Here is a 57,048-nt window from a genome sequence, read left to right as displayed (position 1 = left end):
CAGATCAGGGCCTTCACCGTGAGCACGCCGACGATGAGCGTCAGCGTCGCCCGGCCGGTGAGCAGTTCGTCGATGACGTCGTAGCCGACCCCGAGCGCCCGGGGCTGGATCAGTCCGCCGATCCCGATCACGAGGCCACCGATCGCCGGCCACCACATCCAGTGGATCGGCAGCCGTCCGAACGCGTCCTCCGACAGGTAGACCAGCGCCGTCAGCGCCACCGCCAGCAGGCCGCCGATCACCCCCGCCGCGACGGACAGCAGGTCGACGACGGGCGTCGCCACCATGCCGGAGGTGGCGACCGGGAAGATCGGACCGGCGCCCAGCAGCGGGGCCCTGACGATCGTGGCCACCGCGACGGCGGTCACGACGGGCACGAAACTGCGGGGCCGCCACTCGAACAGCAGCAGCTCAACGGCCAGGAGCACCGACGCCAGCGGCGCGTTGAACGTCGCGGCCATTCCCGCGGCCGCGCCCGAGACCATCAGGGCCTTGCGCTCGTCGGCGGACAGGTGCAGGTGCTGGGCGATGATCGAGCCGATGGCCCCGCCGGTCATGATGATCGGGCCCTCGGCGCCGAACGGGCCGCCGCTGCCGATGCTCACAGCGGCGGACACCGGCTTGAGCACGGCGACGCGCGGCGCCACGCGGCTGCGGCGCAGCACGATGGCCTCGATCGCCTCCGGCATGCCGTGGCCGCGGATCTTCTCCGACCCGAACCGGGCCATCAGGCCGATCACCAGGCCCCCGACCACCGGCGCGGCGAGGATCAGCCATGCCGGGTGCGGCACGGCTCCCGGCGCCACGAGGTCCGTCTCGACCCGTCCGTAGAAGACGAGGTTCGTGATCAGTCCGATCAGCCGCAGCAGCAGCCACGCGGCGACCGCGCCGAGCGCGCCGACGGGCACCGCCCAGGCGACCGTCACCAGCACCCGCCGGCTCAGGGTGAAGTCGCCGAGATGCGCCGGTCTCCCCCGCGTGCCCGCAGTGCCGTCCTGCTCCGCTCCGACGCCGTGCTCCATGGATCCATGGAGCCATCACCTCGGCGTCCGCGCAATCATTGCGTTAGCACAATCACTGCGAAACCCCGCTCGGCTCGGGATTCGCGCACCGTTCGGCCGGGTACGACTCTTGTCATGCAGGCGCCCAGGAGCGGGCACCTCGGGCGCACCAGGAGTTCTTCATGGGCCTCATCATCGGACTTCTCATCCTCTGGGTGATCGTCGTCATTGTCGGTTTCATCGTGAAGTCGCTGTTCTGGCTCGCTATCGTCGGGATCGTCCTTTTCGTGGCCACCATCGGATTCGGCGCTCTCCGTCGCCGCAGCGGGTCGGTGCACTGAGGGCACCGCACCCACCCGGCCACGTCAGTGCAGGAACAGCTTCAGGCTCACGGTGGCCAGGCCGAGCACCCCGCTGAGGGTCGCCCACCCCCACGCACCGACGCCGGTGGCGCCCGCGCGCCGGGCCGCGAGGTACCCGAGGGCGACCAGCAGCAGGGTCGACGTGCCGAGTGACGCGACCACCGCCACCGTCAGCCGCGAGCTGAGCAGGTAGACCACGACGAGGACCACCAGTGGCAGGTAGGCCGCCTCGACCATCGGCCAGCCCGCGCGCGCCACGCGGGCGAGGCCGGCCCGGGTCTCCCTCCAGCCCGCCCGCCGGCCCCGCACGCCGGCGGCGAGCAGGTGGGCATACCGCTCCGCCAACCAGTACACGAGCAGGGTGACCAGCACCGTCACCAGGATCTCGCCGAGCGACCCGTGCAGGCTTGCCGCCACCAGCACGGCGGCGCCGACCACGGTGCCGTGAATCGCGTTCGCGAGTTCGTGCTCGTCGTGCCACCGGTCCCGGTGCAGCTCGGCGGCCCGCACGATCCACGCGGCGGACGGCGCGTGCGCCCGCAGGTCGTCGTGACCGTCCGCCACCGCGCCCACCTCCCTCGCTCCGGCATCCCACCGTGCCGGTCCGGCACGGGCCGGCGCATCCCCCGCACGGCATGAGCCGCGGCGGTGACCTGGCCGGGCGACTTCGCTTCACAGAGCGCGATGCCGCCCGGCCGGTACGATTCCGTCGGTGGACCAGGTGGGGCGGCGGCTCTCGTCGCGCGACCGCTTCCTCGCCCAGCTGGAGCGCGCTCTGCAGCCGCTGCAGGACCCGGACGAGATCATGGCGACGGTCGCGCAGCTCATCGGCGAGCACATGCAGGTCGACCGCAGCGCCTACGCCGAGGCCGAGGCCGACGAGGACCACTTCACGATGACCGGCAGCTACGCCCGTGGGCTGCCCGAGCTGACCGGCCGGATGGCCATGTCGGACTTCAGCGCCGACACGCTCCGCTGCATGCGCGATGGCGTGCCGTACGTCCTGGCCGACGCGGAGACCGATCCGCGCGTGCTGCCCGAGCAGCGCGGCATCTACCACCGCACAGGCATCGTGGCGGTGATCTGCGTCCCGCTGCACAAGGCAGGCCGGTTCGTCGCCGCGATGGCGGTGCACCAGCGGACCCTGCGCGTGTGGACGGCAGCCGAGATCGACCTGCTCACCACGGTCGCCGGGAGGTGCTGGGAGTCGTTGCAACGGGCACACGCCATCGCGGCCGCGCGGGAGAGCGACGAACAGTTCCGGCTCCTCGTCCAACGGGCCACCGACGCGATCTGGCTCGCCGACGGCTCCCGTAGGTACATCGACGTCAACCCGGCGGCCTGCGCGCTGCTGGGGTACTCCCGGGAGGAGCACCTGATGCTGGGGGCCGAGGACATCGTCCGGCCCGAGGACATCCCCCGGCTGAACGGGCTGCTCACGGCGCTGGCCGACGGTGCCTCCGTCACCGAGGTGTGGGAGCTGCGCCGTCGCGACGGCAGCACCGTGCCGGTGGAGCTGAGCATGCGCTCCGCCGGGCGTGGCCGCGTGCAGGCCATCGGCCGTGACATCACGCAGCGGCGGCGCGCCGAGGCCGAACGCGAGCGGCTGTTGCGGCGCGAGCAGGAGGCCAACCGCCAGCTGCAGCTGCTCCAGCAGGCCACCGCAGCCCTGTCAGCGGCCGCGACTCCCACGCAGGTCGGCGCGGCGACCGTCGACCAGCTCCGCCGGTTGCTGGGCGCCCGCTCGGTCGCGGTGTGGAGGCGGGGCGAGGCGGGCGACCTGCAGGCGCTCGCCGTGAAGGGCTGGCCCACCGAGATCGTCCGCACCTGGTGCGAGCTGCCGCCCGACGCCGCGGGGCCCGTCACCGAGGCAGCGACCGAGGGCCGCGCGGTCTGGCTGGACACGGACGACTCGTGGGCGGGCCACGACGCGCATCTCCGGGAGGAGCTGGCCCGGCACGGCATCGACGGGCTGGCGTGCCTGCCGCTGCTCGCCGCCGAGCGGCGACTCGGCGTGGTGACCATGGCGCTGCCCCCCGAACGTCCGCTCGGTGCCATGGAGCGGGCCAGCGCCGAGTCCCTCGTCGAGCAGTGCGCCCAGGCCCTGCACCGCGCCGGCCTGCTGCACGCCGAGCGGGGGGCCCGCCGAGCCGCGGAGGAGCTCAGCGGCATCGTCGCCGCTCTGTCGGAGGCCACCACCCCCGCCGAGGTCGCCGACGTGGTGCTCGACCACGCCGCCGGGCTCGGGGCGGAATCGGCGGTCCTGATGCTGCGGGAGGGGCCGCACCTCCAGCCGATCGCCGGGCGGGGGCCCGCCGCTGCCGCGTTGCCGCGGGTCGCGCTCGACGCCCCCGATCCGCTGGCCGAGGTCGTTCGCAGCGCCCGGGCGGTGTGGAGCGGCTCCCCGGTCGCGGTGCCACTGCTGTTGTCGAACAGGGCGGTCGGCGTCCTCGGCCTGTGGCTCGCCGCGGAGGAGGGCGCCACCCCGGAGCTGGCCGCGGACCAGCGCGGCCCTCTGCTCACCGCGGCCGGCCAGTGCGCGCAGGCGCTCGACCGGGCCCGGCTGCACCAGGCCGAGCACGAGGTGGCCGACGTCCTGCAGCGCAGCCTGCTCCCCCGCGAGCTGCCCGCGCTGGCCCGGCTCGCCGCGGCGGCGCACTACACACCCGCGGCCGAGCACGCCCTGTCCGGCGGGGACTGGTACGACCTGCTCCCCCTCGGTGGCACGCGTGTCGCGCTCGTCGTCGGCGACGTCGTGGGGCACGGCCCCGGGGCGGCCGCGGTCATGGGGCAGCTGCGCAGCGCACTGGCCACCCACCTGCTCGACGGGTGCTCCCCCGCCGCCGCGCTCGAACGGCTCGACCGGTTCGCCGCCCGGCTCCGCGGGAGCACCGGCAGCACGTGCGCCTGCCTCACGTTCGACTGGTCCACCGGTGACCTGCGCTGGGCCATGGCCGGCCACCCACCGGTGCTGCTCGTCGAGGGGGACGACGCGAGGTTCCTCGACGGCGGCGCCGGTGCGGTGCTGGGCCTGCGCGGCCGCCCGCCCTACCAGGAGGCCCGCACCACCGTGGCGCCCGGATCGTCGGTGATCCTCTACACCGACGGGCTCGTCGAGCGACGCCACGAGGTGGTGGACGTGGGGCTCGACCGCCTCCTGCAGGTCGCCGGGCGGCTCGCTCACCAGGGCCCGGACGACCTGGCCAGAGGGCTCGTCGAGGCCGTGCTCGACGAGGTGGGGCCCGCCGACGACGTGGCGCTGCTCGTCGTGCGCACCGTCCCCGCCCCGCTGCACGGACGGCTGCCTGCGGCCGCCACCAGCATGAGCAGGCTCCGGAGAGCGGTGAGCGACTGGGCGGCCGCCGCCGGGCTGCCCGAGGAGAGCACCGAGGACCTCGAACTGGCCGTCGGTGAGGCCGCCGCCAACGCCGCCGAGCACGCCTACCCCGACGGCGGCGGCGAGTTCGACTACTCACTCGCCCGCACCGACGACGGTGCCGTCGACGTGCGCGTCCGTGATCGCGGCCGGTGGCGGGCCGTCCCGGCGGACAACGGGCACCGCGGGCACGGGCTGCGGGTCATCGGCGAGCTCGTCGAGGGGTTCGTGATCGACCGCGGTCCCGACGGCACCGAGGTGCGGTTCCGGCTCCCCGCTGCCGCGCCTGCGCCCGACGGCAGGCCCGGCGGCACCGCGGCGCACAGCCGCTCCGGGACCCGCGCCCCCGTGGGGGCGAGCGTCGAGCATCGGCAGGGTCCCGCCGGGCAGCGGGTGCTCGCCGTCCACGGCGACCTGGACCTGGCCGGACGCGACATCGTCAGGGCCGCCCTGCTCACCTCCGCCGGGATCGACGGTCCGCTCGTCGTCGATCTCACCGATGTCGGCTACCTCAGCAGCGCGGGGGTCGCGCTGCTCGCCGAGGCGAGCGCCATCGCCGGTGAGGCGCTCTCGATCGTCGTGGCTCCCGGATCGGCGCCCGCCCGGGTGCTGGAGCTCACCGGTCTCGCCACCGCGCTGCCCGTGGTCACGGCGGTGCCGACCGGGCCATGAGCCGGCGTCAGCCGTGGCCCAGGATCAGGCGTCCGCAGCGGTCGCCGACGTGTCCGCCCGCGTCGATGAGCACACGGTCGATCGTCTTCCCGCGGTCGAACGCGAGGCGCGTGACGAGTGCGTCCGTCATCACCGTCAGACGCGGATCGGTCAGGTACGGGGCCAGGAACGTGGTGAACGCGTCCTGCCGGATCCCGTTCACCACGTTGAGCTGCGTGTAGGCGACCCCGAACTGGCTCTCGCCGTTGTAGTTCGCGTTGAACGGATAACCCGCCTGCGGCCCAGCCGTCGTAGTCGGCGGGGTTGCCGCGGACCCAGACCATCCCGTTGACCGAGCTGCTGCCGCCCTCCAGCCTGCCGCACGCGAACGACTGCCGCCTGCCCAGCAGCGCCGGCTGCGGCTCCGACTCGAACGGCCAGTCGGCCGTGGAGCCCGGCGCTGCCAGACTCTCCGACCTTGTGAAGTCCCGCACGTCGGGCCGGTTGTTGGAGCCGCCCGCCTCGATCAGCCGGACGCCGGCCCGCGAGTCGGCGAGAAGCCGCGCGGCCAGGGTGCAGCCCGGTATGTCCTTCGCACGGGAGCGCCGCCTCGAGCTCTCCGCCGTGTGCGATGAACGGCGGAAAGCCCGGGCAGCAGAATAACGCACGTCTCCCGGTCGAGGACCGTCGAATTCCTCGCTGTTCTAGGGCGCCCGTTCGCGCTATTCGGGATGCCTACCGGATTTCAGCCGGAGTTTCGCCTTCGAGTGGCTCTCCCCGTCAGCGGTCGAGCCAGGTGGTGCCGAAGAACATGTCACGGGTCAGGTACCGCACGACGCCCTTCACCTCGGGCTTCGCGATCGTCGAGAGGTAGCCGCGGCTGGTGTAGGCCATCGAGATGTCCTGGTTGGTCACCAGCTGCACCTGCTGGTAGAGGCGCGTGCGCTCGGCGTCGTCGGTGGTGGCGGCGGCCCTGTCGAGCAGCGCGTCCACCTCGGGGTTGGTGTAGCCGCCGTAGTTCTGGTTGCCGCCGGTCCGCAGGACGTTCTGCGCCGCCGGGTACGGCGAGTCCACCGGCCCGCCGACGGTGCCGGCCAGCTGGAAGTCCCGGCTCTGCACGACGCTCGAGGAGTACTGGGCCAGGTCGAAGAACTGCGGTTGCACGGTGATGCCGATGGCGGCCATCTGCGCCTGGAGGAACTCGGCGAACGCCATCCGGTTCGGGGCGTTGGTCGTCTTGTAGACCACCGTCGTGCTCCCGCCCTCGGCCACGTACTCGGCCACGAGCTGCTTCGCACGCTCGGGGTCGTAGGACGGGTACGCGGCGGCCGCGTCCGGCGTCTGGTACTCGCTGCTGTCGCCGAAGTACCCGTGCGCCGGTTCCATCCGCCCGCGGTACTGGGTGGCCGCGAGCGCCTGGGTGTCGATGCCGCGCACCAGGGCCTCGCGCATCCGGTGGTCGTTGAACGGCGGCTTCTCGTGGTTGAAGTAGAGCCACTCGGCGCCGTGTCCGGATCCGTAGTAGACGGTCAGGTTCGGGTTCTCCGACCCGCGCAGCAGCTCGGTGTGGTAGCCGCCGAAGATCAGGTCGACGTCCCCGTTCTCCAGTGACGCGTACCGGCTCTCGGTGTCGGGCAGCGGCCGGAACTGCAGGCCGTCCAGGTAGGGCATGCCCTCCTGCCAGTAGTTCGGGTTGCGCGTCAGCTCCATCCGGGAGTCGCGCGCCCAGTTGCCGAGCACGAACGGGCCGGCGCCGACGGGGTTGTTCGCGATCTGGTCGCCGTACTTCTGCAGCGCGGCCGGCGAGATGATCTGGCCGAGGCTGCCGGTGGTGAAGCTGCCTGCGAAGGCCGTCGGGAACAGCCCGAACGGTGACTTCAGCCGGAACTCCACGGTGAGCGGGTCGACGGCGGTCATCGACTCGATCGGTTCCGTGTACCGGTGTCCCGGGGAGGACGCCTTGTCGATGTGCCGCTGCACGTTGACGATCACGGCCTGCGCGTCCAGCGGCGTGCCGTCGGAGAAGGTCACGCCCTCCCGCAGGCCCATCCGCCAGGTCTGCCCGCCGTCCGAGCTCTCCATCGACTTCGCCATGTACGGCTCGGCCGAGCCGTCCGGCTTGAGCTTCATCAGCGAGTCGTAGACGGCGAGCGCCGCCTGGTTGGTGTTCTGCGCCGTCGGGTCGAACCCGACGACCTCGCGGTCGGTGCCCATGATCAGCACCCCGCCACGCTTCGGGGTCCCCTCCGTGGCGGGATCACCCCCGTACGGGTTGACGGTGCGGATCCCGCCCCCGGCGGCCGCTGTGTCGACTCCAGGCGCGGCGCCGCAGGCGGCGAGTACCAGCGCACACAGCGTCGCCGCGAGCGCCGCCAGCAGACGGGTTCGGGGTCGGCGGGTCTCCGTGGTGGTCACACGATCTCCTCGTCGAGCTCGTCGGCCGGATTCGATGTCGTCGCCCGAGACCGTCGCCACCGGCTCGGGCGGGGTGATCACCGTTCCTGTGGGTGGGTCGCCAGCGGTTGCACGGTGATCTCGAGCCACGGCCACATCGGGAGCGTCGTGAGTGCGTCGTGCAGGACGGTGGCGTCGGCGGCGGTGAAGAGCCCGACCCAGTCGGTCCGTCCGGGCACCCGCCACAGCCGCTGCAGCATCCCCTCGGTGCGCCACCGGCCCGCGACAGCACGCTCGAGCGTGCGCATCTCGGCGCGGCGCTCGGCCGGGAAGTCCCGCGGCAGCTGGTTGCGGGCGTGAACGAGGAACTCCATCACGCTCCTCCCGCCGGATCGGCCGGAACCGCCGACCACGCTGCCGGGTACCGGCCGATCTGAACGTGCCTCACAGGAACTCCTCGGGGAACGTCGGCCGCAGGGGCCGCGGAACCCACGCTAGGGCGGACGCAGCCGCGCCGAACCGTGCCGATGACCTCATCCCGTCCGGCCAGCGGTCCCGGACGGCGTACGTCGGATGTCCCGGTCCGGGCGCGACGAGGACGATCATCGCTGCTCGGCGATCAGCTCGTCCAGCCACCGCACGAGCACCGCGAGCGCCTCCGCGGAGTTGCGCTCGAACATCACGGCGTGCCCGTTTCCGTGTACGCCGTGGTCGGCGAGGCGCACCGACTCCGCTCGGCAGCCCGTGGTGCGGAGGAACTCCGCGACGCCACCGGCGAAGGCGTCGAACGGCGAGGCCCCGGCCGAGAACACACCGATCGGGACGCGGGCCAGGCCGGGGAGCCGGTGGGACCCCGCGGCGAGTTCGGACGGGTCGGCGGCGGGCGGGTCGAAGGCCGGCGGCGCGGCGGTGAGGCCCCAGGGCAGCAGCGACCCCCCGTCCGGGAGTCTCAGGAACGGCGGCCCGATCGGCTCCAGCGCGAGCAGCGCGACCACCAGGTCTGGACGCGTGTCGGCGGCCAGCCACCCACCGGGCGCGCCCGCGGAGTGCGTGACGAGCACCGCGGGCCCGACGCGTTCGAGCAGCTGTACGAGACGGTCGGCGTCGAGCCGATGGGAGGCCGCCATGTCGGCCGGCATCGGCCCGGTCGGGGCGAGGACCTGGTCGAACAGCGGGTCGTCGGCGCTCCGGCTGCCCGGCCACTGCGTGTGCAGGCTCGCGTGGGAGTCCGGGGCGAAGATCTCCTTCGCCCGCTCGTAGGAGAACGGCGGGCCCATAGCCCCGAGCACGTCGGGGTGGTAGGGCGAGCGGCCGTGGCCGGGACGGTCGACGACGTAGACGACGTGGCCGCTGTGAACCAGCATCGTCGACCAGCCGCTGCGCCCGTCGGGGGTGCCCATCCAGTCGGTGCCCTGGCCGCCACCGCCGTGCACCAGCACCAGCGGGTACGGCCTGGTCACCTGCTCCGGCGCCTCCCAGGCGACGAACATCGGCCCGCGCGGCACGAGGCCCGCCGGGTGCTGAGCCCGTTCCGTCCCCACCCAGAAGAACCCGCGCCGGGACGTGACGAGCTCGCCGTCCGGTGCCGTCGCCACCCGGCCGGAGCCCGCTGACGTGGTGCTCATCGCTCGGCCTCGCTGGGCTCGGCCGGCGCTTCGCGCAGGCGCTGTGACGTTGATTCGCTCGCAAGCTCGCTCACTGCCCGGCCTCGCTGGGCTCGGCCGGCGCTTCGCGCAGGCGCTGTGACGTTGATTCGCTCGCAAGCTCGCTCACTGCCCGGCCTCGCAGGGCTCGGCCGACGCTTCGCGCAGGCGCAGTGACGTTGATTCGCTCGCAAGCTCGCTCACTGCCCGGCCTCGCAGGGCTCGGCCGACGCTTCGCGCAGGCGCAGTGACGTTGATTCGCTCGCAAGCTCGCTCACTGCCCGCTCCCCCTCAGGTGGCATCGAGCCCGAGGTGCAGCTGGGCGAGTCGGCGGAACATCAGGTCGCGGAAGCCGGTGTTGCGGTGGCTCGCGATCATCGCCATGTCGCGGTAGAGCCGCTCGAAACGCTGTCCGGCGTTCATCGCGCTGGATCCGACGTTGCGGAACAGCTGCTGGTCGACCGCCTCCCACACCTGCACGATCGCCTCGCGCGCGATGACCCCGAGCCGCTGCTCCTCCTCCTCGCCGTAGGGCTTGCCACCCGCCGCGGTGCGCTCGCACAGCTCCATGTGCTCCTCCGCGCAGCGCAGCACCGCCGCCTCGGCCGTCGCGAGCTTCCCCAGCGCGCCGCCGTACCAGCGCTGGTGGTCCGGGTCTGTCAGCCGGGGCACCATCGGCGGCATGCTGGTCTTGCGGGTGCGCATCTGGCACTCGAACTCGTCGAGCGCGTTGTAGCCCGCGCCGATCATCTGTGCGGCCACCGACATCGTGAACGGCGCGAGCGCTCGCCCGGTGTACATCGGGTTGCCGTGCAGGGCGAGGCCCGGGGTCCCGCCGGAGACGTCGACGCTGATCATGTTCGTGTTCTCGAGCACGAACTCCGCCGGGATCCGCGCGTCGTCCAGCCGGATGCTGTGCGACCCGCTGCCGCGCAGCCCCATGCTGGAGCCCCAGTCGTCGAGCATGGTCCACTCGCTGCGCGGCGCGACGTAGAGCAGCATCCGCTCGGCGGCCTCCGCAGGGGGCAGTCCCGCGATGAGTGCCTGGCCCATGAAGTGCGTGGAATACGGGATCCCCGAGCAGTAGCGGACGGTTCCGTCCAGCCGCCACCCCGACCCCAGCCGCACGGCCGTGGCGTCGGGCGCCGCCACCGACGCACACCGGAAGTCGCCGTCACCGAAGACGGCCTCCTGCGCCGCCTCCGGGAAGTACGAGGCGATCTGCACGGCATGGCTGGAGGCCAGCGCCCAGCACCAGGCCGTGGAGACGCATCCACGGGCCATCTCGATCTGCAGCCGGGTGAAGGTGATGTAGTCGCATTCCAGGCCGCCGTAGCGCCGTGGCTGCATCACGCGGTAGAGCCCTGCCTCCCGGAAGGCCTCGTGCATCTCCTGCGAGTAGTACGTGCGCTCCTCGACCTCGGCCTGAGCCGCGACCAGGGCTGGACGCAGCTCGACGACGCGCTGGATCAGCGACGCCGGCGTCGGGTCGACACCGGCCTGCGGGGTGAGAGCGGTGGTACCGGACATCAGTGCTCCTCTGCGATCAGGAGACCAGCGTGGCGGCGTCGAGCGGGAAGTGGCAGGCGACCTGGTGGTCGGGCGCGTGCTCCCGCAGCACCGGCTCCTCCTCGGCGCACCGCTGCACGGCGAGCGGGCAGCGGGTGCGGAACCGGCACCCGCTGGGCGGGGCGAGCGGCGACGGCGGCTCGCCCGCGAGCGGACGGGGGCGGCGCGCACGTCCCGTCCGGGGGTCGAGCCCGGGGATCGAGTCGAGCAGTGCCGCCGTGTAGGGGTGCAGCGGCCGCCGGTACAGCGCCTCCGCGGGCCCCAGCTCGGCGAGCTGCCCGAGGTGCATCACCGCCACCCGGTCGCTCACCTGCTTGACCAGCGCCAGGTCGTGGGAGATGAAGAGGTAGGACAGGCCCAGCTCGGTGCGCAGCCGCTCGAACAGGTTGAGCACCTGCGCCTGGATCAGCACGTCGAGCGAGGACACCGCCTCGTCGCAGATCACCAGTGCCGGGTGCAGTGCGATGGCGCGGGCGATCGCCACCCGCTGGCACTGGCCGCCCGACAGCTCGTGCGGCCTGCGCCTGCCGTACACCGACGGGTCGAGCCCCACCAGGTCGAGCAGGTCGCGCACGCGCGCCTCCCGCTGCGCGGACCCGCGCACGCCGTAGCCCACGAGGGGTTCCTCGACCAGTTCCGTCACGCGCCACCGCGGGTTCAGCGAGCCGTAGGGGTCCTGGAACACCATCTGCATGTGCCTGCGGGTCGCCACCAGCTCGCGACGGCCCAGCCGCATCAGGTCGGTCCCGCGGAAGAGCACCTCGCCTGCCTGTGGCCGGGGCGCCTGGATCACCGAGCGGGCGAGGGTCGACTTGCCGGAGCCGGTCTCCCCCACGACGCCGAGCGTCTCCCCGGCCCGCACGTCGAACGAGACGTCCGAGACGGCGTGCACGACTCCGCCCTTGATGCCACCCGCACCACGGACCGGGAACTCCTGCACGATCCCGCGGGCCTGCAGCAGGGTCTCGCCCTGCACCGGGCGCTCGTCGAGTGCCGTCATGACCGGTCTCCGCTCGCTGCATCGGGCGCGGCCGCATCGGGAACGGGGTGCCAGCACGCCCACCGGTGGCCCGGCTCGTGCTCGGTGAGCGGGGGGTCCACGGCGCACTGCTCGTCGGCGGACGCGCAACGCGGCGCGAACGGGCAGCCCGTGGGCAGCGCGGACAGGTCGGGCGGCTGGCCGGGCACCACGGGCAGCAACGTGTGGGGCTCGCGCTCCAGCAGCGGGATGGCCCCCAGCAGCGCGCGCGTGTAGGGCATCCGGACGTGCGCGAACAACGTCTCCGCCGCCGCGTGCTCCACCCCCCGCCCGGCGTACATGACCAGCACGTCCTGGGCGTAGCTCGCGGCCAGCGCGAGGTCGTGACTGATCATGATCACGGCCATGCCGAGGCGGTGCTGCAGCTCGACGAGCAGCTCCATGATCTGCGCCTGCGTGGTCACGTCCAGCGCCGTGGTGGCCTCGTCGGCGATCAGCAGGCGCGGTTCCCCGGCGAGCGCGATCGCGATCATGACCCGCTGCCGCATGCCCCCGGAGAGCTGGTGCGGGTACTCCCCGAACCGCTGCTCCGGCACGGGCAGCCGCACCAGTGACAGCAGCTCGACGGCCCGCCGCCGCGCGGCGCGCCGGTCCAGGTCGGCGTGCGCCCGCACCGCCTCGACCACCTGCGTGCCGATGCGCATCGTCGGGTTGAGCGAGCGGGTCGGGTCCTGGAACACCATCGCGATGTCGGCGCCCCGGTGGCGGCGCATCTGCGCCTCCGCCATCCCCACCAGCTCGGTGCCGGCGAACCGCGCCGACCCCGTGACCGCCGCGGTGGAGGGCAACAGGCCCATCAACGCCCGCGAGCTGACGCTCTTCCCGGACCCGGACTCGCCGATGATCGCGAGCATCCGTCCCGCCTGGAGCCGGTAGGACAGCCCGTTGACGGCGTGCACGTGGCGGCCGCCGCGGGAGAACCGCACCCGCAGGTCCCGCACCTCGAGCAGCGTCTCACCGTCCGGGGTGGTTGCAGCAAAGCCACTTTGCTGCAACCCCGTTGCGTCAACGTGGCTTTGCTGCAATCCCGTAGCCCCGGCCAGGACGTCGTCGTGCGCTCTCATCGGCCGCTCCATCGCGCGCGGAGGCTCTCGCCGAGCAGGTTGAAGGCGAGCACCGTGATGAACAGGACCGCCGACGGCCAGACGACCAGCATCGGCGTCGCGGAGATGCTCTGCTGGCCCTGGGCGATCATGTTCCCCCAGCTCGGAGCGGGTGGCGGGATGCCCAGCCCGAGGAAGCTCAGCGCCCCCTCGATCACGATCACGATGCCCATCCCGAGCATCCCGAACGTGATCAGCTGGGGCGCGATGTTCGGCGCCACGTGGCGCAGCAGGATCCGCCACCCCGGCGTGCCGCAGAGCCCCGCTGCCGCCATGAACGGCAGTTCCCGCAGCCGCAGCGTGGCGGCGCGGGAGATCCGCGCGAACGCCGGGATGCTGAAGAACGCCAGTGCCAGGATCGTGTTGGTCTGGCTCGGGCCGAGGCTCTGCGCCACCGCGAGGGTGAGCACGAGCGACGGGAACGCGATCAGCACGTCCAGCACCCGCATGATCACGGTGTCCACCACGCCGCCGACGAATCCCGACAGCGCCCCGAGCGTGCCGCCGACCAGCAGCCCGAGCAGGTTCACCGTCACGGCCACGATCAGCGACGACCGGCCGCCGTACAGGATCCGCGCGAGGATGTCGTTGCCGTTCGGGTCGGTGCCGAGCAGGTGCCCCGGCGAGAACGCCGGGAGGTAGGACTCCAGCACGCTGCCCCCGATCGGCGGCGGCACGGGCAGGACGAGCGGGCCCACGAAGCAGGCCAGCGCGACGAGCGCGACCGCCGCGGCAGGCACCCCCACGGCGAGCGAGCCCACCCAGCCTCGCGACCTCGCCGGTGCGGTCGCGGGCTCGACCAGCGCCGGCCCGGCGTCAACGACTGCCATAGCGGATCCTCGGGTCGAGTACGGCGTAGAGCAGGTCGGCGAGCAGGTTGGCCAGCACCGCGACCACCGCGAACACCACCACGCAGGCCTGCACCACCACGAAGTCGCGGGTGTTGATCGCCTGCAGCATCAGCTGCCCGATCCCCGGGAGGGCGAAGATCTGCTCGACGATCACCGTGCCCCCGATGAGGCTTCCGAGGTTCAGGCCGACCACGGTGATCAGCCCGAACGCGGAGTTGCGGAACGCGTGGCGCACCAGCACCTGCCACGGCCCGATGCCCTTGGCCCGCGCGGTGGTGACGTAGTCCTCCCCCTGCAGCTGGTCGACGAGGTCGCCGCGCAGGAACCGCGTGTAGAAGCAGTAGAGCGGGAACGCGATCGCCGCCGCCGGCAGCGCCATCGACTGCAGGTTCTCCCCCAGCCCCTGCGACAGCGGCACGAACCCGATCGCCGGCAGCACCGCCATCTGCACCGCGAACACGAGCACGAGCAGCAGGGCGAGCACGTAGTTGGCCACCGACAGCCCGGTGATGCTCACGATCATGCTGATCCGGTCGAAGAGCCGGTTGGGCCGGTGCGCGGCCAGCAGCGCGGTGGGCACCGCGAGCCCGAGCGAGATGACGAACGCCAGCACCACCAGCTCGCCGCTGACAGCCAGCCGCTCGCCCAGCAGGTCGGTCACCGGCTGGCGGCTCACCAGGGACTGCCCGAGGTCCCCGGTGACCGCTCCACCGAGCCAGTCCAGGTACCGCAGCACCGCAGGCCGGTCCAGGCCCAGCTCCAGCTCCAGGGCCCGCACCTGTTCCGGGGTGGCCTCCGGACCCAGCAGCTGCTGGGCCGCGCTGCCGGGGATGAGGTTGAGCACCCAGAAGGTCAGGATGCTGACGCCGAGCACGATCGGCACCGCCAGCAGGAGCCGCTTGCCCACCAGCCGCATCCCGGGCGAGGTGAGGAACGCCGACCCCGCCCGGTGCCGCCCGGCGCCCACCGACGCCGTCACTGCTGCTGCACCCGCCAGACCTCGTCCCAGATGACGCCGGCGTTCACGACGATCGGCGGGATCTTCGTGGTGAGGCCGGGCCCGTACACGCCCGGTGTCGAGATGTTCGCGGCGGCGAACGCCAGCCCGAACGGGGCGTAGGCGTTGTCGCTGATGTACTTCCCGGCCTCGGCGTAGAGCTGCTGCCGTCCTGCGGGGTCGACCGTGGCGGCGGCCCCGTCGAGCAGCTGGTCGAGCTGCGGGTCGGCCACGCCGCTGAACGGCGAGCTCGAGGAGAACCGGAAGCCGACCCCCACACCCGACGCGGGGTCCCACGCCCCGGCCGTCTGCAGCATCGACTGCCACTGGCCCGAGTTGAACTGCTGGACCAGCGTCGACAGCTCGTAGTTCTTGGTGGTGACGGTGATGCCCGCGGCCTGCCACTGGGTCTGCAGCGCCGTCATCACCTGCTGGGCCACGTAGCCGTTCAGCGTCCCGAGCTCCACGGTCAGGCCACCGAGCTGGCTCACGAGCTGCTTGGCCTGCTCGGGGTCGAAGGCCGGGTAGCCGGGCACGGCCTGCTCGTGGAAGAGGCCGCCGGGACCGGTGAACGACTGGCTCACGGGGTAGAGCCCGCGGAACAGCCCCTTCGATATCGAGTCGAAGTCCGTGGCCCGGTAGATCGCCTCGCGGGCCCGCTTGTCGTTGAACGGGGCGGTCTTCGTGTTGAGCTGGATCACATACGGCGAGGTCGGGGGCTGCACCGTCACGGTCAGCCTGCCGCTCGACTGCGCCTGCTCCAGCAGCGGTGTGGTGCTCAGCCCCTCGTAGGCCTGCGCCTGCCCGGCCAGCAGCGCCTGGTACGCGGGCTGGTCACCGCCGATGGACTGGAAGGTCAGCTTGTCCAGGTAGGGCCGGTCGGGCTTGAAGTAGGTGGGGTTGCGCTGCAGCACCAGCAGCGAGCTCAGCTGGTTCGACACCACCGTGAACGGGCCCGCGCCCACCGGGTTGATCCGGAACTGCTCCTCGCCCATCCGCTGCAGTGCGGTGGGAGAGGCGATCCAGTTGGTGTTCGCCACCGGGAACGAGTTGATCACAGCCGCGTAGGGACGGGTGAACTTCAGTACGACGGTGCGCGCGTCCTGCGCGGTGATCCCGCCATCGGCGAGCGGCCAGGTCGGCTTGCACGAGCACGGCGACGCCATGGCCCGCTGCAGGTTGAAGACCACGGCCTGGGCGTCGAACGGCGTGCCGTCGCTGAAGCGGATGCCCTCGCGGAGCGTGATCGTGACCGTGCGCCCCTCGTCGAGCAGCTCGTAGCCCTCGGCCTGGTTCGGCACGACCCGCGGATCGGAGCCGTCGTCGTTCGCCGTGAGGAGGAACAGGCCGCCGTAGATGGCGCTCATCTGCGAGATGTTGGCGCCGCCGGTCGTGTTGGTCGCCGGGTCGAGACCCGAGGGCCAGCCGCCGGCGAAGGACGAGCTCTCGAGCACGGTCAGTTCCCCACCGCGCTGGGGTGGGCCTGCCGGCTGTGCGGTGCCCCCTGCCGTGCCGCCCCCGCCCCCGCAGGCGGCGAGCACCAGCAGTGCGGCCAGGACGAGGGACAGGCGCTGCAACGGTCTCACATGGACCTCCCGCTTCGTTGCGTCCTTCGGTGCCGCCTCCCCGGTCGTCGAGGCAGGGCGGCCGCCACCGCCGGCCGGGTGCGCCGGGGTGGGAGTGCGTCGAGGTGCCGGATCGTACGAGTGATGGGGCTCACTGCATCCGACACAGCGTCCGGGGAGGACCGGATCTCGTGCAGGCGGCTTTCACTCGGCGAAAGACAAAGTTCCAGCAGGCACCGGCCATGCCGCTCCCTGACGCCACACCGCAACGCAGGACGTGATCCGCCTACGACATCTGTCGCGGGTCGTCCTGCCGTTCCCGGCCGACCTGGGCGAACCGGGCCGGGAGTCTTGTGACGGTCCACTCGGCTCGTGAGACTGGATCAGAGTGGCGGGCGAGCGCTTCGACGAAGGGGTCGGCGTGGTGCAGCAGGTAGTCGCGGACGGATCGGACCGGGGGCTCGAACCCCCGGGCTGTCCGATGTGCGGCGAGCCACTGCACCACGGGCGCTCGGAGGACGACCGGCGGGGGCAACGCCGGCTGGCCGCCATCGCCCGTGCCGCGTCCAGCGTGGCGGACGCAGGCTCGCTGAGCGTGACCCTCGACGTCGTCGCCCGCGAGGTCGTCCAGGCCGAGCACATCGCCGCCGTGCAGATCCTGCGGGTCGAGGGCGGCAGCATGCGCGTGGTGGGCAAGGCCGGGTTCACCGACGCCGAGGACTTCACCGACCGGCTGGAGGAGTGCCGCCGCCTGGGCGCCCGCCTGATGTTCGTCGAGGCCTTCCGCAGCAGGCGGCGCATCGTGGTGGCCCACCGCAAGGCCGCGGTGCTCAGCGACCCGAGCTGGGCGCCGCTGCACGCGATCATGGGCGCGCCGCGGTGGGACTGTTTCGTCGCCGTCCCGCTCGTCGTCCGTGGCCGGGCCGTGGGTGTGCTGAACGCCTTCTACGAGCCGGGGGAGAACCCGGGCGGCGCCGCATTGGAGTTCCTCGACGCGATGGCGGACCAGGCCGCGATGGCCGTCGACTCCGCCGACCTGCTCGCCCGGTCACGGCACGACGCCCAGCTCGCCGAACGCGCCCGGCTCGCCCGCGAGCTGCACGACTCGGTGGTGCAGCAGGTCTTCTCGATGCGGATGCAGGCCAAGGCCCTGCGCTCCCAGGTGGCCTCGGGCCGCGCGAGCAGCCCCGAGCGCGTGCAGGCGGTCGCCGACGAACTGCTCGGCCTCGCGCAGAACGCGCTGGCCGACCTGCGCAGCCTCGTCCACCAGTTGCACCCCGTCGAGCTGGTCGAGCGCGGCCTCGGCGACGCCGTGCTGGCGCACGCCGACTCGGTGCAGTCGATGTCGGGACTGTGCATCGACGTCGAGGTGGCGGAGCGGCTCGACCTGCTGCCTGCGGAGCTGCAGGAGGACCTGTACCGGATCATCCAGGAGGCGCTGCACAACGTGGTGAAGCACGCGCACGCGACACAGGTGGCCATCCGCATCAGCAGCGCGGGCGACTCGGTCCGCGACCAGCTCCTCGTGGAGGTCACCGACAACGGCACCGGCCTCGACGGCCGTCCCCCGCGCACCGGGGCGCTCGGCCTCGTCTCCATGCAGGCCAGGGCCCGCGGCTGGGGAGGGCGCATGGAGATCCGGGACACCGCGCCCGGTTGCCGCGTCGAGGTCACGATCCCCGTCGCGCTCCCGGGAGGTGCCCGGTGATGACGTCCGTGGCGGGCGTGATCGGAGTGCTCGTCGTCGACGACCACGCCGTCGTGCGTCGCGGGCTCGCCGCCTACCTGGAGAGCGCCGACGGCATCGAGGCCGTCGCGGAGGCGGTCAACGGCCGGGACGCGCTGGTCCAGCTCCGGCGCCTCGCAACGGAGAACCGGCTGCCGCAGGTCGTGCTCATGGACGTGCTGATGCCCGAGATGGACGGGATCAGCGCGATCGGGGCGATCCTCGACTCCTACCCGGACGTGCGCGTCGTGATGCTGACGAGCTTCGGCGAGGTCGAGCGGGTCTACGCCGCGCTGCAGGCCGGCGCGGCGGGATACCTGCTCAAGGACGCCGACCCCGATGAGGTGGCCGCCGCGATCCGCGCCGCCGCCCGCGGCGAGGTGCACCTCGACCCCGCCGTCGCGGGCCGGCTGACCCGGCAGCTGGTCTCACCGTCGTCCGGGCTGGCCTCCCTCACCGCACGCGAGCGCACGGTGCTCACCCTGGTGGCCCGCGGGATGTCCAACCGCCAGATCGCCGCCGAGCTGTTCATCAGCGACCGCACCGCCCGCACCCACGTGAGCCACGTGCTCACCAAGCTGCAGCTCTCCTCACGCACGCAGGCGGCGCTGGTCGCGATCCGGGAAGGCCTCATCCCGCCGCCGAGCGGGTAGCGCGGCCCCCGCGGCTCCGTCTGTCCACAGTGACGACCTGGGGAAGGTGCGACATGACCGTGACGGAGGGACCTCGGCCCATCCGTTCCCCCGGGCCCGGCGACGGCGGCAGCCGGGTGACCGCCGCGGGACGCGTGCTCGCCGTGCTCGACGCGTTCGGGCCCGCCCACCGGACGCTGACGCTCAGCGAGATCTCCCGCCGCGCCGGGCTCACCCTGCCGACCACGCACCGGCTGGTCCGCGAACTGGTGGTCTGGGGAGCGCTGGAGCGCGACGACTCCGGCCGCTACTCCGTGGGGCTGCGGCTGCTCGAGCTGTCCGCGCTCGCACCCCGGGGCCTCGGGCTGCGCGACGCCGCCTTCCCGTACCTCGAGGACCTGCACCAGACCACCCACGGCAACGTCCACCTCGGCGTGCGCGACGGGCTCGAGGTCGTCTACATCGAGGCGATCCGGGCGCGGGTGCGCAAGCCGGTGGACAGCCATGTCGGGGACCGCTGGCCGATGCACGCCACCGGCACCGGCCTCGTCCTGCTCGCCCACGCCCACCGCGAGCTGCAGGAACAGGTGCTGCGCTCGCCTCTCACCCGGTTCAGCCCCCTGACCGTGGTCGATCCCGCGGAGCTGCGCAGGCGCCTCGCGCAGGTCCGCCGGACCGGGGTGGCCGTGGCCCGTGGCCAGATCACCCTGCCCGACATCGTGGTGGCGGTCCCGGTGCTGGGCCGTCGCGGCGAGGTGGCCGCCGCGATCTCCGTGGTCGTCGAGGCCGACGACGCGCGCCCCCGCGAGCTGGCGGCGGTGCTGGCGGAGGCGTCCCGCTCGATCTCGGCGTCGCTGGCCGGCTGAACCGCACCCCGGGATTGCAGCAAAGCCACTTTCATGCAACCTCGTTGCGTCAAAGTGGCTTTGCTGCAACCGGGGGGCGGGCGCTACGGGGGCGGGGTGGGGAGGGCGAGGCCGAGCCAGCGCAGGGCGTTCTCCCCGGTGATCGCGGCCAGGACGTCGGCCGGCAGGTCCATGCCGCGCAGCGTTCTCCCGGCGGGATCCTCGCGAGGCATCGCCGGGAAGTCGGACCCGACCAGCAGCCGGTCGGGCCCGAGGAGGTCGATCAGGTAGCGGATCGCGCGGCGGTCGAAGACCAGCGAGTCGTAGTAGAAGCGGCGCGCGTACTCGATCGGGGACGGGCCGTCGTCGTGCGCGATGGCGCGTTCGGGGACGGCCGGTTCCTCGTTCCACGCCCCGCCCCAGAAGTACTGGGCGCGCGGCAGCATCAGCGGGAACCCCCCGGCCGCGTGGCTGAAGGAGATGCGCAGGTCAGGGCACTTGCCCGCGGTGCCGCCCGCGATCATCGACGCGGCGGCCAGCGCACCCTCGACGCCGACGACGTAGGTCCCCATCGCCGACGCCGGGAGCCGGTCGGTCAGTGCGGGCATGGCGTGCACGAACACCGCGAGGTCCAGGCGCTCCGCCTCGGCGAAGAACGGCAGGAACCGCTCGTCGCCGATCGAGGCGCCGAGCACGTTCGAGGCGATCTCCACGCCATGCAGGCCCTGGTCCCGGATCGCCGCCAGTTCGGCCGTGGCGGCGTCCGGGTTCTGCATCGGCACCATGCCGAGCCCGACCAGCCGGTCCGGGGCCGCGGCACTCAGCGTGGCGGCGAACTCGTTCACGTGCCGGGCGAGCGACAGCCCGTCGGCGGCGGGCAGGTCGTAGCGCAGCAGCGGCGGCATCGGCGTGACCACCTCCATGTCGACGCCGGACGCGTCCTGCGCGGCGACGCGCCGCTCCGCGTCGAAGAACACGTCACGCGCCCGGTAGCGCATCGCCCCGAACAGCAGCGTGCGCGCGGTGTCGCCGTCGATCGGCTCCATCCGCGGGAAGCACTCCGGGGCGTCGGCCGGGTAGTCGCGGGGCAGCAGGTGGGCGTGGGCGTCGACCAGCATGCTGGTTCCTAACCGTTGGGGTGGACCGAGACGTGCACCGCTGCCTCGCCCGGCACCTCACCGGCGAGGGTCTCCATGGCCAGCGCGGTGTCGTCGAGCCCGAACGTGTGGGTGTGCATCTTCTCCAGCGGGAAGCGGCGGGACTCGATGATCGCGATCGCCTCCGCGTAGCCGCGGGCGTCGACGCCGTAGGCCCCGACCACCTTGATCGCCTTGTTGATGATCAGGTCGGTGCGCAGCGGCACCTCGCGCCCGCCCTTGAGCCCGGCGAGCACGACCTGGCCGCCGTGCTTGACCGCCTGCAGCGCGTGGGTCACCGGCTCGGTGGCCATCGGGGTCAGCTCCAGCACGACGTCGGCCAGCGCCCCGTCGGTGATCTCGCGGACCCGCTCGACCACGTCCTCGGCCGCGTCCCCGTCCACGACGATCGTGTGGTCGGCCCCGAACTCGCGGGCGAGGGCGAGCTTGTGGGCGTCGGACTCCAGGCCGGTGACGACGACGGTGCCCGCGCCTGCGGCACGCGCGGCGATCACCGAGGCGATCCCCCGCTGTCCCGCGCCGAGCACGAGCACCGTGTCGCCGATCCCCACCCCGCCGAGGTGCAGCGCCCAGCGGACACCTGCGCCGAGCGGGTTGAACATCACCGCGAGCTCAGCGGGCAGCGTCTTGTCCACCTTGTGCAGCACGGCACCCGGCGTCAGGTACAGGTGCTCGGCGAGCCCGCCCCACAGGCTCGGCGCCACGTCCACGCCGGTGACCCCGTGTCCGTAACGGCGGTTGCGGCAGGCCTGGTAGCGCCCGGTGAGGCAGTCGTGGCAGGAGCGGCACGGCACGATCACCTCGAGCGCGACCCGGTCACCCGGCTGCACGCCCCAGCGCTCCGCGGCGCGCTCCCCGATCTCCTCGATGATCCCGAGCGGCTCGTGCCCCGGCACCGTCGGGCCGCCACCGCCCATCCTCAGGTGGCCGCGGTAGGACTCGACGTCGCTGCCGCAGATGCCGTTGGCCTCCACGCGCAGCAGCCCGTCGTCCGGGCCGATCACCGGCCGGGGGAACTCACGGATCTCGATGGTGCGGGGGCCGACCTGCACGGCGGCGCGGACGGTGTCAGCCATCAACTGCTCCTTCCCACGGGCGCCGCTGCGGGCGCCACGGCCGGTACGGCGGTGATCGGAGGGCCGGGCGGGAACCGGTGTGGCGGCCCGCCCTCGACGGTGAGCGTGTGGCCGGAGATCCACCGGGCTCGGTCGCTGAGCAGGAAGAGGGCGGCATGGGCGATGTCCCATGCCGTGCCCTCGGTCTTCAAGGCCGTGCCCTGCCGGCGCGGCTCGCGCATCTCCTCGGGCATGTTGGCGGCGGCGAAGGCGCCCCAGATGGCGCCGACCTGCACGCAGTTGACCCGGATGCCCTGCGGGCCCAGCGTGCTGGCCGCGCCGTCGGTGAGGTTCTCCAGCCCCGCCTTGGCGACGCTGTAGACCATCCCGGGACCGCGCATCCGCACGCCGACCGAGGAGATGTTCACGATCGCGCTGCCGGGCGGCAGCACGGGCACGGCGTGCCGGGTGACCTGCCACGCCGACTTCAGGTTGACCGCGACGAGCTCGTCGAACCGTTCCGGGGTCACCTCGAAGAGCCCGGCCCTGTCCCCTGCGGCCACGTTGTTGACCAGCGCGTCCAGCACCCCGAAGCGCTCCACGACCTCGGCGACGGCCCGCGCGCACGCGGCGTCGTCGGTGACGTCCGCGACCAGCGCGTGTGCCGTGCCGCCGCCGGCGCGGATCCGCTCGACGGTGCGGACCGCCGCGCCCGCGTCCCGGTCGAGGACCACGACCCGGGCGCCCTGCGCGGCGAGCACCCGGCTCGTCGCGTAGCCGACGCCGGGCAGCGTGCCGTTCTGCCCGGCGCCGGTGACGAGCGCCGTCCGGCCCGCCATCAGGAGCGGTCCCGCGTCGGCGAAGGGGTCGGCGAGTGGATCCGTCACGGGTGCACCTCCTCCAGCTGTGCCGCCGAACGCGCCTGTACCGGGACCGCGGCTCCCGACCAGCCCGAGAACAGCCGCACGACCATCGAGATCCCGGCGTTGCGCGCGCCGGCCACGGCGATGAGCAGGTTCTCCCGGTCGGCCGACGGCAGTAGCCGGTCGAACCCCTCGGGGCGCTCCCCGCTCGCGTGCCGCACACCGTTGTCACCGAGGCCGTCCTTGCCCGCCCGGGCGAGGTCGCTCACGGTGCGCCCGCAGTGCTCGGCGAGCCATCCCCGCACCTGCGCGCGGCCGAAGCCGGCGCCCGCGAGCAGCTGGGCGTGCTCCGGGCAGAACACGATGCCCGCCGAGGCGTGCCGGAAGATCCAGGCGCCGGTGCGGGAGATCGTGTCGGCGAAGTCGGTGAGGAGCTGCTCCGCGCTGCCGGTGTGCCGGTTGTCCACGAACTCGCAGGTGCGCAGGAGGGTCGCCGACACCGCCGACGTGCCGGCGGGGATCCCGCCCTCGGCCGACAACGGCTCCCAGGGGCTCTCCTCCTCGTTCTCGGCGATGCAGATCGACCATCGCCCTGGCAGTCCCTGGGTGGCCTGCTCCAGGACGTGCGGGTGGATCCCGTAGGCGTTGCGGACGATCAGCCCGATCGCCCGCGCGACCGTCGCGTTCGCCCGGAACCCGGGACCGAACGCCCCGCCCGCCCGGTTGAAGCCGAGCTCCTCGCGCACCGGGCCGTTCACCACGATCAGCGGGGCGGGCCCGCTCGTGGACTGCCAGCCCCCGCCGCCGGTGGAGCGCTCGCGCACCAGTGCCTCCCAGGTGGCGAGCACCACCGGGAAGTACTCCGGGCGGCAGCCCGCCATGGCCGCGTTGATCGCCGCCAGCTCCACGGTGACCGAGCGGTCGAGCTGCGGGAGCACGCCGATCACGTCGTCGGCAGGCCGGTCGACGGTGGCGAGGAAGCGGTCCACCAGCGGACGCGACGCCGGGACCAGCGGCAGCCCGTCGGACCAGCCCTGGTCGTAGCAGTGCTCGATGGCGGCCTGCGCGGCGTCGGGATCCGGTTCCGTCACGGGCGCGGCTCCGTCAGCAGTGCGACCACCCCGGCCACCACGTGCTTCGCCCGCTCCTGCACCTGCTGCGGTGTCAGTACCGCCACCGGGTGCTCCGTGGTGACGTAGCGGTAGCCGGGCGCACCGCGCAGCCCCGCCATCGCGTCCGCGGTGGCGATGAACGCGTCGCTGCAGATCACGGCGGCCGGCACGCCGGCGGCCTCGAAGAGCACCCCGTCGGCGACGGCGGAGGCGCTGCACGAGCCGCAGTCCCCGACGCCGGTGACCACGACGTCGCAGGCGTCCGCGTACTCGGCGACCAGCTCGTCGGGCGCGGGCAGCGCGAAGGCCTGCTTGGTGCGCATCAGCGCGACGCCTGCGGCACCGTGCTCGGCCACGAGCAGCGTCGCGACCTCCTGGAGCAGCAGCGCGGCGTTCTGCTTGGTGTTCTCCAGCAGGCCGACCCGCGCTCCGGTGAGATCGGGACGCCGGGCCGCCCGGGGGGCCGACGCCGGGGTGGCCTCGGGCGCGGGTGTCCGGCCGGTGGGGTCGAGGATCGCGTTCGGCACTCGTGAGCTCCTTCTGTCAGGTCGCCAGGCGGGTCAGGCGGGACTTCATCTGGGAGCGCTCGATCGACCCGGGCGGCACGAGCGTCACCGCGGCCCGCACCGAGAGCCGGGACCGGACCAGCGCCTCGATGTCCCGGCCGAGCTGCTCCTGGTCGGCCGTGTCCTCGCCCCACTCGGCCTCCACCTGCAGCGGCGGCTCGACCCGGGGACCCGGCCGCGGGAGCACGATCTGCACGGCCCCGGTGGTGCGCGGATGCAGTGTCTGGACGAGATCGCGCACCGCGGAGGGGAAGACGTTCACCCCGAGCACGATCAGCATGTCGTCGGTGCGCCCGACACAGCGGATCAGCGGCGCCCCGCTGCCGGAGAGCCCGGTGACGACCACGCGGTCGCGGGTGCGGAAGCGCACCAGCGGGCAGCACTCCCGGTCCACCGACGTGTAGACGAGCTCGCCGGTGGCACCCGGCTCCGCGTCGACGGGTTCCCCGCTGTCCGGGTCGATCAGCTCGACGAGGACGTGCCGGCCGCCGGTGAACCGCATCCCGCCGCTGCCCGGCGCCTCGCCGAAGAGCACCGGGGCCATGTCGGCGTTGCCGAGGCCCTCCGTGACCGGGGCCCCCCACTCCTGCTCGACGTGCGCCCGGAAGGCCGGTTCTCCCCCGCCGGGTTCACCACCGACGAACACCTTGCGCAGGCCGAACTCCTTCGGGTCGCGCCCCTGTGCCCGCAGGTGCTCGGCGAGGTAGCGCGCGTAGGACGGCGTGGAGTGCAACGCGGTGACCCCGAGCGTCTCCAGCGCGAGCACCGCCTTCTCCGAGGCCCCCGTGCCGATCGGCACCAGGGTGGCGCCGATCCGCTCCAGCGCGTCCCGGATCGGCAGCCCACCGACGAAGAGCGTGAGCCCCGCGGCGTGCAGCACCACGTCCTCGCGGGTCGCGCCCATCGTGCGGAACGCCCGTGCCACCATGTCCGTCCACGCGGCCGCGTCCCGCCGCGTCACCCCGACCCAGCTGGGGCGCCCGGTGGTGCCGGTGGAGGCGTGCACGCGGATGACCTCGGTCATGTCCACCCCGGCGTGGTGACCGAGCGGCGGGGCGGCGGCCTGCGAGTCACGCAGCCTCTGCTTGGTGGTGAACGGGAACTTGCCCAGGTCGTGCAGGGACGTGAAGGCCGCGGCCGACACGCCGTGCGTTCCGAACAGGTCGGCGTAGAACGGCGACCGGGCGGGCAGCCCCTCGAGCTGCGCGCGCAGCAGTTCGGTGACGGTCTCGCGGTCCTCTGGCGCGGTGAAGCTCGGTGTGACCACGGTGCTCCTCTCGGGTCTCGGGGCTCGTGGACCTCGGCGCCCGACCGTCAGCGCTCGTGGATCAGGACGCCGCGGATGTTCTTGCCGTCGGCCATGTCGCGGTAGCCCGCGTTGAGCTCGTCGAGGGAGTACCGGCGGGTGATCAGCTCGTCGAGCTTGAGATCACCGGACCGGTAGAGCCCCAGCAGCTTCGGCACGTCGTAGAGGGGGTTGCAGTCGCCGAACAGGGCGCCGCGCACCTGGCGCTGGTAGAGGATCATGAAACCGGCGTGCACCTTGACGGCGCGTTCTCCGAGCTTCCCGACCGCGGTGATCGTCACCTTCCCCGCCTTGCCGACCACCTGCACCGCGGCGTCCACCACGTCGTTGGTGAGCACGCCGGGCGTGCAGATCGCGTGGTCGGCGAGCTGCCCCCAGGTGGTCTCGACCACGAAGTCGTGCGCCTCGCGGGCGTCGGCGAACGTGTGGGTGGCGCCGAAGACCTTCGCCATGTCCCGCTTGAACTCGACCGGGTCCACGACCACCACGTTCTTGGCGCCCGCGTAGCGCGCGCCCTGCACGGCGTTGCTGCCCACGCCACCGGCGCCGTAGATCACCACGGTGTCCCCGGCCCGCACGCCAGCGGCGTACACGGCGGAGCCCCAGCCGGTGGGCACCCCGCAGCCGACCAGCGCGCCGATCTCGAACGGGATGTCGTCGGGCAGCGGGATGCAGGCCCACTCCGACACCACCGCGTACTCGGAGAACGACCCGACCGTGCAGAACCCGCCGAGGTCCTCCTCGCCGTGGTGGAACCGGAAGGTGCCGTCCAGGAACATCCCGGTGCCGGCGTTGAGGCCCTTCACGCACATGTTCTGGTGCCCCGTGGAGCACGGCCTGCACCCGCCGCACGCCGGGATGTAGGAGCAGATGATCCGGTCGCCCGGCTTGACCCGGCGCACGTCCGGACCCACCGACTCGACCACGCCGGCGCCCTCGTGCCCGCCGACGATCGGGAACCGGACGGGGGCGTCGCCGTGCGTGATGTGGTCGTCGGAGTGGCAGAGCCCGGCGGCATGGAAGCGGACCCGCACCTCGTGCGACCTCGGGGCGTCGAGGGTCAGCTCGGTGAGTTCCCAGCCGGTGTGCGGCTGCCGCGCGATCGCGGCGCGGGTGGTGATGGTGCTGCTGCTCATCGGACGCCTGTCCTCTCCGGTGTGCTCGTGACGTGCGGGAGGACCTCGGCGCCGATCAGGGCGATGTGGTCCAGGTCGTGGATGTCGTAGATGTGCAGGTAGACGGTGTCCGCTCCGGCCTCGGCCAGTGCGCCGACCAGATCGGTCACCTGCGCGGGCGACCCGATCGCGGCTGTCGAGCGCATCAGCTCCGAGCCCATCACCTCCGCGCGGCGCTGCGCCTCGGCGGGCGTCGCACCGCAGGCGACGGGCAGCACGGCCGAGCGGCGTGCCTCGTCCGGGTCGCGGCCGATCGCCTCGCACGCCCGCGCGAACCCCGCGAAGCGCTCCCGGAGCGCCACGCCGGTGCGGTCCCCGAACGTCAGCGCGCCGTTGAACTCGTCGGCGTAGCGGGCCGCGATCGCCGGAGTGCGCCGCGGCCCGGCGCCACCGATGATGATCGGCGGGTGCGGGTCCTGGAACGGCTGCGGCGGGGTGCGGTTGGCCTCGATGCGGTAGTGCGCGCCATCGAAGGAGAACCCGGCGGCGTCGCCCGTCGGCGTGCGCCACAGTCCCGTGATCACCGCCAGCTGCTCCTCCAGCCGGTCGAAGCGCTCGCCGGTCGGCGGGAACGGGATGCCGAACGCCGCGTGCTCCCTCGCGAACCACCCGGTGCCCAGCCCGAGCTCCACCCGGCCGCCGCTCATCTCGTCGACCGAGGCGACGATCGTGGCGAGCAGGCCGGGCACGCGGAACGTCGCCGCGCCCACCAGCGCCCCGATCCGCACGCGCGACGTCTCGCGGGCCAGGCCGCCGAGCGTCGTCCAGCAGTCGGTGGGGCGGAACGTGGGATCCGCCGGGTCGACGCCGAGGAGGTGGTCGGAACGGAAGAACGCGTCGAAACCCGCCTGCTCGGTGGCCAGTGCCAGCGCCAGGATCTCCTCGTAGCGGGCACCGTGGCGCGGCTCCATCAGCACGCGCAGCCGCACGCCATCACCCCTACCCACGGAGCGACACCGTCTTGACCTGCGTGTACTCGAGCACGGCGTCGGCGCCCATGGTCCGGCCGAACCCGCTGCCCTTGTAGCCCCCGAACGGACCGCCGATCACCCCGGCGCCGAGAGCGGCGTTCACCGCGACCTGGCCGGCTGCCAAACGGCGCGACATCCGTACCGCACGCCCGACGTCGCGTGTCCAGACCGAGGCGACCAGGCCGTAGTCGGTGCCGTTGGCGACCTCCAGCGCCTCCGCCTCGGAGTCGACCGGGATCACCGACAGCACCGGGCCGAAGATCTCCTCCTGCGCGATGCGCATGTCCGGCCCGACCCGGTCGAACAGCGTGGGCTCGACGAAGAACCCGCGCGCGAACACCTCGCCGTCAGGGGTGCCGCCACCGGTGACGAGATCGGCGCCCTCCTGCAGGCCCAGCCGCACGTAGTCCAGCACCCTGTCCTGCTGCTTCGCGTTGATCAGTGGACCCATCTGCACCTGCTCGTGCCACGGCCCGACCCGGACCCGCCCCATGTGGTCGGCCAGGCGCCCCACCACCTCGGCGTGCACCGCCCGGTCGACGACGACGCGCGAGCCCGCGGCGCAGATCTGCCCGGTGTTGAGGGTGATGCCTGCGACCATCGCCGGGACCGCGACGTCGAGGTCGGCGTCGGCGAACACCACCTGCGGCGACTTCCCGCCCAGCTCGAGGTGCAGCGGGATCAGCCTGCGCGCGCACGCCTCCATCACCGAGGCGCCTGCGGCGGGCGAGCCGGTGAAGCTCATGCGGCGGACGCCCGGGTGGGCCGGGATCGCCGCGCCCGCCTCGGTGCCGTAGCCCGTGACCACGTTGACCACGCCCGGCGGGATCCCCGCCGCCAGCGCCAGCCGCGCCAGCGCCAGCGGGGTGAGCGGGGCGTCCTCGGCGGGCTTGATCACGATCGTGTTGCCCGCCGCGATCGCCGCCCCGACGTCGTTGACGAACATCGGGCCGGGCGCGTTCCACGGGATCACGCTCCCGACCACACCGAACGGCTCGCGCAGCGTCAGCCCCAGCACGTCGGGCGTGTACGTCGGGAGCGACACGCCCTGCACCTTGTCGGCCTGCCCGGCGACGAACCGCAGGATGCGCGACATCGGCGGCGGCCCCCAGTGCGGGCGGCCCACCTCCTGCGACTCCAGCCGGTCGAGCTCGGCGGCGTGCTCGCCCACCAGGTCCGCCCAGCGGGCGATCAGCGCGCCACGGGCGGACGCGTTGGTGTCGCGCCACGCCGGGAACGCGGCCCGGGCGGCCGTCACCGCGGCATCGACGTCCGCCGGACCGCCCCGGGGAACGCGGGCGAGCACGTCACCGCTCGCCGGGTCGAGCACGTCGATGGTCTCGCCGGTCACCGCCGGGACCCACTCTCCCCCGATGAGGTGGGCGTTCTCGGTGAGCAGGCCGGTGTCCGGAGGGGAGATCGTCATCGCCGTGGCCCTCAGTGCTCGATGAGGATCACGCCGCGGACGTTCTTGCCGTCCAGCATGTCCTGGTAGCCCTGGTTGACCTCCTCCAGCCGGTACCGGCGGGTGATCAGCTCGTCGAGCTTGAGGTCGCCGGAGCGGTACAGCCCGAGCAGCCGCGGAACGTCGAACAGCGGGTTGCAGCCGCCGAAGATCGCGCCCTGCACGCGCCGCTGGTAGCCGATGAGCGGCCCGGGGTGGTGGTCGATCGATCCGTTGCCGACCGCGGTGATCGTCACCTGGCCGCACTTGCCGACCACCTGGATGGCGTGGTCGATCACCTCGTCGTGCAGCACGCCGACCGTGATGATCGCGTGGTCGGCGAGCTCACCCCACGTGGTCTCCACGACGAACTCGTGCGCGGCGGCAGCGTCGGCGAAGGTGTGCGTGGCGCCGAAGACCTTCGCCATGTCGCGCTTGAACGGCACCGGGTCGACAACCACCACGTTCTTCGCTCCGGCGTACCGGGCGCCCTGCACCGCGTTGCTGCCCACGCCGCCCGCGCCGTAGATGACCACGGTCTCGCCGGCCCGGACGCCCGCCGCGTGCACCGCGGACCCCCAGCCGGTCGGGACGCCGCAGCCCACCAGCGCCGCGATGTCGAAGGGGATGTCGTCGGGGATCGGGATGCAGGAGAACTCCGAGACGACCAGGTGCTGGGAGAACGTGCCGAGCACGCACATCCCGCCGAGGTCCTCGCCGTCGAGGTGGAACCGGAAGGTCCCGTCGGGGAACTCGCCGGTGGAGGCGTTCTTCCCCGCGTCACAGAGGTTCTGGCGGCCCGTGGAGCAGTAGCGGCAGGTGCCGCAGGCCGGGATGAAGGCGCACACGACGTGGTCGCCGACCGCGACGCGCGTGACCCCGTCCCCCACCGCCTCGACGACGCCGGCGCCCTCGTGGCCGCCGACCACGGGGAAACGCATCCGAGCATCGCCCTTCTGCACGTGGTCGTCGGAGTGGCACAGCCCGGCGACCTCGATGCGGATCCGCACCTCACCCGCCCGCGGGTCGTCAAGCTCCAGGTCGACGATCTCCCACGGCCTACCCGCCTCACGGCAGATCGCGGCGCGCGTCGTCATGCTCATATCGGCTCCAGAGGTCTGCGCGGGACCGCACGGGGCGGCGGGCCGGACCGGCAGGGACGTCGTGATCGCAGGGAGAGGGTGGTCCGCTGCGGGCACCACGATGCGCCGCCGGGAGTGACGGGGGCCATATCCCTTTCGCGTCCCGGAAGGGATCGTCACGCGGGAGTAGCAGCAGGGTTCCGGCCCGTTGCGCACCCCTGCGACATCCGTCCCGTTCGTGCGGAGGCAACCGTCTGACGACGTCTGCTGCCGATGAGCTATTTACTCCTGTGCGACATCCTCGACCTCAGCGCGGAAGGTGCATCGTGGCCAACCCGACCCCCAGCAGGAGATCACTGCTGCTCGCCAGCTGCGTGGGAACCTCGATCGAGTGGTACGACTACTACATCTTCGGGACCGCAGCGGCCCTCGTGTTCGGGCCGCTGTTCTACCCGTCGTTCTCGCCGCTGGCGGGCACGCTCGCGGCGTTCGGCACGTTCGCCGTCGGGTTCATCGCGCGGCCGCTCGGCGGCGCGGTGATCGGCCACTTCGGTGACCGCATCGGCCGCAAGGCGATGCTGGTCCTCACCCTGATGCTCACCGGGTTCTCCACGTTCCTCATCGGCGTGCTGCCGACCTACGCGGCGATCGGGGTGGCCGCCCCGCTCCTGCTGATCCTCCTGCGGCTGGTGCAGGGCTTCGGCGTGGGCGGTGAGTGGGGCGGCGCGGTACTGGTCGCCACCGAGCACGCCACACCGCGCCAGCGCGCGCTCTTCGGCAGCTTCGCCCAGTTCGGCGTCCCGATCGGCCTGCTCACGTCCAACCTGGCGTTCCTCGCCATCGCCGGGCTCTCCGACGAGGACTTCGCCGCATGGGGGTGGCGCATCCCGTTCCTGCTGAGCATCGCGCTCCTGGTCGTCGGGATGGTCGTGCGCCGCAAGCTCTCCGAGAGCCCGGAGTTCCGGCGGGTGCAGGAGAACAAGCAGGTCACCAAGATGCCGGTGGCCACGCTGTTCCGCGAGCAACCGGGCACGGTGGTGCTGGCCAGCCTGGCCGCCATCGCGCCGCCCGCGGTCGGCTACACGGTGATGGTGTACATGCTGAACTACGGCACGAGCGTGGTCGGCTTCGACCGCAGCACCCTGCTCACGCTGATCCTGCTGTCCACCGTGCTCTGGATCGCGGGCATCTACGTCTCGGCGCGCTGCGCCGACCGGTGGGGCAGCAAGCGCGTGTACGCGATCGGCGCCGCCTCGGCCGTCGTGTGGGCGTTCCCGCTGTTCTGGCTGGTCAACACGGGCAGCGCGCTCGCGGCACTCGTCGCGTTCATGGTGGCAGGCGTGGTGCAGGCGATCATGGCGGGAGCCCAGGGCGGCCTGTTCACCGAGCTCTTCGACGCCCGAGTGCGCTACAGCGGGGCGTCGATCGCCTACCAGCTCGGCGGCATGGTCGGTGGCGCCGTCACCCCGCTCGTGGCCGTCAGCCTCTTCGCGGCCACCGGATCCTCGACGCCGATCGCCCTCTACCTCGCGCTGCTGTGCGGGGCGAGCCTGGTGGCGGCGCTGGTCATCCGGACGCCGGCCCGGGACACCGCCAGCGTGTGAGCGCTGGTGAGCGCTGGTGAGCGCGACATGGACACATGACGTTGTTCGGAGGTCACTTCCGACCGCGTCATGTGTCCATGTCGCTGCGCCGGATGCTGTTCGGGTGCTCAGTGGAGCAGGGTGAGCAGGCCCTCGACGCCGCGGTGGAACGCCGCGCCGATGCTGTCGACGCCGTCGAGGTGGGCGCCGGACATGGCGCCGTCGCGCATCATGACGAAGTGCCGAGCGGCGTGCTCCGGCTTGCCGCGCCGCGGTGAGGTGCCGAAGACCTGCGCGAAGAGCTCGGTGAGCGTGGCGACGTACCAGGCTCGGTGGTCGAGGACCACCTGGCGTACCGGGTCGTCGGGGTCGGGGTACTCGGCGGCGGCCTTGAGGAAGGCGCACCCGCGGAACTCCGGCCTGGCCAGGTCGTCGGCGACGGCGGTGCCGAGCGCGCGCACCGCGTCGGCGGGCGACGGCGCGGCGTCGACGGCGGCCTGCGCGTCGGCGCGGATGTGGGCGTCGACGCCGCGCAGGTAGGCGAGCACGAGCTCTTCCTTCGAGGGGAAGTGCCGGTAGAACGTGGCCCGCGTGACCGGGGCCTCGGCGAGGATCCGTTCGACCCCGACCGCACGGATCCCCTCGCGATAGAACAGTGCACTCGCGGTGGACAACAGCCGTTCCCGGGCCTCGGACCGCCCGTGTCCCCGCGAGCTGCCGCTCGGGCTGTCGGGCGCGGGGCGTGTCGGCGTCGCCATGGGCCGACAGTAGCAGAAAGAACATTCTGTCTTGCACAACCCGGTGCCGTCTGTCACGCTCAGCGCCGCAAGAGAGAACGGTCTTTCTACCTGGAGGCACCATGACCACGACCACTGCCCCTGTCGCTGCCACCGTCGTGCCGGCGCTTCGCCGGCTCTACCTCGCCCGTTTCGGGTTCGCCCTGATCTGGGCCGTCGCGCTCTTCGTCACCGCGTCGAGCATCGGGCCGGTGAGCGCCACCCTGCTCGTGATCTACCCGCTGTTCGACGTGGCCGCCGCCGTCGTCGACGCCCGGTCCTCCCGGGGAAGCCGGTCCGCCGTGGGCCTCTATGTCAACATGGCGATCAGTGGGATCGCCGCCGTCGGGCTGGTCGTCGGGGTCACCTCCGGCATCCCGGCGGTCCTGCAGGTGTGGGGGGTCTGGGCCGTGGTGGCCGGGCTCGTCCAGCTCGGCGTGGCTCTGCGGCGACGCAGCCTCGGAGGCCAGTGGGCGATGATCGCCAGCGGCAGCATCTCCACGCTCGCCGGGATCTCGTTCTTCGTGCAGGCCTCGGTCCCGCACGCCTCGCTGAGCAACCTGGCCGGCTACGCCCTGCTCGGCGGCATCTTCTTCCTCGTCTCCGCGCTGCGCCTCGGCCGGAACACCGGTGGGAGCAACTGACAACGTGCAGCCGGCCGCCACGGGCCCGTGGCGGCCGCGATCCCGGCCGCCACGGGTCCCGTCACCCGCTGGGGAACGCCACGGAGTGGGTGTCCATGAACTCGCGCAGGCCCTCGACGCCCATCTCGCGACCCATGCCGCTGCCCTTGAGCCCGCCGAACGGGGCCCGCTCGTCCAGCCACGGCGCCCCGTGCGCGTCGACGAACGTGTAGCCGCTGCGCAGGCGGGCGGCCACGCGGGCGGCCCGGTCCCGGTCGGGCGTCCACACCGAGGAGCAGAGCCCGGCCCACGTGTCGTTGGCGGCGGCGACCGCCTCGTCGTCGGTGTCGAACGGGATGATCGGCAGGGTCGGACCGAACTGCTCCTCGGTCACCACCCCGGCATCCCGCGGCGGCTCGAGCACCAGGCTCGGGCGCAGGAAGTGTCCGTCCGCCCAGCGGTCGTCGGGCCCGCTGCCGAACTCGCGCACCTCGGCTCCCGCCGCGCGGGCCTGCGCCACCAGGTCGGCCACGAAGTCGCGCTGGCGCGCCGTGTGCAGCGGTCCCATCGTGGTGGCCGGGTCGAGGCCGTGGCCGAGCACCTGACCGGCGAGCCGGGCCGACATGCCCTCCACGACCTCGGAGTAGCGCGACCGGTGCACGTACAGCCGCTTGATCGCCATGCAGATCTGCCCGGTCGAGGCGAAGGTGCCTGCCACCAGCCGGTCGAGCGCGGCGTCGTCCAGTACGGCGTCGTCGAGCACCAGCGCCGGGTCGTTGCCGCCCAGCTCAAGGGCCACGCGGGTGAGCGTCTCCGCCGCCATCGCCATGATCCGCCTGCCACCGGCGGGGCTGCCCGTGAAGCAGACCTTGGCGACGCGCTCGTCGCTCACCAGCGCCGTCCCGATCTCCGCGTCATCGCCCGTGACGACGTTGAGCACGCCGGGTGGCAGCGCCGCGGCCACCCGCTGCACCACCCGCGTCGTGGCGAGCGGGGCCGACGGCGGCGGCTTGACGACGACCGTGTTGCCCGCCAGCAGGGCCTGCGGCAGCGACGCGGCGAGGATGGCCAGCGGCCAGTTGAACGGCACGATGATCGTGACGACGCCGAGCGGGACGTAGCCGACCTGCGTGTCGTAGGGCGGGCCGATGAGCGTGGACGTGACGCCCACCTGGTCGACGCCGGCGACGGCCAGCTCCACGCGGTGGTCGAACACGATCAGGTCGATCGTGGACTCCTGCAGGATCTTCCCGTTCTCCCTGGTCAGGATCTCCGCGTCGGCGCCGCGGTGCTCCGCGAGCCCGGCGATCGCGGTGCGGAGCAGGTCGGCCCGCTCCCCCGCACTGCGGGCCGCCCACGCGGGGAAGGCCCGGTCCGCGGCGGCCACGGCGTCGAGCGCCTGGCTGCGGGTGGCGGCCGCGGCGTACCCCACCGTCGCCGACGGGTCGGCCGGGTCGGCCACGCGCAGCGTGCGCTCGGTGGCCACCGGCGCGCCGTCGACGTACAGGTCGGTCTGCACGTGGGCGGTCGGTTCGATCACCTGGGTCACGAGCTCCTCCGTTTCGACGCCGCGGGGCGCGACTCATGGCTGAGATGGGCAGGTCCGGCCGCGCGGAGCCCGGCACCGGGGTCGCGTGCGGCGCGGGCCGCGATCCCGCGGAACCAGCGGTGCGCGTCGTCCTCGTCGTGTCTCTCGTGCCACCACAGGGACTCGACGATCGGTGGCGGGTCGCCCGGGCACTCCAGTACGCGCAGATCGGGGCGGTCGGCGAACAGCGCGGCGAGGCGCCGTTGCATGACGGCGACCCGGTCGGTGCCCGCCACGAAGTACGGGGTGGCCTGGTAGCTGTCCACCCGGACCGCGACGCGCGGTCGCTCGTCCAGCCGGGCGATCAGCGGGGCGAGCGGGAAGGTCGCCGGGTACCCGCCGTCGGGATGGTGCGGGACGACCCACGGGAGCCGCTGGAGGTCGGCCAGCGCGAGGTGCGAACCGGCGCCCTCGAGCGCCGGGTTGTCGGCGGCGACCACGCACACCCAGCGGTCCCGGAAGAGCTCCATGCTGCGGATACCGGCGCCCCGCAGTGCGGCGCTGGGAGCGGACACGATCCCGTCGAGCACGCGCAGCGCGTCGAGGACGTCACCGGGAAGGGCCTGCTTCACGACCTGGACGTGCAGCCGTGCCCGCGGGGCCGCCGCGTACAGCTCGCGGGAGAACCGCTCGCCGAACGCCGCGAGCACGTAGTCCGGCACGAGCAGCGTGAACTCCCGGTCGGACTCCTCGGGGCAGAAGTCCGGGCTCGTGGCGAACAGCCGCTCCACGCTCGCGCACACCGGTTCCACCTGGTCGGCGATCTGCATCGCGAGCGGCGAGAGCACGTAGCCGCCGCGGGAGCGGACGAGCAGTTCGTCGCCGAAGTGCCGGCGCAGGCGCGAGAGCGCCGCACTCGCCGCCGACTGCGTGACCCCCACCCGCTGCGCCGCGCGCGTCACGTTCCGCTCGCGCATCAGCTCACGCAGGAACACCAGGAGGTTCAGGTCGAGGTTGGCCAGGGACACCGGTCCGCGCTTCACCGTCCGGCCTCCCTGCCCATGCCCTCATTAAGGGTGCGCCGGGGCGCCGGGTCAACGCGACGGATGACCTATGGGCACGGCGACCGGAGGAGGTCGCGCAGCGCGGCGGCCGTCTCGGCCGGGCGCTCTTCGGCGAGGTAGTGCCCGCAGTCCAGCGATCTTCCCGCCGCCGCAGGCGCCCACTGCCGCCACACGTCGAGCACGTCGGGCACCCGGCCGAGCGGGCCGCGGCGCCCCCAGAGCACGAGCGTCGGGCACGGTATCCGCCTGCGGCCCCGGTCGGCCTCGTCGTCGGCGACGTCGACGGTGGCGCCCGCCCGGTAGTCCTGGCACAGGGCGTGCACCACGTCGGGCCGGTGGAAGGCGACGCGGTAGGCCGCCAGCGCCTCCGGCGTGAAGACGCCGTCGGTGCCGCGGAGGAAGAACGCGTCCGGGTCCGCAGCGATGAGGCGTTCGGGCAGGTCGCCGGGCTGGGCGAGGAAGAACCAGTGCCACGCCGACCGCGCGAACGCCGCGTCCACACGGGCGAACACGTCCGCCGTCGGCAGGATGTCCAGCACGGCGAGCGCCGTCACGATCTCCGGGTGGTCCAGCGCGAGACGGTAGGCGCAGCGCGCGCCGCGGTCGTGCCCGGCCACGGCGAACTCCCCGAACCCCAGCGCGGCCATCACGGCCACCTGGTCGGCGGCCATGGCGCGCTTGCCGAAGGCCGCCGGGTCGCCTGCCGCGCCGGGCGGCGGGATGCTGTCGCCGTACCCGCGCAGGTCGGCCACCACCACCGTGTGCTCGCGGGCCAGCTCCGGAGCGACCAGGTGCCACATGGCCGAGGTCTGCGGGTATCCGTGCAGCAGCAGCACCGGCGGACCGCTCCCGGCCGTGCGTACGCGGATGCGGGCACCTGCCGGGGTGTCCACATCAGCCGTCGCGAACCCGTCGAGGATCACTGCCCCAGCCGGTACCAGTCGATCGCGTTGCCGCTCTGCACGCGCTCACGCTCCGGCCCGGTGAGCGCGGCCAGCAGCCGTTCGCCGCCGTCGCCGTGGTCGTGCGGGTGGTCGCTGGCGTGCAGGAGCATCGCGGCGGCGTCGAGCAGGTCCAGCACCTGCCGGACCTGCGCCGGGTCGCGCGGCAGGTGCGCCGGCGACGTGGTCAGCCGGATGTGGCGGCGCACCACCTCCGACGGGCGCCCGTCGAGCCACGGCACCTCCCGCCAGACGCCCTTCCAGTCCTTGTCGAAGCGCCACAGCAGCGTGGGCAGCCAGGAGAACCCGCACTCCGCCAGCACCACCCGCAGCTCCGGGAACCGGGTGAAGACGCCCTCGGTGACCAGGCTCGTCACCTGCGCCTGCACGATCAGCTGGGAGTTGCCCAGGTAGTCCTCGAGGTAGGTGTGGGTGATCCCGGTCGGGGTGGCCGCGTTGCCGATCCGGCCCCACGCGTGCAGGCCCACCACGAGGTCGTGGGCGGCCGCCGCCTGCAGCATCGGGTGGTGGCGCTTGTTGCCCCACGGGACGTCCGTGCGGACGGGCAGCAGCACCTGCACGATCCCGGGGTGCCCGCCGATCCGCTCGATCTCGGCCACCGCGGCCTCGGTGTCGAGCGTGGGCACCACCATGCTCGCCCGCAGCCGGTCGTCCCGGTCGAGCCACTCGGTGACCAGCCAGTCGTTGACCGCTCGGGTGAGCGCGGCCTCGTAGTACGGGTTGCGGTTGCAGTGGAACGACGTGGTGCAGTTCAGCACGGCGGTGCGCAGCCCGGCGGGGTCGAGTAGCCCGGTCCGCAGCTCGTCGACCGTCGTGGCCGGGAAGGCCCCGGCGGCTCGCGCCTCGGGCGTGGCGCTCGTCGGCGCCTGCGGCGGGTACGCCCCGCCCTGGGTGGGCGAGAGGAACACCCCGCCGTCCTGGATGTAGGTGCGCCAGTACGGCTCGAGGTAGGGCAGGAGATCGCCGAGCGTTGCGGGCGTGCAGTGCACGTCGGTGTCGACGACACCGGTCGTGGGGGGTGCCGCGGTCATCGTGCCCCCTCCGGCTCCGCCTCGGGCAGCCCGTAGAGCCTGCAGGCGTTCGCTCCCATGATCGTGGGCCGCAGCGCCGCCGGGAACAGCCGCGGGGCCTGCCGCGGCGAGTCGAAGTCCCAGTGCGGGTAGTCGGACGCGAACATGATCCGGTCGTTCATCCCGATGTGCGCCAGCGCGATCTCCAGGTGCGCGGGGTCGTCCGGCTCCTCGATGGGCTGCGTGGTGAACCAGATGTGCTCGCGGATGTACTCCGACGGCGGCCTGCGCAGGTGCGGCACGTCGGCGCGCAGCTGCTCCCAGGCGTCGTCGAGTGCCCACATCAGCGGCCCCGCCCAGGCGATCCCCCCTTCGACGCACGCCACCTGCAGCGACGGGAACCGTTCGAAGACCCCTTCGCTCAGCATGCTGATGATCAGCGCGGCCATCGTGTTGCCGTTCCACACGTGTTCCTCGAGGTAGAACGACGGCCACCCGGCCCCGCGGTGCTGCTCCAGGCCGCCGGTGTGCGCCGCGATCGGCAGCCCGGCCGCCGCGGCCGCTTCGTAGATCGGCCAGTACCGCCTGCGCCCGAACCCCAGCTCGCCGCCCGTCGACAGCAGCACCTGGACGAACCGCGGGTCGCGCGCGCGCAGCCCGATCTCCTCGGCCGCCAGGTCGGGCGCCTCGTGCGCGATGGCGATCGAGCTGCGCAGGCGCGGCTCGGCGGAGAGCCACTCGTCGGCCAGCCAGTCGTTGAGCGCGTGGCACAGCGCCGCCGCGTACTCCGGCTCCTCAACGCCCCAGCTGTGTCCCTGCAGCGGGATCAGGATCCCGTGGTCGATCCCGTACTCGTCGAGCAGTTGGTCGCGCACCATCTGCAGGTCGCCGCCCGGGAACCCACCTGGCGGCCACGAGTCGAGCCGGAAGCCCGAGTTGCGCACGCGCGGGTAGATCTCCGGCGGCCCCGGCACGCGGTTGGCGAACATGTCCCACCGATCCCGGTGCCGCTGCGCGAGCCGCTCGCGGATCTGCGGGGCCGGTGCGTGGGGATGGATGTCCGCGTCGACGATCGTGTGCCGGGCCCGGGCCGCCGTGCGGCCGGCCTGGGCGGGCAGTGCCGTGCTGGTCATCGCTCACCTCCGGGTACGCCCGCCGCCGGCGCGCGCGGGCTCGTGTCGACCACGACGTAGGCGTCCTCGACGTGCACCGGGAACGTCTCGGCGACGAAGGGACCGGGCAGGCGGCCGTTCACCGGCTCGGCCGTGGCGGCACCCGCCTCGACCGACACGTCGTAGGTGCGGGCCGGCGGTTCGCCCGGGCCGAGGAAGGACTGGCCGGTGGCCAGGTCGTACTCCCAGCCGTGCCACGGGCAGGCGACGAGCGCCTCCTGCTCCGCCATCGCGTAGTCACCGGGACCCGCCGACCGGACCCACGGCTTCGTGCGGCCGAGGCACAGCGGTCCGCCCTGGTGGGGGCAGTGGTTGTTCACGGCGTAGAAGCTGTCGCCCACCCGGAACACGCCGATCGACCGGCGGCCGGCCTGCACGATCCGGCGCTCCCCCGGCGGGAACTCGTCAAGGCGCGACACCACGATCTTCACGGATCCGACGTTAGGGACCGGAGCCGGGCAGGAGGAAACAGAAAATCGGCATGGGCGCCATCAACCGTGTCGATGCCGGCCGTCCGGCAGGTCGTCACTGCCACCGGCGGGCTGAGCCGGGACGGGCGCTCCGCCCTGCGCCGCGTCGAGCACGAGGCGGCGGAACCACCGGTGCCCGGCTTCCTCGTCGTGCCGTTCGTGCCACCACAGCCGGGCCTCGAGCGGGTCGAGCGGCGCCGGGCAGGCCAGTATCCGCAACGGCAGGTGCCGGGCGCACTCCCTGGCGAGCCGCTCCTGCATGAGGGCCACATGGTCGGTGGAGGCCAGGAGGTAGGGAACCGCGTGGAAGCTGTCCACCCGGATCGCCACCTGCGGCCGCACCCCGAGCCGCGCGAGCTGCCGGCTCACCGGCACGACGGACGGGAACTCGGCGTCGTCGTGGTACGGCACGACCCAGGTGGCCGTTGTCAGCTCGCCGAGGTCGGCGTACTCCTCACCGAACCGCCGGTTCCCGGCCGCCACGACGCACACCCAGCGGTCGGCCAGCAGCGGGGCGGAGCGGATCTCCGGGACGCGGAACCGACCGGTGGCCTGGGAGATCACGCAGTCGACCACGCGGATCGTCTGCGTGATGTTCGCGGCGAGCGACTCCCGCACGAGCACGACGTTCAGCCGGGTGTGCGGCGCATCCGCGTTCATCGCCGCGGCGAGTGGCTGCCCCAGCACCGCGACCGCGTAGTCCGACATCACGATCGTGAACTCGCGGCGCGAGGTGGCGGGGTCGAAGCGCGAGCCGGTGGCGAGCAGCCGCTCGACACCCTCACAGACGGCCTCGACCTGCTCGCCCAGCTGGAAGGCGAGCGCGGACAGCTCGTACTTCCCGCTCCGCCGGATCAGCAGGTCGTCGTCGAAGTACCGGCGCAGCCGCGCGAGCGCGGCGCTCACCGCAGGCTGGGACACCCCGACCCGCTCGGCGGCCCTCGTGACGTTGCGCTCCCGCAGGAGCTCGCGCAGGACGATGAGAAGGTTGAGGTCCAGACCGGCCAGACGCGACGTCGCGGACTTCACGGGTCCATCGAAGGACACCGGGGCGCCGATCACCAGCCCCCCGCATGCGGCGCCCGGCGGGCCCTCCCCGCGGATCCGCCATCAGCACCGCTGATGCCGCGACAGAAACAATCATTGTTTCCCCCCCGTCGGGCTGCGTGGCTAATCTCGCTGGGACGCCATCCACGGAAGCGGGCCGGCCCGACGTCGCAGGCACGCGGTGTGAATCCCGGTAGTCCGCGTCGCTCCGGGCGGTAGGCGGAAACGGCATCCGCGTACCCGGCCCTGCGCTCCCGCAGTGGTCCGGAAGGCGCGGAAAGGGAGGTCGGACGATGCTGTCCCAGCAGGACAACGAGATCCTCACCCGGGTCGGCCCGGGCAGCCCGGTCGGCGAGGTGCTGCGCCGGTACTGGACGCCCGCGCTGCTGTCGAGCGAGCTGCCCGCCCCGGACTGCGACCCGGTGCGGGTGCGGCTGCTCGGCGAGGACCTCGTCGCCTTCCGCGACACGAACGGCCGGGTCGGGCTGATCCAGGAGAACTGCCCGCACCGTGGCGCCTCCCTCTACTTCGGACGCAACGAGGAGTGCGGGCTGCGCTGCCCGTACCACGGCTGGAAGTTCGACGCCGACGGCGCGTGCGTCGACATGCCCAGTGAGCCGCCGAAGAGCGTGTTCAAGGACAAGGTGAAGGCCAGGGCCTACCCGGTGCACGAGTCCGGCGGGATCGCCTGGACCTACATGGGTCCGCCGGAGACCATCACGCCCTTCCGCGACTTCGGCACCGAGAGCCTGCCGGCGCAGAACCAGCTCGCCACGAAGCTGCAGTCGTACTGCAACTGGATCCAGACGATGGAGGGCAACGTCGACACCGCCCACATCTCGTGGCTGCACTCGTGGGACGGCGCCGCCGACATCGAGGACGACGGCACCGACAAGCCGGGATACCCGTCGAACAAGATGACCTGGAAGTTCTGGCAGCACGACCGCGCCCCGCAGCTCGAGATCGAGGACACCTGGTACGGCTTCCGCTACGCCGGCCTGCGCGAGACGCCCAACGGTCACACCAACGTCCGGATCACCGAGTACGTCTTCCCGTACAGCACGATCATCGCGGCGGTCCCCTACAGCACCCGCCACCTCATGGTGGTGCCGATCGACGACCACAACTGCTGGCGCTACAACTTCGAGGCCACGGTCCCGTCCAACCCGCAGGGCCACGGCGGCGCGCCGCTGTTCAGCTACGGCCCCTTCGAGACGCCGTTCACGCGCCGGGTCGGCGGCATCACGCCGCGGAACTACCTCGCCGAGGCCGACTACAACATCGACCGCGAGGTGCAGCGCACCACCACGTTCAGCGGGGTGAAGGACTTCGTGAGCCAGGACCTCATGGTCACCGAGTCGATGGGCCCGATCTACGACCGCTCCCAGGAGCGCCTCGGCACGATCGACAAGGCGATCATCCGGATGCGCAACCAGCTCATCCGCTCGGCGAAGGCCCTCGCCGACAACGGTGAGGCGCCGCTGCCCGCGCTGGCCGGGCCGGACACCGACTTCCGCACGATCCGCGCCGCCGACAAGATCCTCGAGGACGGTGAGGACTGGCGCTACCTGGGCACCGACGCCGACCCCGCGGTGCAGGAGGGCGAGGCGGCGCTGCGAGACGCCGGGACCCGGACGCCCCAGCCCGCCGCGGGCGACTGAGGCCGGGATGGGGATCAACCGGCTCAACCATGCTGTGGTGTTCGTGCGCGACGTCGACCGCAGCGTCGCGTTCTACCGGGACGTGCTGGGCTTCAGCGTCCAGATGGAACGGCCGGGCCAGGCCGCCTTCATGCAGGCACCCGACTCGACCAACGACCACGACATCGGCCTGTTCGCCATCGGCGAGGCGGCCGACAACCCGGCGGGACGCGGGGCCGTGGGGCTCTACCACCTCGGCTGGGAGATCGGCACGCTCGCCGAGCTCGAGGACGTCGCCCACCGCCTGCTGGCCGTCGACGCGTACGTCGGCGCCACCGATCACGGCACCACCAAGAGCATCTACGCCCGCGACCCCGACGGGCTGGAGTTCGAGGTCGCCTGGCTGGTGCCCGCCGAGCTGCTCGACGACGCGGCGTTCGAGGGGCGCACCCGCCGCGGCGTGCCGCTCGATCTGGAGAAGGAGAAGGCGAGGTACGGCGCCGGCACGCGGGGGGGTGTCGGCGTCTCCTCGCCGGCTGCCGCCCTGCCCTGAGCACCGCTCTGTCCTGAGCACGCGGCGAGATCGACACCAGCGGGGTTGCGCTCGACCCGAAGCCCACTGGTGTCGATCTCGCTCGTCCCGACACGGGACCTGGCTCGACCCCGGCTCGACGAGGAGGCGGAATGGTGCGGTTGTGGCTCCGTCGTGGGCGTCTCGTCGCCGCCCTGGTGGCGGTACTGGGCGTGGCGGCGATCTCCGCCGGTTGCGGGGCGGCGACCTCCGGGGCCACCCGGGCCGACATCCGCGCGGTCAACGCGTGGGGCGGTGATCTCGCGAGTGAAGGCGTCCCGAAGCCCGGTGGCACGCTCCGGCTGGGCATGGACCGGGAGATCGTCAGCTTCGACCCGGCGGTCCAGAACTCGAACATGGCCGAGTTCGCGGTCTACGACTCCCTGATGAAGCTGACGCCGGACGGCACGGCACAGCCCTACCTCGCGCAGTCGATGGACAGCCCTGACGGCGGACTCACCTGGCGGATGGGGCTGCGGCCCGGGGTGCGGTTCAGCGACGGCACCCCGCTCGACGCCGACGCCGTGCTGGTCAACGTGCAGCGCCACATCGACAAGGCCGCCTCCCCCGCGCACCCGTACGCGGAGCAGATCGCCTCGATGCGCGCGGTCGACCCGCTGACGGTCGAGTTCACGCTGAAGAGCCCGCTGGGCTCGTTCCCGGTGGTGTTCGCCCAGTCGATCACCTACGGCAGCCTCGGGGTGATCATCTCCCCGGCCGCGCTGGCGCAGTACGGCGACGACATCGGCCGCCACCCGGTCGGAGCCGGCCCGTTCCGGTTCGTCGAGTGGATCCCGGACTCGCGCCTCGTCCTGGAGCGCAACCCGGACTACTGGCAGCCCGGCAAGCCCTACCTCGACCGGCTGGAGTTCCGCCCGCTGCCGGACACCGAGTCGCGCTACGCGTCGATCCAGAACGGTGACGTGGACCTGATCTTCGCGGCCTACAACCAGGAGCTCGTGCGCGCTGCCGGGGACCCCGGCCTCACCGTCTACTACGGGCCGGGGAACGCGGGCGAGTACCTCTACTTCAACTTCGCCCGCAAGCCGTTCGACGACCGGCGCATGCGCGAGGCGGTGGTCCGCGCGCTCGACATGAAGGCGCTGAGCGCCAGCCTCTACAACAACCAGATCGTCTCCGCCACGAGTCTCTTCGACACCGACAGCCCCAACCACACCGAGGCCGCGTCGCAGGAGTGGCCCGCCTACGACCCGGAACGCGCCAACCAGCTCATCGCGGACTACCGCGCGAGCGGCGGCAACCCCGACTTCACGCTCAAGACGACCACCGCGCGCACCCAGTTCGGGGAGTTCCTGCAGGCGCAGATGGCCGCCGTCGGCATCACGGTGAAGCTGCAGTTCTACGACCTGGCCCAGTACTCGTCGCAGGTCGTGCAGAGCGGGGACTTCGACCTCACCACCACGGTGAGCGCGTTCGACGCGCCCTTCCCCGGTGCCTCCCGGCTCGTGCGGACCGGCGGCAACACCAACTACGGGAAGTACTCCAACCCCGAGGTCGACGCCTTGCTCGCCACCGCCGCGAGCACCAGCGACGAGGCGGAACGGACCAGGGCGTACCAGCAGGTGGAGCTGCAGGTGAACCGCGACCTGGTGGCCTGCTGGCTCAGCCGCAGCTATCTGGCGACCATCGCGAAGCCGCAGGTGAAGGGCCTCGACCGCTACACCTCCAGGGACATGTTCTACGCCTCGATGTGGCTCGACCGGTGACGGGCGCCGGATCTCCGCGCGACCCCTGACGCAGAGCGGCGGGCGCACGTGACGTATCTCCATCGCCCGTGCGCTCCACCCGATCACTGGCTAGCGTCGGATCCGGAGACCGACTGAGGAGTTGATGTCGTGGCGGACGGTTCCGATCCCCTCCGGGCCGAGGTCGTCGGGTCCCTGCTCCGCCCGCGTCATCTGGTCGACGCCCGGCGTGCCGTCCAGCAGCAGACGATCAGCGCCGCGGAGTTCAAGGAGATCGAGGACCGCGCGGTCGACCAGGCCATCGCGCTGCAGGAGGGCGCGGGGCTCCGCGCGCTGACCGACGGCGAGATGCGGCGCAGGATCTTCACCGGCCCGCTCACCGAGTCCGTCGAGGGCCTCGAGAACGTCCCGGGCGTCAAGCGCATCTGGTACACCGACGACGGCCCGATCGAGGAGGACCTCCCGCTCGTCGTCACCGGCACGCTGCGCCTGGGCCGCTCGTCGGTGACCGAGGAGTTCAGCTATGCACGCGCCCGCGCGCGACGCCGCCTCAAGGTGACGCTGCCCAGCCCGTTGATGATGCTCATGCGCTGGTCCCCGCAACACTCCACCGCCGCCTACTCGGACGTGTTCGCGATGGCGGCGGACGCCGCCGACATCATCCGCACCGAGGTGCGCGAGCTCGCCCGGCTGGGCTGCACCTACGTGCAGATCGACGCCCCCGAGATCGCCACGCTGGTGCAGCACGAGACCCGGGAGTGGTACGAGGACCAGGGCATCTCGGTGGCCCGCATCCTGACCGAGGGGCTCGACCTGATCAACTCGGTGACCGACGTCCCGGGCGTCGCCTTCGGCATCCGCCTCTGCCGGGGCAACCGCAACGGGCGCTGGATGGCGGCGGGCGGGTACGACGCCGTCGCCGAAGCGCTGTTCCGGCGCTGCTCCGGGTTCGACCGGTTCCTGCTGGAGTACGACGACGAGCGGTCGGGCTCCTTCGAGCCGCTGGCGGCCGCGCCGGCGGGCAAGACCGTCGTGCTCGGCCTCGTCTCCACCAAGCGCGCACGGGTGGAGCCGGTCGGGGAGATCGTCGAGCGGATCCGGGAGGCAGCCGCCTACCTCCCCCTCGACCGGCTCGCCGTGTCCACGCAGTGCGGGTTCGCCTCCGTGGTCGACACGCACCCCGTGCTCACCGAGGACGTCCAGGCCGCGAAGCTGGAACTGGTGGTGCGGGCGGCCGAGCAGGTGTGGAAGGACTGACCGCCCAGGCGGTGTGGTTCAGGGCGAGGCCGGTCCCGCTCGGCGGCGGGCCCGTCAGACCTGCGCCGGCGCTTCGACCGGACGCACACTCCAGAGCCGGGCCGTGACCACGACGGCCGCGACGGTCAGCAGCGTTGCGGCCAGCATCGCCGCGGTGGTGAAACCGGAGACGAACGCCTCGCCGGCGATCACCAGTACGGGCGCGGGGTCCGGTAGCTGCCTCGCCACGGCCACCGCGCCGCCGAGGGTTCCGGTCGCCGCCTCCACCACGTCCGGCGGGAGCGCAGCGGGGAGAGCGCCCGTGATCTCGTCGCGGTAGACGGCGGTGGCGACGGTGCCGAGCAGGGCGATGCCCACCGCTCCGCCGAACTCCGCTCCCGTCTCACCGACGGCGGCGGCCGCCCCGGCCCGCTCCGGCGGCGCGGTCGTCACGATCAGGTCGATGGCCAGTGGCGCGACCATCCCGGTGCCGAAGGTGAGCACCGTGTACGCGGACATCACCGCGAGCACCGACGACTCGGTGCCGACCATGCCGACCAGCGCGAACCCGGCGGCCGCCACTGCGGTTCCCGCGCCGACGACGACCGCGGGGCGCACGGTGCGCACGAGGACGGTGGCCAGCCCGATGCCGATCACGGTGCCCGCGATGGTCGGCAGCATCCACAGTGCGGCGACGAACGGGCGGAGCCCCAGCACCAGCTGCAGGAACTGGACGGCGAGGTACCCCATCCCGGCACTGGCGAGGACGATCATCGTCTGGGCACCGAGAGCGGCGCCGAAGCCGCGGCTGCGCAGGAGCCGGATGTCGATCATCGGATCGGCCAGCCGGAGCTGCCTGCTGACGAACAGCACGGCGAACCCGCAGCCGCAGAGCACGGCCAGCACCGGGACCACCCCGAGCGCGTGTGCCGCCGCCTCCTTCACCCCGTAGACCACGGGGAGCACGGCCGCCAGCGAGAGCAGCGCGGAGAGCACGTCGAACCCACCGGGACACGGGTCACACGACTCCGGCAACAGCACCGGCCCCACCGCGAGGAGCAGCAGCATGACGGGCACGTTGATCAGGAACACCGAGCCCCACCAGAACTGTTCGAGCAGCAGCCCACCCACGATGGGGCCGATGGCGACCCCACCGGTGAACGCTCCCGTCCAGATGCCGATCGCGGCACGACGGCTCCGGTCCTCCGGGAACATCGAGCGGATCAGCGCCAGAGTGGACGGGGCGAGCACCGCGCCACCGACGCCGAGCAGCGCACGCGCCGCGATCAGCATCTCGGGCGTGGACGCGTACGCGGCAAGGACGGACGCCCCACCGAACGCCCCCGCGCCGAGCAGCAACAGCCGGCGCCGCCCGATCCGGTCGCCCAGCGAGCCCATCGTGATCAGGAGCCCGGCGATGAGGAACCCGTAGACATCCATGATCCACAGCAGCTGGGTGCCGCTGGGGGCGAGGTCGGCGCTGAGCCAGGGCGCCGCCATGAACAGCACGGACAGGTCCATGGAGGCGAGCAGGGCGGGCAGCACCAGGACGGCGAGCCCGAGCCAGGCCCGGCGGGCGTCGTTCATGCGGGCGATCATACGTACGTATAAGACGTGTGTATAGAACGCACGTCCGTCCAGGGCCTACGATCGCGCCATGGGACACCGCGAGGACCTGCTCGCCGGCGCGAAGCGCTGCCTCGCCGAGAAAGGCTTCGCCGCCACCACGGCGCGCGACATCGTGGCCGCCTCCGGCACCAACCTGGCGTCGATCGGCTACCACTTCGGGTCGAAGGACGCCCTGCTCAACGCGGCGATCATCGACTCGTTCGACGACTGGGACGACGAGATCGCGCACGCCCTCCGGTCCGGCACGCGGAGCGACCCCGTCGACCGTCTGGAGGCGTTCCTCGACGGAGTCGTGGCCGCGCTGACCAGGGACCGGCCCACGGCGGTCGCGAGCGTGCAGGCCTATGCGCGCGCCGAGCACACACCGGCGCTGCGGGACCAGATCGCCGGTGCCTACGAGCGCGGCCGCCGCTCGGTCGCCGCACTGATCCTCGACGTCACCGAGGACGAGGTCGACGAACGGACGGCGCTACAGCTCGGCTCGCTGGCCCTCGCCCTGGTCAACGGGGTGGTGCTGCAGACATTGCTCGACCCGGAGCGCGCGCCGGCCGGCCGCGACCTCGCCGCCGCCCTCCGCGCCCTCCGACCCCAGTCGGCGCAGGCGGGGAAGGACTGAGTCAGGCGGTGTGGTTCAGGGCGAGGCCGGGCCGCGGCCACGGTGTCGAGTAGAGGATCCCGTGGCCCGATGACGTGATGTAGGCCGTGCGCAGATCCGGGCCGCCGAAGCAGATGTTGGTGACGAAGACGTCGTCCTCGGGCACCGGCACCGTCTCGAGCAGCACACCCTCCGGCGAGACGACGCTGACGCAGTTCGCGTAGAGGGTCGCGACGCAGACGTTGCCCTCGGCGTCGACGGCCAGCGAGTCCAGCCCGAGCATGCCGGGGAACGCGTGCAGCAGCGTGCCGCCGTGCCGCGCCCCGGAGTCCCGATCCGGCCGCACCCGGCCCGGCTCGTCCACCTCCCAGCACCAGAGCCGGCCCGTGAACGTCTCGGCGACGTAGACCCGCGAGCCGTCCGGGGACAGCCCGACCCCGTTGGGGGCGTTGAGCGGGTGGACGACCTCGACGATGCGGGCGCCGTCGGCCGTGGCGTAGTAGAGGCCGCCGAGGTCGGTATCCCGCTCCCGGGTCTTGCCCATGTCGGTGAACCAGAAGCCGCCGTGGCCGTCGAAGACGAGGTCGTTGGGTCCGCGCAGCCCCCGGCCGTCGACGTGGGTGTAGAGGTCGCTGACCTCCCCGTCGAGGGTGACGCGCTGGATGCGGCCGCCGATGTAGTCGGCCGGCTGTGGGCCCGGCGCCGTCAACCCGTTGCGGACCGACCAGGAGAACCCGCCGTTGTTGCACACGTAAACCGCGCCGTCGGGGCCGATCGCGGCGCCGTTCGGGCCACCACCGGTGGCGGCGACCACCGACGTCGACCCGTCGGCGCCGACCCGGGTGAGCGTGCCGCGCTTGATCTCGACGAGCAGCACCGACCCGTCGTCGAGCGCGACCGGGCCCTCCGGGAACTCGAGTCCCCCGGCCATCTTTGTGAGTGTCATTCCCGTCTCCTGCCTGTCACTGCGTGCGGTCGAGCCACGTGCCGGCCACGAAGAGGTCCCGGGTGATGTACCGGTCGATCCCCTTCACCTCCGGCTTCGTGATGGTCGAGAGGTAGCTGCGGCTCAGCCACTGCACGGCGACGTCCTGGTTGAGCAGCAGCTCGATCTGCTGGTAGTCCGCCGTGCGCCGCGCGGTGTCACCGGTGGCGCTCGCATCCAGCACCAGCTGGTCGACCTGCGGGTTCTGGTACTTGCCGAAGTTGGACGAGCCGCCCGTCGTGTACACGCGGCTGATCCCGGGGAAGGGGTAGTCGAACGCCGCGATCTGGCTCGCCATGTCGAAGTCGCCGCCCTGCAGGACGCGGCCCGCGTACTCGGCGAGGTCGAAGTAGCGCACGTCGACCTTGACGCCCACCGCGGCCATCGAGGCCTGCACGAACTCCCCGAGCGGCACGGAGCTGCGGTCGGTGGTGTAGACGAAGTCGGGGTTGCCGCCCGCGGCCCGGTAGGTGTCCACCAGCTGTTTCGCGCGGGCGACGTCGTACGTCGGCCACGCGTCGGTGGCCTGCTGCGTGTGGAACGGGCTGTTCTCGTCGAACAGGCTCTGCGCCCTGATCAGCTGGTTGCTGAAGAAGGCGGCGCCGAGCGCGTTCGGATCCATGGCGGCCACGGCGGCCTCGCGCATCCGCCTGTCGTCGAAGGGCGCCCGGGTGAAGTTGAAGTAGTTGAGGACGCCGCCGTTGCCCGGTCCGAAGTAGACACGCAGGTTCGGGTTGGCGGACGCCCGCACGAGCTCGGTGTTGAAGCCGCCGTTGATCGCGTCGACATCGCCGTTGGCCATGGTGGCGTAGCGGCTCTCGGTGTCGGGCAGCGGCCGGATCTCCACACCGTCGAGGTAGGGCATCCCCTGCTGCCAGTAGCCCGGGTTGCGCACCAGCTCCATCTTGTTGTCGCGCACCCAGCCGGCGAGCGTGAAGGGACCGGCCCCGACCGGGTGGCTCCCGATGTCGTCGCCGTACTGCGCCAGCGCGGCGGGCGAGACGATCATGCCGAGCGTGCCCAGCGACATGGGCTGGGCGAAGACCACCGGGAAGTCGCCCATCGGTCCGTCGAGGACGAACTCCACCGTGAGGGGGTCGAGCGCGCGCATGGAGCTGATCCGCAACGCGAACGCGTGGGCGGGTGAGGCAGCCTTGTCGATGTGGCGCTGGGAGTTGACGATCACCGCGTCCGCGTCGAGGGGCGTGCCGTCGGAGAATCGCACTCCGTCGCGCAGGCCCAGCCGCCACGTCACGCCGCCGTCTGGGCTCGTCATCGACGCGGCGAGGTACGGCTCCGCCGTGCCGTCGGCCGTCAGCTTGAGCAGCGAGTCGTAGACCATCGTCGCGGCGAGGTTGGTGTTCTGCCGCGTCGGGTCGAAACTGATGATCTCCCGGTCGTTGCCGATGACGAGGGTGCCGCCGCGCTCGGGCGCGCCCTCCGCGTTCCGGTCTCCGCCGTAGGGGTCGAGTGTCCGGAGCGTCAGCGCAGCACCGGGGCCGGTGGCCACCATCTGACCGCAGCCCGCCAGCAGCGCCGCGCACAGCAACACGGCGATGCCGACGACGCTCGTGCGGGCAGGGCGAAAGGACAACCGCATCGATCACTCCTCATCGAGTCGGCGGCGACCGGCCGACGGGCGGCCACCGCCCGGATGCCCGAGGAGTTCGAGGTGTAGCCCGCATCACAATGCTCGGGCAGGCAGGCGGCCCGGACCCAGCATCTGCGTGCACGATGCCGTGCCGATTCGTGCGGGCGGACGTCCCGCGACCGCCCGCACGGATCATCGGGTGGCGGTGCCACCGATCACGTCCACGACTCCGGCCGGGCCGAGGGAGTAGATGTGGGATAGCCGTCGGCGAGAGCGGACCGGCCGGCGCCCGACCGGAAGGATCAGCATGAAGTTCGGGATCGGATGCTTCGTCACGGATGAAGGCATCGCACCGGGCGCTCTGGGTCGAGCGGTCGAGGAGCGCGGCTTCGACTCGCTGTTCGTGGCCGAGCACAGCCACATCCCGGCCTCGCGGCGCACTCCCTACCCGCAGGGTGGTGAGCTGCCGAGGGTCTACTACCGCGCCCTGGACCCCTTCGTCGCCCTGACCGCGGCAGCAGCGACCACCTCGCAGCTGGTGGTGGGCACGGGAATCGCCCTGTTGGCCCAGCGCGACCCGATCAGCACGGCGAAGGAGGTCGCCTCCCTCGACCTGGTCTCCGGCGGTCGCTTCGCCTTCGGTGTGGGCGTGGGCTGGAACCGCGAGGAGATGGAGAACCACGGAACCGACCCCACCACCCGCGGCCGCCGCATGGACGAACACCTCGAGGCCATGCGCAGCATCTGGGCCGATGACCAGGCCGAGTTCCACGGCGAGTTCGTGAACTTCGACCCGATCTACTCCTGGCCCAAGCCCGTCCAGAAGCCCCATCCCCCGATCTACGTCGGTGGCGGTGAGGCCAACTTCGCTCGTATCGCCCGGTTCGGCGCCCGGTGGCTCCCCAACGCGCCGTCGGCGGACGCTCTCGCGCCACAGCTCGCGAAGCTCCACGACGTCGCCGGGGCCGACGTCGTGGTCTCGGCCACCCACATCGGCCCGCACGAGCCGGAGAAGCTCGCCGGCTACGAGGAACTGGGGCTCGAACGCGTGACGCTGAACATCCGGACGGCATCCGAGGCGGAGACCCTGGAGCAGCTGGACCAGATCGCCCAACTGGTCGCGAAGGTCGGGTAGCGGGAGCGACTCCGGGCAGTGGCTACGGTCGGAGCTCGTATCCTGTGGTGCTGTCGATGTGCCCGGGCACCTCGCCCTGGGGCACGTTGCCGGTGGTCGGGGTGCCGCTCGGCTCGAACATGAGGATGGATCCGCCGGGCGATGACGGCTTGTGCTCGACCCCTGCGGGCACGACGAAGGTGTCGCCGGCGTGCAGCACCACGGTCCGCTCCTCCCCGCCGGCGCGCACGGTGACGTCGAAGCGTCCGTCGAGCACCAGGAAGAACTCGTCGGTGTCGTCGTGGACGTGCCACACGTGGTCGCCCAGGGTGTGGGCGATCCGCACGTCGTAGTCGTTCACCCGGGCCACGATCCGGGGGCTGTAGACATCGTCGAACGACGCCAACGCCGCGTTCACGTTGACGGGTGGGAGTGTCGTCACGCGCTCCATCGTCGACCGGCGCCGGACCCGGTTCTTGTACGTTCGTGTCCGATCTGCGCCGTCCGGCCCGCACCCACGCGGCCCTCAGCCGGCTCCCGGTCCGCCCGCCGGACGGGCAGCGGCGCGGACGTCCGCCGGGGTGCCGAGGCCGGCCCCGGTGCCGTCGGTGTGGCGCACCTGCTCCTCCCACGGCAGCCGGTAGCGCCCGGCCACCAGGTCCTGCATGAAGGTGTACGGACAGTCGGTGGCACCGCCTTCGACGGCGCTGTAGCCGCGGTGTCCCAGCTGGTAGATGTTGTTCTCCACGCCCCAGCCGCGCCGGGCCTCGTCCGCGCGCGACGGCACCACCTCGGCGGTGACGATGCGGCCGGGAGTCCCGTCGCCCTGCTCCAGGACGGTGCCGTCCACGTCGCAGACCATGGCCTCGCCCTGCGAGTGGATCCCTGCCGCGTCCGGGCCCGCGAGGCAGACCGACGCGGTGTAGGCGAGATTGCAGAACGCGTTGGCCTGGTTGGTGATCCGCCACGCCTGCTGGATCGGGTAGGTGTAGCCGGCGGTGCGCAGGATGACGTTCGCCCCGCGGTAGGCCGCTTCGCGCGCGGCCTCGGGCAGCATCCCGTCGTGGCAGATGATGAGCGCCAGTCGGGAGCCCGCCGGCCCGTCGCACACGGGGATGCCGAGGTCACCGGGGTGCCACGGTTCGGCGGGCACCCACGGGTGCAGCTTGCGGTAGTGCAACCGCAGCTCGCCGGTGTCGTCCACGATGACCCCGGTGTTGAACGGCGCCGCGCCCGGGTTGCGCTCCATGATCGAGAAGCACGCCCAGATCCGCGCCTCGGCACACGCCGCACGCAGCTTGGCGATCTCCGGGCCGTCGACGTCGCAGAGCAGCCGGTCGTCGAGCCACGACGCGGGATCCAGGCCGTGCAGGCTGTACTCGGGGAACACGAGCAGGTCGGGCACGGGAAGGGCACGCCGCGCACCCGTCACCGTGGCGGCGATCCGGTCGACCGCGGCCGCCAGGTCCGACGGCTCGGCGACGATCGGCACGGGAGCCTGCACGAGGCCCAGCACCATCCCGCCCGGCGACGGGTTCAACCCACCGAGTCCGCTCACGACGTCGCTCCGATCCCGACGGGCTCGCCCGCCGGCTGCTGCACCAGTGCGGGCCAGCGATCGGCCCACGGGCGGGCCCGTTCGAACGCCGCCGAGGCGCGCAGCACCGCCGCGTCGTCGAGGTGGCGGCCGACGATGTGCAGACCGACCGGCAACCCGTCGGCCGTCGTCCCGGCTGGGCAGCTCGCTGCGGGCTGCCCGGTCATGTTGATCGGCTGGGTGAAACTCAGCCACGCCGACGACGGCACGATGCGGCCGTCGACCTCCTCCGGGCCCTGCATCCCGACCGCGAACGGCGGCACCGTGAGGGTGGGCGTGACCAGCAGGTCGTAGTCGGCCATGAGCCGCCACATCCGGTTGGCCACCGCCTTGCGCGCCATCACGGCGTCGGTGAGCTGCTCCCCCGTCCAGCGGCGCGAGAGCAGGTCGACGAGGTGGGGTGACATCTCGCTCCCGTACCGCTCGGCGAGCTCCCGCATCCCGGTCAGGTCGGTGTCGGCCACGACCAGGCGCCAGAACGTGTCCTGCGGGTCCGGCCAGCCCGGGTCGACCTCCTCGACGACGCACCCGAGCTCACGGAACGCCTGCACGGCCTCCGTCACGACCGCGCGGACCGCCGCGTCGACGGCGACGTAGCCCAGATCCATGCTGAACGCGATGCGCATCCCGCGGACGTCCCCGGCCGTTGCGGTGCTCCAGTCGACGTCGCCTGCCGGGATCGAGTGCCGGTCGCGCGGGTCGGGACCGGCGAGCACCGACATCATCAGCGCGGCGTCGTCGACGGTCCGGGTCATCGGGCCGATGCATTCGAGCGACTCCCAGCCCGACATCCCGGGATACCGCTCGTCGCGGCAGCCGGGGTAGAGCGGGACCCGTCCCATCGAGCCCTTGAACCCGTAGACGCCGCAGTGCGCGGCGGGGATGCGGACCGATCCGCCGCCGTCGCTGCCCAGCGCCACCGGGGACATCCCCGTGGCCACCGCGATCCCGGAACCGGCGCTGGACCCACCCGGGGTGAGGGCCGGGTTCCAGGGGTTGCGCGCGGTCGGGGAGACGGGGTTGTGCCCCACGGCGCTGTAGCCGAACTCGGGCACCGTCGTCTTGCCGAGCACCACGGCGCCCGCCGCGACGATCCGCTCGACCACCACGTCGTCCTCGTCGGGCACGAAGTCGCGGTAGGCGGGCGACCCCGAGCGGGTCGGGATGCCTGCCGTCGCGATCAGGTCCTTCACGGCGACGGGCACCCCCGCCAGCGGGCCCACGTCCTCCCCGCGCGCCACGGCGTCGGCGATCTCGCGCGCCCGCTTCCGCGCGCGGTCGGCGGTGAGCTCGACGAAGGCGTGCAACTGCGGGTCCAGTTGCTCGACGCGGCGCAGCGCCGCGTCGACGACCTCGACCGGTGACACCTCCCCGGCGCGGACCAGCCGGGACAGGTCGGTGGCCGGGAGCGAGCACAGCTGGGTGACGTCCACGGGTGTCCTCCTCTGCTCTGCGCCGGTCAGGCGGCAGGCACCGATGCGGGCTCAGGGGCGGTGCTGGGGCTGAGTGCGTCGATCACCGCGTAGACGACGCCACCCAGCAGGAGGCCGGCGACGGCCTCGCTGAGCTGCGGGGCGAAGACGTGCACGGCGTACGAGCCGATCGAGGCGACCGCCCAGGCCACGAACGGGGCAGGGCGCCAGGCCCGCACGGCCCGGACGCCGCCGCGGCGGCGGAGCACCTGGTCGACGATGAGGATCGCGCCGATCGGCGGGACGAAGATGCCCAGCAGGTTCAGCCAGTCGGAGAAGTAGCTCCAGACGCCGGCGAGCGCCGCGACGAGCCCCACGATCCCGAGGACGACGGTGAGCACGCGCATCTTGCCGCCGGTCAGCTGGCTCCACCCGACGGCGCCGTTGTAGAGGCAGTGGCAGCAGACCGAGCCGAGGTTGGCGAAGACGAACACCACCGCGATCACGGAGAGCACCGGGCCGTGGCTGGTGAGGATCGGCAGGAAGTCGCCGCCGTTGGTGGCCGGGTCCACGGCCTTGCCCGCGGCGACGACGAGGCCACCGACGAGCAGCGAGATGAAGTTGGCCACCGGGAAGGCGGTGAAGGCGGCCATCACGGCCTCCCGCCCGGTGCGCGACCAGCGCGTGAAGTCGGCGGTCATGGTGCCGGAGTCGGCGAAGCCCGCGATGGTGATCGTGACCGCGGCGCCGAGGCTGAAGACCGTGGCACCCGGGCCACCACCCTGGTAGCTGGTGATGCCGGACAGCCCCCCGTTGCGGGCGGCGAGCACGAGTGCGACCACGGCGAGCACGACGAACATCGGCGCGGCGATGAGCCCGATGACGGTCAGTGCCCGGATGCCGATGAAGGTGATCGCGATGTAGAGCACGCCGGCGATCAGGATCATCCACGTCTCGTTCAGGCCGAGCGACGTGTGCAGGGTCGACCCGGTGAGCCCCGTCTGGAACGCGAACCAGCCGATCACCACGGTGGACAGGAAGCCTGCCGTGATCGTCGCGCCGTGGCGGCCGAACGTCTCGGCGGCGGTGAGCGCGAAGTTCTTGCCCGTCCGGCCGGCGATGTAGCTCAGCGAGCCGACGTAGAGGAGCAGGATGACGTTGCCGATGATGATGGCGGTGATGCCGCGCCAGAAGCCGAGGCCGTAGACGATGGTGCCGCCGAACACGGCGTTGGTGATGATCATCGGGAAGCCGAACCAGACGGCCGAGACGGAGCCGAGCGACCGCCTCCGTGACAGCGGTACGGGTTCGTGCTCGAACTCCGACTCGAGCTCGAGCGCATGGTGCTCGTGGACCTGCTGGTCCTTCTCGCTGGTGGTGCTCACGGAGTGGTCCTTCCGATCGGGTGGGCCGGTTCGGCCACGGGCTGGCGGGACGAACGCAGGTCGCAGCCGAGGCGACGCAGGCGTGCGCGGACGGCGCGCAGGAGTGCGGGGGCATCCGGGGTGTCGCTGTGGACGCAGACGGTGCCGACGGAGGCGAACGCGGGGGCGCCGAGCATGGCCTCGACGCGGTCGCCTGCGGCGTCCGGAGGACCGAGGTCCTCCGGGGTCCAGCCGAACATCATCACCGTCGCGTCCCGGTAGGGACGGTCGGCGAAGAATTCCTCGACGACCTCCAGCCCGTGCGCCGCCAGCGAGGCGGCGAGGGCGGAGGAGGGCAGGGTGAACACCGGCAGGCCGGCATCGAAGGCGCGGACGGCGCGGCAGACCGCGTCCGCCAGTTCGGAGTCGTCCATCGCCATCATGTAGAGCGCGCCGTGGAGCTTGAGGTGCGCGAGCGGGACCCCGGCGGCCCGGGTGAACGCGGAGAGCGTGCCCAGCTGCGCGAGGCAGAGGTCGTACACCTCCTGCGCCGTCACGGCGATCATGCGGCGGCCGAAACCCTCCCGGTCGGGCAGGCCGACATGGGCGCCGACGGCGACACCGTGCCGGGCGGCGAGCTCCACGCTCGTCCGCATCGTGCGGGGGTCGCCGGCGTGGGCGCCGCACGCCACGTTGGCCGAGGTCACCAGCGGCATCACCGCCTCGTCGGCGCCGTAGCGGTAGACACCGAAGCTCTCGCCGAGGTCGCAGTTCAGGTCGAGCGTCCGGGGCGTCACCGGCGCCGGACCGGCCGCCACGCTCATCACGCCGCGCCGGCGGTCACACCGGGCCGGGACTCCCCCATCGCTGGAAGAACCGGTGCCCGCC

At 72.5% G+C, this 57,048-nt stretch carries 52 protein-coding genes and 1 pseudogene (2 of these 53 only partly in view); 13 read left to right on the top strand and 40 right to left on the bottom strand.

The genetic code is table 11. The features are described 5' to 3' along the window. A protein-coding gene (locus tag AC5L35_RS28220) for a chloride channel protein (protein ID WP_495062737.1) crosses the window boundary here: on the bottom strand, positions 1–1,022 show its 5' portion. 838 nt of this gene lie to the left of the window's left edge; only the first 1,022 of its 1,860 coding nucleotides appear in the window; its start codon is at positions 1,020–1,022; its stop codon lies off the left edge, out of view. A 161-nt stretch (positions 1,023–1,183) separates the two neighbouring features. Here AC5L35_RS28220 and AC5L35_RS28215 point away from each other — a divergent pair, with 161 nt between their 5' ends. Next, positions 1,184–1,342, top strand: coding sequence for a hypothetical protein (locus AC5L35_RS28215; RefSeq protein WP_495062736.1), 159 nt, complete (start codon positions 1,184–1,186; stop codon positions 1,340–1,342). Positions 1,343–1,366: 24 nt separating this feature from the next. On the opposite strand, the gene AC5L35_RS28210 is transcribed toward AC5L35_RS28215, so the two are convergent. Next, complete coding sequence (locus tag AC5L35_RS28210) at positions 1,367–1,927, bottom strand: hypothetical protein (protein WP_495062735.1); 561 nt, start codon at positions 1,925–1,927, stop codon at positions 1,367–1,369. Positions 1,928–2,075: 148 nt separating this feature from the next. On the opposite strand from AC5L35_RS28210, the gene AC5L35_RS28205 reads away from it, so the two are divergent. Beyond that, on the top strand, positions 2,076–5,411 hold the full coding sequence (locus AC5L35_RS28205) for a SpoIIE family protein phosphatase (RefSeq protein WP_495062734.1): 3,336 nt from the start codon (positions 2,076–2,078) through the stop codon (positions 5,409–5,411). Between the two features lie 7 nt (positions 5,412–5,418). Here AC5L35_RS28205 and AC5L35_RS28200 read toward each other — a convergent pair whose 3' ends face one another. The 11 genes and pseudogenes from AC5L35_RS28200 to AC5L35_RS28150 form a co-directional block, all read right to left on the bottom strand. Continuing rightward, the gene (locus AC5L35_RS28200) at positions 5,419–5,616 is read right to left on the bottom strand and encodes a hypothetical protein (protein ID WP_495062779.1); all 198 of its coding nucleotides are present in this window, start codon (positions 5,614–5,616) and stop codon (positions 5,419–5,421) included. A 52-nt stretch (positions 5,617–5,668) separates the two neighbouring features. Then, a pseudogene (locus AC5L35_RS28195) lies at positions 5,669–5,734 on the bottom strand (hypothetical protein); the annotation flags it as partial. Positions 5,735–6,170: 436 nt separating this feature from the next. Beyond that, on the bottom strand, positions 6,171–7,805 hold the full coding sequence (locus AC5L35_RS28190) for an ABC transporter substrate-binding protein (protein WP_495062733.1): 1,635 nt from the start codon (positions 7,803–7,805) through the stop codon (positions 6,171–6,173). A 77-nt stretch (positions 7,806–7,882) separates the two neighbouring features. After that, positions 7,883–8,158 carry a muconolactone Delta-isomerase family protein gene (locus AC5L35_RS28185; RefSeq protein WP_495062732.1) on the bottom strand — a complete coding sequence of 92 codons (276 nt, stop codon included), beginning with the start codon at positions 8,156–8,158 and terminating at the stop codon, positions 7,883–7,885. A gap of 228 nt (positions 8,159–8,386) precedes the next feature. Further along, entirely contained in the window at positions 8,387–9,409 is a 1,023-nt protein-coding gene (locus AC5L35_RS28180; protein ID WP_495062731.1) for an alpha/beta fold hydrolase, read from the bottom strand. A 309-nt stretch (positions 9,410–9,718) separates the two neighbouring features. Further along, the gene (locus tag AC5L35_RS28175) at positions 9,719–10,957 is read right to left on the bottom strand and encodes an acyl-CoA dehydrogenase family protein (protein ID WP_495062730.1); all 1,239 of its coding nucleotides are present in this window, start codon (positions 10,955–10,957) and stop codon (positions 9,719–9,721) included. Positions 10,958–10,973: 16 nt separating this feature from the next. Continuing rightward, the gene (locus AC5L35_RS28170) at positions 10,974–11,996 is read right to left on the bottom strand and encodes an ABC transporter ATP-binding protein (RefSeq protein WP_495062729.1); all 1,023 of its coding nucleotides are present in this window, start codon (positions 11,994–11,996) and stop codon (positions 10,974–10,976) included. Further along, complete coding sequence (locus AC5L35_RS28165) at positions 11,993–13,099, bottom strand: ABC transporter ATP-binding protein (RefSeq protein WP_495062728.1); 1,107 nt, start codon at positions 13,097–13,099, stop codon at positions 11,993–11,995. The genes AC5L35_RS28170 and AC5L35_RS28165 overlap by 4 nt, the downstream gene beginning before the upstream one ends. Continuing rightward, a complete protein-coding gene (locus tag AC5L35_RS28160; protein ID WP_495062727.1) occupies positions 13,096–13,968 on the bottom strand; it encodes an ABC transporter permease in 873 nt (290 codons plus the stop codon). Before AC5L35_RS28160 ends, AC5L35_RS28165 begins: the two co-directional genes overlap by 4 nt. Continuing rightward, the gene (locus AC5L35_RS28155; protein ID WP_495062726.1) at positions 13,955–14,968 is read right to left on the bottom strand and encodes an ABC transporter permease; all 1,014 of its coding nucleotides are present in this window, start codon (positions 14,966–14,968) and stop codon (positions 13,955–13,957) included. The genes AC5L35_RS28160 and AC5L35_RS28155 overlap by 14 nt, the downstream gene beginning before the upstream one ends. Further along, positions 14,965–16,572 carry an ABC transporter substrate-binding protein gene (locus tag AC5L35_RS28150; RefSeq protein ID WP_495062725.1) on the bottom strand — a complete coding sequence of 536 codons (1,608 nt, stop codon included), beginning with the start codon at positions 16,570–16,572 and terminating at the stop codon, positions 14,965–14,967. The genes AC5L35_RS28155 and AC5L35_RS28150 overlap by 4 nt, the downstream gene beginning before the upstream one ends. 367 nt (positions 16,573–16,939) lie before the next feature. Between AC5L35_RS28150 and AC5L35_RS28145 the strand changes: the two genes are divergently transcribed. The 3 genes from AC5L35_RS28145 to AC5L35_RS28135 are packed head-to-tail and all read left to right on the top strand — an operon-like array spanning position 16,940 to position 19,775. Then, positions 16,940–18,259 (top strand): GAF domain-containing sensor histidine kinase, encoded by a 1,320-nt coding sequence (locus tag AC5L35_RS28145; protein WP_495062724.1) that lies wholly within the window; start codon positions 16,940–16,942, stop codon positions 18,257–18,259. Further along, positions 18,259–18,930, top strand: coding sequence for a response regulator (locus AC5L35_RS28140; protein ID WP_495062723.1), 672 nt, complete (start codon positions 18,259–18,261; stop codon positions 18,928–18,930). The genes AC5L35_RS28145 and AC5L35_RS28140 overlap by 1 nt, the downstream gene beginning before the upstream one ends. Before the next feature lie 53 nt (positions 18,931–18,983). After that, entirely contained in the window at positions 18,984–19,775 is a 792-nt protein-coding gene (locus tag AC5L35_RS28135) for an IclR family transcriptional regulator (RefSeq protein WP_495062722.1), read from the top strand. Positions 19,776–19,858: 83 nt separating this feature from the next. On the opposite strand, the gene AC5L35_RS28130 is transcribed toward AC5L35_RS28135, so the two are convergent. The 10 genes from AC5L35_RS28130 to AC5L35_RS28085 are packed head-to-tail and all read right to left on the bottom strand — an operon-like array spanning position 19,859 to position 30,506. Continuing rightward, a complete protein-coding gene (locus AC5L35_RS28130) occupies positions 19,859–20,872 on the bottom strand; it encodes an amidohydrolase family protein (protein WP_495062721.1) in 1,014 nt (337 codons plus the stop codon). Between the two features lie 8 nt (positions 20,873–20,880). Then, positions 20,881–21,987 carry a zinc-dependent alcohol dehydrogenase gene (locus AC5L35_RS28125; RefSeq protein WP_495062720.1) on the bottom strand — a complete coding sequence of 369 codons (1,107 nt, stop codon included), beginning with the start codon at positions 21,985–21,987 and terminating at the stop codon, positions 20,881–20,883. Then, the gene (locus tag AC5L35_RS28120) at positions 21,987–22,853 is read right to left on the bottom strand and encodes an SDR family NAD(P)-dependent oxidoreductase (protein ID WP_495062719.1); all 867 of its coding nucleotides are present in this window, start codon (positions 22,851–22,853) and stop codon (positions 21,987–21,989) included. The genes AC5L35_RS28125 and AC5L35_RS28120 overlap by 1 nt, the downstream gene beginning before the upstream one ends. Next, on the bottom strand, positions 22,850–23,920 hold the full coding sequence (locus AC5L35_RS28115) for a hypothetical protein (RefSeq protein ID WP_495062718.1): 1,071 nt from the start codon (positions 23,918–23,920) through the stop codon (positions 22,850–22,852). The genes AC5L35_RS28120 and AC5L35_RS28115 overlap by 4 nt, the downstream gene beginning before the upstream one ends. After that, a complete protein-coding gene (locus tag AC5L35_RS28110; RefSeq protein ID WP_495062717.1) occupies positions 23,917–24,468 on the bottom strand; it encodes a UGSC family (seleno)protein in 552 nt (183 codons plus the stop codon). The genes AC5L35_RS28115 and AC5L35_RS28110 overlap by 4 nt, the downstream gene beginning before the upstream one ends. Before the next feature lie 16 nt (positions 24,469–24,484). Then, positions 24,485–25,774, bottom strand: coding sequence for a phenylacetate--CoA ligase family protein (locus AC5L35_RS28105; RefSeq protein WP_495062716.1), 1,290 nt, complete (start codon positions 25,772–25,774; stop codon positions 24,485–24,487). A gap of 47 nt (positions 25,775–25,821) precedes the next feature. Beyond that, the gene (locus AC5L35_RS28100) at positions 25,822–26,949 is read right to left on the bottom strand and encodes an NDMA-dependent alcohol dehydrogenase (RefSeq protein WP_495062715.1); all 1,128 of its coding nucleotides are present in this window, start codon (positions 26,947–26,949) and stop codon (positions 25,822–25,824) included. Next, the gene (locus tag AC5L35_RS28095) at positions 26,946–27,917 is read right to left on the bottom strand and encodes a TIGR03560 family F420-dependent LLM class oxidoreductase (RefSeq protein ID WP_495062776.1); all 972 of its coding nucleotides are present in this window, start codon (positions 27,915–27,917) and stop codon (positions 26,946–26,948) included. The genes AC5L35_RS28100 and AC5L35_RS28095 overlap by 4 nt, the downstream gene beginning before the upstream one ends. A gap of 10 nt (positions 27,918–27,927) precedes the next feature. Further along, on the bottom strand, positions 27,928–29,385 hold the full coding sequence (locus AC5L35_RS28090; RefSeq protein ID WP_495062714.1) for an aldehyde dehydrogenase family protein: 1,458 nt from the start codon (positions 29,383–29,385) through the stop codon (positions 27,928–27,930). 11 nt (positions 29,386–29,396) lie between these two features. Further along, positions 29,397–30,506: an NDMA-dependent alcohol dehydrogenase gene (locus tag AC5L35_RS28085; RefSeq protein WP_495062713.1), complete on the bottom strand. Its 1,110-nt coding sequence runs from the start codon at positions 30,504–30,506 to the stop codon at positions 29,397–29,399. A gap of 305 nt (positions 30,507–30,811) precedes the next feature. Here AC5L35_RS28085 and AC5L35_RS28080 point away from each other — a divergent pair, with 305 nt between their 5' ends. Further along, positions 30,812–32,089, top strand: a complete 1,278-nt coding sequence (locus tag AC5L35_RS28080) for an MFS transporter (RefSeq protein ID WP_495062712.1) — start codon at positions 30,812–30,814, stop codon at positions 32,087–32,089. A gap of 107 nt (positions 32,090–32,196) precedes the next feature. Here AC5L35_RS28080 and AC5L35_RS28075 read toward each other — a convergent pair whose 3' ends face one another. After that, positions 32,197–32,826 (bottom strand): TetR/AcrR family transcriptional regulator, encoded by a 630-nt coding sequence (locus AC5L35_RS28075; RefSeq protein ID WP_495062711.1) that lies wholly within the window; start codon positions 32,824–32,826, stop codon positions 32,197–32,199. Between the two features lie 101 nt (positions 32,827–32,927). Between AC5L35_RS28075 and AC5L35_RS28070 the strand changes: the two genes are divergently transcribed. Beyond that, positions 32,928–33,488, top strand: a complete 561-nt coding sequence (locus AC5L35_RS28070; protein WP_495062710.1) for a hypothetical protein — start codon at positions 32,928–32,930, stop codon at positions 33,486–33,488. 61 nt (positions 33,489–33,549) lie between these two features. Here AC5L35_RS28070 and AC5L35_RS28065 read toward each other — a convergent pair whose 3' ends face one another. From AC5L35_RS28065 to AC5L35_RS28035, 7 genes are all read right to left on the bottom strand, one after another. After that, a complete protein-coding gene (locus AC5L35_RS28065) occupies positions 33,550–35,016 on the bottom strand; it encodes an aldehyde dehydrogenase family protein (RefSeq protein WP_495062709.1) in 1,467 nt (488 codons plus the stop codon). Further along, positions 35,013–36,038, bottom strand: coding sequence for a LysR substrate-binding domain-containing protein (locus tag AC5L35_RS28060; protein WP_495062708.1), 1,026 nt, complete (start codon positions 36,036–36,038; stop codon positions 35,013–35,015). The genes AC5L35_RS28065 and AC5L35_RS28060 overlap by 4 nt, the downstream gene beginning before the upstream one ends. A gap of 68 nt (positions 36,039–36,106) precedes the next feature. Next, positions 36,107–36,979: an alpha/beta fold hydrolase gene (locus AC5L35_RS28055; protein WP_495062775.1), complete on the bottom strand. Its 873-nt coding sequence runs from the start codon at positions 36,977–36,979 to the stop codon at positions 36,107–36,109. Then, positions 36,979–38,052, bottom strand: a complete 1,074-nt coding sequence (locus tag AC5L35_RS28050; RefSeq protein ID WP_495062707.1) for an amidohydrolase family protein — start codon at positions 38,050–38,052, stop codon at positions 36,979–36,981. The genes AC5L35_RS28055 and AC5L35_RS28050 overlap by 1 nt, the downstream gene beginning before the upstream one ends. Further along, complete coding sequence (locus tag AC5L35_RS28045; protein ID WP_495062706.1) at positions 38,049–39,164, bottom strand: amidohydrolase family protein; 1,116 nt, start codon at positions 39,162–39,164, stop codon at positions 38,049–38,051. The genes AC5L35_RS28050 and AC5L35_RS28045 overlap by 4 nt, the downstream gene beginning before the upstream one ends. After that, on the bottom strand, positions 39,161–39,634 hold the full coding sequence (locus AC5L35_RS28040) for a Rieske (2Fe-2S) protein (RefSeq protein ID WP_495062705.1): 474 nt from the start codon (positions 39,632–39,634) through the stop codon (positions 39,161–39,163). The genes AC5L35_RS28045 and AC5L35_RS28040 overlap by 4 nt, the downstream gene beginning before the upstream one ends. Before the next feature lie 60 nt (positions 39,635–39,694). Continuing rightward, a complete protein-coding gene (locus tag AC5L35_RS28035) occupies positions 39,695–40,702 on the bottom strand; it encodes a LysR family transcriptional regulator (RefSeq protein WP_495062704.1) in 1,008 nt (335 codons plus the stop codon). A gap of 311 nt (positions 40,703–41,013) precedes the next feature. Between AC5L35_RS28035 and AC5L35_RS28030 the strand changes: the two genes are divergently transcribed. The 4 genes from AC5L35_RS28030 to AC5L35_RS28015 all read left to right on the top strand — a co-directional run bounded on the left by AC5L35_RS28030 (position 41,014) and on the right by AC5L35_RS28015 (position 45,894). Then, positions 41,014–42,381, top strand: coding sequence for a Rieske 2Fe-2S domain-containing protein (locus AC5L35_RS28030; RefSeq protein WP_495062703.1), 1,368 nt, complete (start codon positions 41,014–41,016; stop codon positions 42,379–42,381). A gap of 7 nt (positions 42,382–42,388) precedes the next feature. Then, on the top strand, positions 42,389–42,913 hold the full coding sequence (locus AC5L35_RS28025) for a VOC family protein (RefSeq protein ID WP_495062702.1): 525 nt from the start codon (positions 42,389–42,391) through the stop codon (positions 42,911–42,913). Positions 42,914–43,044: 131 nt separating this feature from the next. Further along, a complete protein-coding gene (locus AC5L35_RS28020; protein WP_495062701.1) occupies positions 43,045–44,658 on the top strand; it encodes an ABC transporter substrate-binding protein in 1,614 nt (537 codons plus the stop codon). Positions 44,659–44,787: 129 nt separating this feature from the next. After that, a complete protein-coding gene (locus AC5L35_RS28015) occupies positions 44,788–45,894 on the top strand; it encodes a cobalamin-independent methionine synthase II family protein (RefSeq protein ID WP_495062700.1) in 1,107 nt (368 codons plus the stop codon). 54 nt (positions 45,895–45,948) lie between these two features. On the opposite strand, the gene AC5L35_RS28010 is transcribed toward AC5L35_RS28015, so the two are convergent. After that, complete coding sequence (locus tag AC5L35_RS28010; protein ID WP_495062699.1) at positions 45,949–47,460, bottom strand: MFS transporter; 1,512 nt, start codon at positions 47,458–47,460, stop codon at positions 45,949–45,951. Between the two features lie 70 nt (positions 47,461–47,530). Between AC5L35_RS28010 and AC5L35_RS28005 the strand changes: the two genes are divergently transcribed. Then, positions 47,531–48,118 carry a TetR/AcrR family transcriptional regulator gene (locus tag AC5L35_RS28005; RefSeq protein ID WP_495062698.1) on the top strand — a complete coding sequence of 196 codons (588 nt, stop codon included), beginning with the start codon at positions 47,531–47,533 and terminating at the stop codon, positions 48,116–48,118. A gap of 1 nt (position 48,119) precedes the next feature. Here AC5L35_RS28005 and AC5L35_RS28000 read toward each other — a convergent pair whose 3' ends face one another. Then, positions 48,120–49,043 (bottom strand): SMP-30/gluconolactonase/LRE family protein, encoded by a 924-nt coding sequence (locus AC5L35_RS28000; protein WP_495062697.1) that lies wholly within the window; start codon positions 49,041–49,043, stop codon positions 48,120–48,122. Positions 49,044–49,059: 16 nt separating this feature from the next. Next, positions 49,060–50,682 (bottom strand): ABC transporter substrate-binding protein, encoded by a 1,623-nt coding sequence (locus AC5L35_RS27995; protein WP_495062696.1) that lies wholly within the window; start codon positions 50,680–50,682, stop codon positions 49,060–49,062. A gap of 298 nt (positions 50,683–50,980) precedes the next feature. Here AC5L35_RS27995 and AC5L35_RS27990 point away from each other — a divergent pair, with 298 nt between their 5' ends. After that, positions 50,981–51,808 (top strand): LLM class F420-dependent oxidoreductase, encoded by an 828-nt coding sequence (locus AC5L35_RS27990; protein ID WP_495062695.1) that lies wholly within the window; start codon positions 50,981–50,983, stop codon positions 51,806–51,808. Between the two features lie 22 nt (positions 51,809–51,830). On the opposite strand, the gene AC5L35_RS27985 is transcribed toward AC5L35_RS27990, so the two are convergent. The 6 genes from AC5L35_RS27985 to AC5L35_RS27960 all read right to left on the bottom strand — a co-directional run. Then, complete coding sequence (locus AC5L35_RS27985; protein ID WP_495062694.1) at positions 51,831–52,229, bottom strand: cupin domain-containing protein; 399 nt, start codon at positions 52,227–52,229, stop codon at positions 51,831–51,833. 84 nt (positions 52,230–52,313) lie between these two features. Further along, positions 52,314–53,345, bottom strand: a complete 1,032-nt coding sequence (locus tag AC5L35_RS27980) for a formamidase (protein ID WP_495062693.1) — start codon at positions 53,343–53,345, stop codon at positions 52,314–52,316. Continuing rightward, on the bottom strand, positions 53,342–54,817 hold the full coding sequence (locus AC5L35_RS27975; protein ID WP_495062692.1) for an amidase: 1,476 nt from the start codon (positions 54,815–54,817) through the stop codon (positions 53,342–53,344). The genes AC5L35_RS27980 and AC5L35_RS27975 overlap by 4 nt, the downstream gene beginning before the upstream one ends. Before the next feature lie 26 nt (positions 54,818–54,843). After that, on the bottom strand, positions 54,844–56,181 hold the full coding sequence (locus AC5L35_RS27970) for a cytosine permease (RefSeq protein ID WP_495062691.1): 1,338 nt from the start codon (positions 56,179–56,181) through the stop codon (positions 54,844–54,846). Continuing rightward, positions 56,178–56,957: a 5-oxoprolinase subunit PxpA gene (locus AC5L35_RS27965; RefSeq protein WP_495062690.1), complete on the bottom strand. Its 780-nt coding sequence runs from the start codon at positions 56,955–56,957 to the stop codon at positions 56,178–56,180. Before AC5L35_RS27965 ends, AC5L35_RS27970 begins: the two co-directional genes overlap by 4 nt. 26 nt (positions 56,958–56,983) lie before the next feature. Beyond that, on the bottom strand, positions 56,984–57,048 hold the final stretch of the coding sequence (locus tag AC5L35_RS27960) for an amidase (protein ID WP_495062689.1). Its footprint extends 1,450 nt past the window's final position; 65 of the gene's 1,515 nt are visible here — the last part of the coding sequence; its start codon lies beyond the right edge, outside the window; its stop codon occupies positions 56,984–56,986.

It is taken from the genome of Pseudonocardia sp. OZ21 (assembly GCF_059359135.1).
The sequence above is the reverse complement of the archived record's forward strand: the minus strand, read 5'-3'. Positions and strand labels throughout refer to the sequence as shown.

Bases quoted from the DNA above. Each gene is read 5' to 3' on its own strand.
- AC5L35_RS28000 (WP_495062697.1), bottom strand. From the start codon at position 49,043: ATGACACTCACAAAGATGGCCGGGGGACTCGAGTTCCCGGAGGGCCCG.
- AC5L35_RS28020 (WP_495062701.1), top strand. From the start codon at position 43,045: ATGGTGCGGTTGTGGCTCCGTCGTGGGCGTCTCGTCGCCGCCCTGGTG.
- AC5L35_RS28050 (WP_495062707.1), bottom strand. From the start codon at position 38,052: ATGACCGCGGCACCCCCCACGACCGGTGTCGTCGACACCGACGTGCAC.
- AC5L35_RS28010 (WP_495062699.1), bottom strand. From the start codon at position 47,460: ATGAACGACGCCCGCCGGGCCTGGCTCGGGCTCGCCGTCCTGGTGCTG.
- AC5L35_RS28025 (WP_495062702.1), top strand. From the start codon at position 42,389: ATGGGGATCAACCGGCTCAACCATGCTGTGGTGTTCGTGCGCGACGTC.
- AC5L35_RS28070 (WP_495062710.1), top strand. From the start codon at position 32,928: ATGACCACGACCACTGCCCCTGTCGCTGCCACCGTCGTGCCGGCGCTT.
- AC5L35_RS28075 (WP_495062711.1), bottom strand. From the start codon at position 32,826: ATGGCGACGCCGACACGCCCCGCGCCCGACAGCCCGAGCGGCAGCTCG.
- AC5L35_RS28160 (WP_495062727.1), bottom strand. From the start codon at position 13,968: ATGGCAGTCGTTGACGCCGGGCCGGCGCTGGTCGAGCCCGCGACCGCA.
- AC5L35_RS28170 (WP_495062729.1), bottom strand. From the start codon at position 11,996: ATGACGGCACTCGACGAGCGCCCGGTGCAGGGCGAGACCCTGCTGCAG.
- AC5L35_RS27990 (WP_495062695.1), top strand. From the start codon at position 50,981: ATGAAGTTCGGGATCGGATGCTTCGTCACGGATGAAGGCATCGCACCG.
- AC5L35_RS28175 (WP_495062730.1), bottom strand. From the start codon at position 10,957: ATGTCCGGTACCACCGCTCTCACCCCGCAGGCCGGTGTCGACCCGACG.
- AC5L35_RS28130 (WP_495062721.1), bottom strand. From the start codon at position 20,872: ATGCTGGTCGACGCCCACGCCCACCTGCTGCCCCGCGACTACCCGGCC.
- AC5L35_RS28180 (WP_495062731.1), bottom strand. From the start codon at position 9,409: ATGAGCACCACGTCAGCGGGCTCCGGCCGGGTGGCGACGGCACCGGAC.
- AC5L35_RS28100 (WP_495062715.1), bottom strand. From the start codon at position 26,949: ATGAGCAGCAGCACCATCACCACCCGCGCCGCGATCGCGCGGCAGCCG.
- AC5L35_RS28185 (WP_495062732.1), bottom strand. From the start codon at position 8,158: ATGGAGTTCCTCGTTCACGCCCGCAACCAGCTGCCGCGGGACTTCCCG.
- AC5L35_RS27995 (WP_495062696.1), bottom strand. From the start codon at position 50,682: ATGCGGTTGTCCTTTCGCCCTGCCCGCACGAGCGTCGTCGGCATCGCC.
- AC5L35_RS28045 (WP_495062706.1), bottom strand. From the start codon at position 39,164: ATGACCAGCACGGCACTGCCCGCCCAGGCCGGCCGCACGGCGGCCCGG.
- AC5L35_RS28085 (WP_495062713.1), bottom strand. From the start codon at position 30,506: ATGAGCATGACGACGCGCGCCGCGATCTGCCGTGAGGCGGGTAGGCCG.
- AC5L35_RS28135 (WP_495062722.1), top strand. From the start codon at position 18,984: ATGACCGTGACGGAGGGACCTCGGCCCATCCGTTCCCCCGGGCCCGGC.
- AC5L35_RS28005 (WP_495062698.1), top strand. From the start codon at position 47,531: ATGGGACACCGCGAGGACCTGCTCGCCGGCGCGAAGCGCTGCCTCGCC.
- AC5L35_RS28030 (WP_495062703.1), top strand. From the start codon at position 41,014: ATGCTGTCCCAGCAGGACAACGAGATCCTCACCCGGGTCGGCCCGGGC.
- AC5L35_RS28140 (WP_495062723.1), top strand. From the start codon at position 18,259: ATGACGTCCGTGGCGGGCGTGATCGGAGTGCTCGTCGTCGACGACCAC.
- AC5L35_RS28125 (WP_495062720.1), bottom strand. From the start codon at position 21,987: ATGGCTGACACCGTCCGCGCCGCCGTGCAGGTCGGCCCCCGCACCATC.
- AC5L35_RS28090 (WP_495062714.1), bottom strand. From the start codon at position 29,385: ATGACGATCTCCCCTCCGGACACCGGCCTGCTCACCGAGAACGCCCAC.
- AC5L35_RS28215 (WP_495062736.1), top strand. From the start codon at position 1,184: ATGGGCCTCATCATCGGACTTCTCATCCTCTGGGTGATCGTCGTCATT.
- AC5L35_RS28165 (WP_495062728.1), bottom strand. From the start codon at position 13,099: ATGAGAGCGCACGACGACGTCCTGGCCGGGGCTACGGGATTGCAGCAA.